Origin of the sequence: Bartonella sp. AA23NXGY (assembly GCF_042197165.1) — a bacterium.
Lineage (GTDB): Bacteria > Pseudomonadota > Alphaproteobacteria > Rhizobiales > Rhizobiaceae > Bartonella.
This window is the reverse complement of record NZ_JBHIRO010000011.1, coordinates 1-57,671: the sequence shown is the minus strand read 5'-3', so window position 1 is coordinate 57,671 and position 57,671 is coordinate 1. Positions and strand designations below refer to the sequence as shown.

The window sequence follows — 57,671 nt, the reverse complement described above, 5'->3', positions numbered from 1 at the left end:
ATATCCTTGAAAGAGAGTTTATTCATATCTGAGGGCGTATCAGCAAATCGTATGTGGCTAAAAAAGCCTTTTGCTGCTTTTCGTATCGCCATCATTTTTTCTGCTCGTGCTTTATCAGTATTTATTTCTTGTGCTTGTGCTACTGAAATGAAATTGAAAAGAAAAAACTCTCTTTTGGTATCGTAGTTTATGGTTGCGTATAAACTCAATGCAATGATAAAGAATGCAAGGGAGAGTTGCCTTTTTTTATTGTTTTTTTCGCTGATGAAAATTTGAAAAATCATAATTTTGTCCTTTGGATGGGTATTTTCAGAATATGACAGATGAGAAGTTAAAGAACCAAATGTGGGGTGGTCGGTTTGCGGCAGCTCCTGCTGCAATTATGGAAGAAATTAATGCTTCTATTGATTTTGATCAAAAACTTTATCGACAAGATATTGAAGGTTCTCTTTCTCATGTGGCTATGTTAGCGCAAACGAAAATCATTTCACAATCAGATTATGAAAAAATTGTTCATGGTTTGAAACTTATTCGCCAAGAAATTGAAGACGGTAAATTTGTTTTTTCACGAAAGCTTGAAGATATTCATATGAATATTGAAGCGCGGCTGAGCGAATTGATAGGTCCTGTAGCTGGGCGTTTGCATACGGCGCGTTCACGCAATGATCAAGTTGCTGTTGATTTTCGCTTGTGGGTATGTGAAGCAACGCAAAAGATAGCACAAGCTTTAAAAGGATTGATAGAGCAATTACTTATTCGCGCAGAACAACATGTTGATACCTTTATGCCAGGCTTTACGCATTTACAATTGGCTCAACCTGTAACATTGGGTCATTATATGATGGCTTATGTTGAAATGTTTGGTCGAGATTTATCGCGGATGCGTGATGCTCTTGAGCGAATGAATGAATCGCCTTTAGGGGCGGCTGCTTTAGCGGGGACAGGCTTTCCAATTGACCGTTTTATGACAGCAAAAGCGCTAGGCTTTCGGGAACCTACACGCAATTCAATTGATAGTGTTTCAGATCGTGACTTTGCATTGGAATTTTTAAGCGCTGGCGCTCTTTGTGCAACACATCTTTCACGTTTAGCAGAAGAAATAATTCTTTGGTCAAGTGAACAGTTTTGTTTTATTCATTTATCAGATGCTTTTTCAACGGGTTCATCTATTATGCCACAAAAGAGAAATCCTGATGCGGCAGAGTTAGTACGAGCGAAAGCAGGTCGATTGAATGGTGCACTTATGGGATTGTTAACGGTGATGAAAGGATTACCGCTTGCTTATTCAAAGGATATGCAAGAAGATAAGGAATATGTGTTTGATGGGGCTTTGAGTTTGGAATTATCACTAGCAGCAATGACAGGGATGATTGCTGATTTGAAAGTGAATAAAAAAGCTATGAAACAAGCAGCGGATTTAGGGTATGCAACAGCTACAGATTTTGCGGATTGGCTTGTACGCAATTTAGGGATTCCTTTTCGCAAAGCACATCACATCACAGGGTGTGCTGTGGCATTGGCAGAAAAAAAACAGTGTCGCCTTCATGATTTATCATTAGATGAACTTCAAGCAATTTGTCCTGATATCAATGCGACACTTTTTGATGTTTTGACCGTTGAAAAATCTGTTGAAAGTCGTAAAAGCTTTGGGGGAACAGCGCCTTCAGAGGTTCTTCGACAAATTGCGTATTGGAAAAAGCGTCTCGTGAGCGCTTGAGTGATTGTATTTTAAAGGTAAAAAAGAAATCGAGATGAGGAAAGAGGACAGATGAAAATTATAATAAAGGGGTTGATGATTGTCCTTTTTGGGGGCTTTGGTGTCGTTGGGTGTGGGCGTAAAGGGTCATTAGAGTTACCTCCTTCAACAGGAGTGAATTCTTCACAAGGAACTTTTGTTTCTCAAGGCAAAACAGATAAACCTTTTATTCTTGATCGGTTAATACAATAGGGATTTTTATGCGTTTTTTTTCTTATCATCAGGGTGTGCTTCACGCTGAAGGTCTTTCTCTTTTGGAACTTGCGCGGGAAGTTGGAACACCTTTTTATTGTTATTCAGCTAGCGCAATCGTTGCACATTTTAAAGATTATCAGAATGCATTTCATGATATGCCGAGTTTAATTGCTTATGCGGTTAAAGCGAATTCCAATCAAGCAGTTTTACAACTTTTAGCTAACAATGGAGCGGGAGCTGATGTGGTCTCAGAAGGGGAATTACGGCGTGCTCTTGCTGTTGGTATTCCTGCGCAGAATATTGTTTATTCTGGTGTTGGTAAAACAGTGAGAGAAATAGATTTTGCTCTTGCACAAGATATTTATTGTTTTAACGTTGAATCAGAGCCAGAACTTGAACAATTATCGGCGCGGGCTGCTGCGCTTTCAAAAACGGCTCGTATTTCTTTACGCATTAATCCTGATGTGGATGCTAAGACTCACAAGAAAATTACAACAGGTAAGTCTGAGAATAAATTTGGTATTCCACTGTCTTTGGCGGGTGATGCATATAAAAAAGCAGCTCAATTGCCTGGTCTTCATGTGTGTGGTGTTGATCTCCATATTGGCAGTCAAATTTGTGATTTAAAACCGTTTGAGGATGCATTTGTTATTGTTGCAGATTTTGTGCGTCAATTATGGAATAATGGTTATGCGATAACCCATATCGATATTGGGGGCGGGCTTGGTATTCCTTATGGTTATGAGAAGCATCCAGTACCTTCTCCTTTTGAGTATGCAGCACTGGTAAAGAAACATATTGCGCCTTTAGGGATCAATATTATCCTAGAACCTGGGCGTAGTATTGTTGGTGAAGCCGGTGTGTTGGTGACATCGGTTGTGTATTTTAAAAAGGGGGAAGGACGAAATTTTGTTATTGTTGATGCGGCGATGAATGATTTCATGCGTCCAACGCTTTATGATGCGTGGCAAAATGTAATGCCAGTGAAAAAAACACCAGTAGATGCCCTTCTGATTAATGCTGATATTGTCGGTCCTATTTGTGAAACTGGTGATTATTTAGGCTTGGAACGTTCTTTGCCAGTGTTGAAAGCGGGTGATGTTTTGATGTTAACAGGAGCAGGGGCTTATGGCGCAGTGATGGCAAGCACTTATAATAGTCGACTTTTGGTGCCGGAAGTTTTGGTTCAGGATACACGTTATGCAGTCATTCGTCCACGCCTTGATTATGCACAATTGATAGGCTGTGATCATATTCCAGATTGGATTGAGCCCAAATTAGATTGAGCATTATTAAATATTTTGGGTCTTATTTTTACTAAACTTTGATGAAACAATTTATTTTCTAGAAATTGTCTTGTATGGGGTTTATGATCTTAATGCACCACGATAAAAGGGGATAAATGCTTGTTTATGAAAAATAAAAACATCAAAGGTTTTGCAATGAAGCTTTTGTGTGTGCGCATTTTGATGTGGGGGATCCTTTCATTTGAACGGATGTGGGTACGGTTGTTGCCATTTTTCCTCGTTCTTAGTCTCTTTTGTTCGTTTAGCTGGTTGGGACTTTTTGGTATTTTGGGCTATTGGTCACATTTGCTCTTACTTGGGGTTATACTTATTTGTGCTGGGGCGAGTTTATTTTTTCTTATTCGTTTTCGGTTTCCCACAATGCGGGAAGTAAATTGCCGCCTTGAACGCGTCAATGATCTTAGACACCAGCCTTTGAATATTCAGACAGATCGTTTATGTTCTGAAAATGATGAAGATTTTAGTGCTGTTATTTGGCGTGAACATCAACGCCGAATGGCAAAGCAATTATACCATTTAAAAACTGGATTTATCTCTCTTAATAATGCGGATTATGATCCTTTGGCTTTGAGGGCTTTGTGTGCTCTTCTTTTTGTGTGCGCTTTTAGTTTTTCTTTTGGTTCACAAGGGGGGCGTTTGGCTGATGCCTTTGATTTTCGTCCTATCGTTGATGAAAAACTCATGCGGATTGATGCTTGGGTAACACCACCTGCTTATACCGGTGTGGCACCGATTTATTTGACAAAAGATGAGAAAACACAACTAGAAATCCCTGAAGGGAGTAATGTTGTTGTGCGTGTTGTCAATGGGGCTGGCATTACAGTAAAAGCAAAGTCTGTAGAAGATGGGAGGGAAGTTTCGTTTTCAGAGAAAACGGAACAAACAGCTTTGAATGATCCAATTGTTCATTTTGAAACACATTTAAAGCATCCAATAAATTTATTTGTATCATCACGTCGTAAAAAACAGCAATGGCATTTGCAGATAATTAAGGACACGCGTCCAACAATTCATTGGTTGGAAAAACCAGGGAGGATTTTAACGGGATCATTGGAGTTACGATATGTGGTGGATGATGATTATGGTGTGACAAAGGCTTTTGTTGAAATAGAGCCTTTTCTTCCTCAGAATAAAAGTGCTTCTTCTCTTTATAATGCTCCGGAAATAGAACTTCTTCTTCCGCGTGGTGGAAAGGGGAAAATGCGAATGGTGCAGGATATATCAGCGCATCCATGGGCAGGTTCGCAAGTCAAAATTACTTTGGTGGCAGAAGATGGTGCGGGGCAGAAAGGGCGTAGCAAAACTTTTGTTATGATATTACCACAGCGTGTTTTTTCGAATCCTGTTGCACGCGCAGTGGTTGAATTGCGTCGTCTATTAGCTCTTGATGCTTCTGTGAAAGAGCGTGTATTGGATATGCTTTCTGCTTTGCTTGTGCGTCCAGAAAAGGGGTTGCAAAATGCATCGCATTTTATTGTTCTACAAAGTGCGTGGACAAGACTTTCTTTAGCACAAACAGACGAGGATTTGCGCGATGTGGTGGATTATTTATGGCAAATTGCTTTGGGTATTGAAGATAATCAGCTTGAATCCGTGCAAAAAAAGTTAAAACAAGCACAAGCTGCTTTACGTGATGCATTGCGTTACGGTGCTTCAGCGGCAGAAATTGAACGGCTTATGGCAGATTTACGTCAAGCTATGGATGAGTATATTCGTGCTTTGGCTGAAAAAGCACCGGATAGTCAAGTTTCTAAAAATTCTAAAAGCTCAAAAAGTCCTAATCTTTCTGAAGCTACATTACAAGAAAAGCTAAATTTAATTGAGGAAATGGCTAAAACAGGCTCTTCTTTAGCAGCTGAACAACTCTTGGCGGAAGTTGAACAGACGCTTGATCATTTGCATGTGCAAAAAGGCAATCAAAATGAGGGAGAAAAAAGCCAATCTGCACAAATGAAAGAAAAGATGGACCAGCTTGGAGATTTAATGCGTCGTCAGCAAGAAATTCTCAATGAAACACATCAGTTAGAGATGGAACAAAAACGCGGAGAAAATGTACCGGAAACACAAAAAAAATCTTTAAAAAAACGTCAAGCTGAATTGCAATCTGAATTATCAACATTAGAAAAAGAATTATCAGAACAAGGATTTGAAACAGGGGGCGCATTGAAAAGGGCAGAAGAAAAAATGAATTCTGCGGAAAATGCGCTTGATAATGGAAATCATCAGGTATCTATACAAAATCAGTCTGATGCTTTGGAATCTTTGAGGCAAGGTGCACAAAATGTTTTGAAAAAAATGCGCGAAACACTTAAAGAAACGGGAGATGATCAAAATGCTGATTTTGGTCCTAAAGATCCGTTAGGACGTCCACTTTCTTCAACAACAGATGAAGAACAAGAAGGCGAGGCACTACCACAAGAAAGTGATCAAATGCGTACGCGGCAGATTTTGGATGAAATTCGCAAACGTCTTGGTAAAGAGCATCTTTCAGAAGAAGAAAAAAACTATCTTGAAAGATTGCTTCATTTTAATTAACCAGTGTTGGCTTTTTTCTTAATTGATGTCAAAAACAGTATATGAAGAACCTCTATGGGGTTTATCTCCAAAAAAATGATTAAAGTGCTTGTAAGGCAATAATCATCCTGTTGTACTGATTTTTTAATCATTTAAGTTTAAAATATGCAATATTGAAATGTTCGCTATTGCGGAAAAAAAGCAGAAGTCCATATAGGTTTGGTATATGAAAATCTGTAATGTTTGAAATTTGTTTCTACATGGTATGTTGAGTTGGATATCGTTACGCTGAAAGATTTTTATGCTTCTGCACTTGGACTGCGTGTGCAAAAAACGCTGTGTGACCAATTGAATTTATGGTGGCCTGATCTTACGGATAAACGGATTATGGGATTGGGTTATGCACTTCCTTATCTTTCTACATTGCGTGAACGTGCCCAACAATGTTTTGCTTTTATGCCAGCTTCTCAGGGTGTTTCGCCTTGGCCTTGTTCTGAGCAAGTTGCTACAGCGCTTGTTTTTGAAGAAGATTTGCCGCTTCCGGATGCGTCAGTTGACTGTATTTTATTGGTACATGCATTAGAATATACAGAAAATTCATTTGAAACGTTGAATGAAATATGGCGTGTTTTAGCACCCAATGGCCACTTGATCGTTATTGTACCTAATCGCTCTGGCTTTTGGGCGCGCAATATTACTACGCCCTTTGGTTATGGCGAACCCTATAGTCGGCAACAAATTACTCGTTTGTTCGAAAAAACAAATTTTGTTTCTGGACCAATACAAGAAATTGTACACTATATGCCCTCTACGGGGTATTTTTCGCGGTTGCTCTCATTTTTTTACGAGCCATTTGCTCGCTATCTTTTGCCTTATTTTGGTGGACTCTTAATGTGTCAGGCACAAAAACGTGTTTATCAGGGTTTGCTCGTACAGCGTCGTCAGTCGCGACGTATTTTTATTCCTGCTTTATCACCACAGACAAGAAATATTTTAATTTATAAAAATAATTAATCATTTTGTCATTGTCATAAGAATCGCAAATATAGAGGCATTCTCTTATTTCAATTTTTTGCATTTACAATTAAAAAATATTCTTTTGTACATTAATATGTGGAATTGGTATGTGAATAAAAATCTCAAGTATCTATATACCAAACCATATTTCATGAATAGTGGAAACATTTTAAAAGAAAAAAATGCTGGTATCTTCGTAAACGTAAAAATAGCAGAGTCCAAGAGATCTTACATAATATGGTTTATGGTGGTTAAAAACTGTACAAGGAAGGATTACAATGCTTCTTATAAACCATCTCAAGTATCAAGGGCTCCTCTGCAACATCAAGATCTAACATAAGTGTGATGGTGCTGGCTTGTTCTTTTATAAGCGTAAAGATGGTGGTGCCCAGTGGCTTTATCGTTAGGATAAACATTTAGCGTTATATCATGAATTATATAACCTCTTAAGAGGAGATAAAGTCATAAAGAATAGAGGAAAACTATAAAGATAAAAAACATCTCTCAATTTAGGTTAGTGAATGTGAGATAAAGCAGTGCGTGGAGCGGTTTTCTGAAAAAAATAATCATAAATAGCACTCATCTAAAGATGATAGTTATGATCAAGAATGTTGCTAAAAGATATCACGATTATTTATATGCGAAACATATTAAAAACTTTAGAAAGAACAAAAGCATGTGAAACAGAAGTTACAAAGTATATCGTGAGGGTTGAAAGCATTTTTGTTTTTGGTTCTCATGTTGGAATATTTCGTTTTTTATTCATAATGTTATATATTTTGTCATAAGAGTAAGTTCTATGTAATAGCATTCGAATTATATGCGAAGGTTTTTTCATCTCGTTTCTGTTTTCATTTAGAATATTAAAATTATTTTTGAAACAGAAAATCTCGAATTAAAGATTTAAACGGTAACCATTTTGATCTGTTATGAGAATTTGCGCATTGGAGGGATCGTTTTCGATTTTTTGTCGCAAACGATAGATATGGGTTTCTAAAGTATGGGTGACAATATTTTCATTATATCCCCAAACTTGTTCTAACAATGTTTCACGGCTGACAATTTTATCATTGGCATGATAGAGACATTTAAGGATCGCTGCTTCTTTTTCTGTGAGACAGATTTTATTGTTGCATTGATCAAGAAGAAGTTTTTGTCTTAGTTTAAAAGTATAGGGACCAATATGAAAGGTTGCGTCTTCATTTTGTTCATATTGGCGCAACTGTGCTCGAATTCTCGCCAATAACACCGCAAAGCGAAAGGGTTTTGTTACATAATCATTGGCGCCTGTTTCAAGATCTAAAATATTATCACAGTCTGTATCATAATTTATTATCATGATAATGGGGGCACGAAATCCTTGGGTGCGTAATTGTTTAACGGCTTTGTAGCCATCAAGATCAGGAAGTTGAAATCCCAAAATAGTGAGATCAATATTTTCTTCTTGGATTATTCTCATTCCCGCTTCTGCTGTTTTTGCTTGGAAAATTTTAAACTCTTGATGCATTTGCAATTGTTCTACTAAAATGGGGCGTAGATCATCGTCTTCAACGATTAAAAGAGTATAGTGGTTCATGTTTTTCCTTATAGGCATGTTGATGCACTGATTGATATAGTTTCATGAAAAATGAGATTTCATGCAAGAAAAATTAAAAAAGAGTGCTTCTAAAAAATAAACTTTTATAATTTCTAATGGTTGCTTGCTGAAAAGAAGGTATTCCGTCTGCAGGGTATTTTACGTATTGGTTGGAAGCGTTTTTTATGTTCTAGAAGGTGTTTTAGCTATTGAGTGTCATCATCTTTACGCTTATGGAGAAACAAGCTGGCACTATCATTCACTTTGCCAGCTTGTGGGTGTTGCGGACAGTTCTTGGCACTTGAGACGATTCATAGGAGGAATTTTAAGTCCTTTCTTTCACGTTTTTATCTATATGGGACTTTCTCCGCTTAGAATGTGCAAGCAAATAGCTTTTGATTGATTCAATATAAAACAGGTTGGGAATGAGAGAATCCTGCGGTATGAGGCGCACTCGTCCAACATGCAAAACAATAAACACGCAATATGATGCGTTTTTTAAGTGTGAAGAGAATTGTGCAACACCTAGCACATATGCACTGTTTAGGAGAATTTCACGATCATTTTTATTGTTTTTTATCCACGTTCAGTTTTGTTTTTTCGTTGCATTTGTGTGCGAAGGGGCTGTGTGTTATGTTCATGGTGTTGCTTATTATAATTGTTGAGTAAGCCTTGCTTTTAGCAATGCCGAAAAGATGCATCATAAAGAGGTTTTTTGTGTAATTTGGAAGGAGACTGTATTGAGAAAGAGTGCAGGATAAAAAATGACAAAAAAATATCATATTTATGCATTTAGCATGAGAATACCTCAACAGAAGGAGGTGTTGTGCTTATTCTTCTGCGCTATGAAGCATCTTTTTATATGAGTTAATGAATAAAAATTATTGTTTTAAGATAAAAGCATTTCCCTCTTAAGGTTGCCCATCAAACAGACTTCTTTCCATTCATCTTCTGTCACGGGTTGCACTGATAAGCGGCTGGCTTTGACCAGCGCCATATTTGCTAGTTTGGGATTAGCTTTAATTTGTTTTAATGAAACAGGTGTTGGCATGTCACAAAGTGCACGGATGTCCACACATTCCCAGCGTGGATCAGAGCTTGTAGAATCAGGGTGCGCTTCAGCACATATTTCTACAATTCCTACAATTTCTAAACCTTTATTTGAATGATAAAAAAAACCTTTATCACCATATTTCATAGCGCGCATATTGTTACGGGCTTGATAATTGCGTACACCATCCCATTGTTCGCCATCAGCTCCTTTTTTCTTTTGCATCTCCCATGACCATTTATGGGGTTCAGATTTAAAAAGCCAATAAGCCATGTGTTCACCTTTTTCATAGATTGTTATGCATTCGTCATGTCCAATTTTTATAAGTATCTTTGTAATATCATCAAGGGTGATTTTTAAAATGGAGTAAAGAACGGGCATTATCTGTTTTTTCTTATTTCAAAATAACTTGTATATAGAAAAATGCGCTCCATTGATATTTTATGTTGTATAAAGGTATTTTGCTTATCTTGTAGCAGAAAAATATATCAGTGTATCGAAGTAATAGACTTAAAATTGCTCAGCCATGTGGAAGCTTAATCATCTTTTCAGCTGCTGTTTGAAATGTAGTTACTATAGGATCATTGGAGCATTGCGTTGGAGAGAATTTAGCAAGAAAATTGGTTCTAAAAAGCTTTAAAATTACAATGACAATGAAACGAATAAATGGTCAAAGATGATGAGGTCAACGAATGGCATTCATATCTATGCTTTGTGGGATAGAGTGCGTCTTATTATGCTGTAAAATACCGTCATTTGAAGTGTAATGATATAAGGCAGTTTTTTGAAACATGAAGTTTTTAAGAATGTGTGGTGAATATTTAGGTTTACGTATCGATCTTTGGGTTAAGTGGATTGTGTGAGTGGGAAGCAGGTGGAATCTGCTCGATAGAGAATTCGGACTATCTATAGACCGGATTGAGTAGAAATCTTCGTTCTTTAAGATGTGTGTAGGACGTCAATTTTATTATGCTTTTGTTCCACGGCGACCCATCCCAATCAAGGGGGGGGCTTTTTCATCTAATGGCCAGCGTGAGCGAGGGGCAATATCAAGAGGGCTTGTTTCTCCTCGTGCAAGCTTTTGTGCACCGGCAAAAGCAATCATTGCAGCATTATCGGTACACAAGGAAAGAGGAGGGGCTATAAATTCAAAGCCATGTTGATGGGCAAGTTCTTGTAATGTAGAGCGAATGGCTTGGTTTGCGGCAACACCGCCTGCGACAACCAAAGCAGGAGAACGCTTTTCTTGATCATGAGAGAGAGGATATTGGTGGACAAAGTGTTGTAGAGCGAGGTGAACGCGATCACGTACTGTATCGGTTACGGCGGCTTGAAAACTTGCGGCAATGTCAGCAATATCATTTTCTGTAAGAGGAGCTATGGCTGTTGCGGCTTGTCGAACAGCAGTTTTGAGTCCTGAAAAAGAAAAATCTAATCGTTTTTCACCTTTTAAAGGACGTGGAAGAGGGATGCGATTTTTATCACCAAATAAAGCTGCTTTTTCAAGTGCTGGTCCACCAGGATAAGGAAGACCTAAAAGTTTTGCTGTTTTATCAAAGGCTTCTCCTAATGCATCATCAATAGTGGTTCCTAAACGTTGGTAGTTGCCTACTCCATGAACAATGATTGTTTGTGTATGACCTCCTGAAACTAAAAGTAATAAATAAGGAAAGCTGACGTTGTGCGTTAACACGGCTGTTAAAGCATGTCCCTCTAAGTGATTTACCGCAATAAATGGTTTGCCAGTGGCAAGAGAGAGTGCTTTTGCGCTCATAACGCCTACCAACAATCCTCCTATCAAACCAGGCCCACTGGTGGCTGCAATGCCATCAATATCTTTTAATTTTGTGTTTGCTTCTGTTAGTGCTTGCAGAATTAAATGATCAAGAACTTCAACATGGGCACGAGCAGCAATTTCAGGAACAACACCGCCGTAAGGTGCATGGTGATCAATTTGACTCCAAACAACATTGGAAAGAATTTGGCTGTTTGATTCGTTGTTATATTCAATGACAGCCGCTGCCGTTTCATCACAACTTGTTTCTATTCCCAGCAGACGCATTTTAAACAAAACCTTATATTGAAGCTTCTTTCCTGCGTGCGTACCATGAACAGAAAAAGATGCAAAGTATTTCTCTTAGAATTGTTTTTTCTATGAAAAATATGTGTTTTGGCATTTTCTTTGAATTTTATGATATCGTTGATTAAAAAATAAAGCTGTATTTTCGAGTATAAAATGCAAATGTTTTTTAAAAACTTGTCTATTAAAGGCGATACTTGTAAATATTATTGAGAAAAGCTGCGTTTTTAAAACTTTTTTCATTTTATTATTTTATCATTAAAAAAAGTGTGCACGAAAAGTGACAGAGATGGTCGATTCTTCAAAACCAAAAGTTAAACCACATTATGCTGGTACGCGCCGTAAGAAACCAGTTATTGAACATGAAGCTGTTCCCCATGATTCAGAGGAAAAAATCCATAATTCTGTAGAATCTCAAGCGCGAGAAGAACAGAATATGCAAGGTCAGGATAAAAGTATCTCTAGTACAACTTGGCTTTTCTTATCCCTTTCTGGGATTTTGGGGGGATTCATTGCTTTGGGAATTTTTATGGGGCTTCAATGGGCTGGTTTTTTTCCTTCTCCTTTTGTGGAAAATTCTGCTAGAGGAGAAAAAGCTTTGCAGATTGCTGAAGCCGCAAAAAGTCAAGGTGAAGACACAAAGGAACAATTGAGGCGGGTCTTTCAAGAAATTGATACGTTAAAAACAGAGTTTTCTTCTTTTTCATCACAACAGTTTAAAACAACGAAAAATGATGAACTATCGAAAGAAGAAAGCAAAAAAGCTTTTGCGATTTTAGAGGAAAAAGTAAAAGCTCTTGAAGAAACTGTACAAACTTTTGTTAGAAAGTCGAAAGAGATAGAGACGGCTTTGTCTGTTGGGCAGAGCAATGCAAATGATCTTGCTGCGTTAAAACAACAGTTAGAAGCACTACAGGAAGAAACTGCTGTTAAAAATAGTGAGAAAAAAGAAATAGATACCGCGCTCTTTACTGCAATTAGTTCATTAAAAAATGCTGTAGAGCGTGGTGGATCTTATAATAATGAATTAAAGCTGTTACAACAATTATCGCCTTCGATTAATGGACTTGATGTGTTGCAAAAAACAGCTACTGTGGGTCTTCCAAGTTCAGCACAACTTTCAGTTGATTTTGCTCATGTTGCTGATGCAATTGTTGGTACGCAAAATCTTGTTGCGTCAGATGCTGGTTTTTTTGACCGAATTTTAGCGTGGATAAAAGGGCTCATTGTTTCGCGACCGATTGGAAATGTTGAAGGGACAACGCTGGGGGCTATTGCGGCACGCATGGAAGTTGCCATTCAAGCTGGTGATTACGAAAAGGCTTTGAGCGAATGGCAATCATTGCCCCAAAGTGCAAAAGATGTTTCAATGGATTTTGTTAAGCAGCTTGAAAGACATATTGCTATTCAACAGTTGTTGCAGCAATTGTTATTGTCTGTGCAACAAGGATCTTTTAAAGCAACAAAGATGTAAATAGGCCCAAGATGATACGTGTTTTTATTTATATTTTTGTTGTTTGTATCCTCGGTTTAGCTTTCACGTGGGTTGCTAATCACAATGGTATTTTTGTTCTCACATTTTTGCATTTCAGATTTTCTGCTTCATTTCTTACAGTGTTAAGTGTGCTTATTTTATTTTTTGTAACGCTGGTGCTTTTATGGTGGTTATTGTCTTTCTTTTTTTCCATACCGAATGCTCTTTCCAATTATTTTTATAAACGCCATCAAAAGCGTGGTTACGAAGCTCTTTCAAAGGGGATTCTTGCAACTTTTGCTGGTGATAGTATGGTTGCGCAAAAAATGGAAGCACGTGTTGCTAAATATCTTGCAGGGAAACAAGAGCCATTGGTAAAACTCTTACAAGCGCAAACCTTGTCTTTACAAAATGACTCTGTTCGCGCCATCGGTCTTTATGAAGAGATGAGAAAGGAAGATCCGACAAAACTGGTTGGACTTTATGGTTTGTTTCGTGAAGCAATGAAGAGTAAAGCTTATGAGGCAGCGCAACAATATGCTGAAGAGGCACTGACTTTATCGCCAGCACTTTTATGGGCGCATCAGGCGGTGCTTGATCGGTTAAGTACTGAGGGTAAATGGGATAAGGCACTTACTATTTTTGAAAGAACGCAAAAAGCTCTCCCGCGTTCTATTCGCGCGATTCCAGAGCGGCAGCATATACAGGTTTTACTACTAAGTGGGCAGGCACTTTCTTTGTTTGATACACATCCTGTACAAGCACGTGAAGCTATTTTGAAAGCACATAAATTGGCGCCTGATTTTGTTCCAATAATAGTTATTGCTGCTGATATTCTTTATAAATTAAACGAAACGCGTAAAGCGGATAAAATGATTATAGCGGCTTGGCAAAAGGAGCCTCATCCTGACTTGGGAGCGCTTTATCTTGAAAGAGAAGAAGGAGCCATTGGGCGATTGAAAAGGGCTAAGACACTTGCTTCTTATAATAAAGATGCATTTGAGTCGGCTTTCCTTATTGCTAAAGCAGCTTTGGATGCTGGTGAAACAGCATTAGCAAGAGAGAAGGCACAAAAAGCATTACAATGTCATCCACGGGAAAGTGTTTATTTATTGTTGGCAGATATTGAAGAGGCACAGGGAAACAATCAAGGTGCTGTGCGTCAATGGCTTTCTTTAGCACTTCGTGCTGAACGTGATCCAGTGTGGATGTGTGATGGGGCCATTTTTTCTTCTTGGTCAGTGGTTTCTCCAATCAGTGGACGTTTGGGCTGTTTTGAATGGAAGGCGCCTCCTTGTATGCCTTCTCTCACATTAGAGGCGGACAATATTGTGTCGAAAAGGCAAGACAAAGAGTATGTTATGGGAAAAAGTGATGATGTTGGAGATAAGAAGCTTGAAAAATTAACACCTGTAGATGATTCTCTTTTGCATAATGTGCAGGTGGAGAAACAAGATATAAAAGAAAAAGATGTAAAAATGTTCAGTCAAACTCACTTAAATGTTGATGATCCAGGGGTTAAAATAGAAGAAGAAACATCTTTATCGAGGAAAAAATTTCGTTTATTTTAAATTGCACCAATGTTGATAATACGAATGTTTTCTCAGAAGAAACAATTGACCTAGAAGAAAAAATATCGTTAGTCTTGTCCAATAAAATTATTCTCTTATGCTTTAAAAATAAAGTTTTGCTTGGTAGCAGAGGTGATTGGTTAAAAAATGTTTTTAAATCAGAGATGTCTTGATAAAAAACAAAAAAATAACAAACCAAGGATTGCTGTCGTTATTCATCGGCGCTCTACCTATACTGGTCGGTTGGGAAAATTTTTACAACAAAATGGTTTTGTTCTTGATATTTATCGTCCTATTTTTGGACAAAAACTCCCTGATACATTAGAGCATTATGCCGGCGTTGTTATTTTAGGGGGACCGATGAGTGTGAATGACAGCGAAGCCTATATTGGTGAGGAAATTGATTGGATTTCGTTATCACTAAAGGAAAATAAGCCTTTTTTGGGTATTTGTCTTGGAGCACAAATGTTAGCGCGAAATCTAGGGGGGCGCGTTGGTACAAGAAGTGATGGGACTGTTGAAGTCGGCTGGTATCCACTAGAAGCAACCCCACAAGGGAAGGAATTGATGAATTGGCCAGAGATGGTCTACCATTTCCATGATGAAGGTATTTATGATTTACCGAAAGAGGCAATGCTTTTGGCAACAGGGAATACATATCCTACACAAGCTTTTCGTTATGGAAACAATGCATGGGGTTTGCAGTTTCATGCTGAATTTACACGCGCTATGATGCGGCGTTTGGTCGTGCGTTCGGCACATAAATTGACTGAAAAAGGTGCTCAACCTGCTTGTGCACATTTGAAAGGTCGTTTAATCTATGATCGAGCTTTGAGCCAATGGTTTGAAAGCGCATTACACCAGATTTTTTGTACACCGCCCGTACTTGTGTGATTGTTGACAACGAATTGATTTATATAGGTAATTCACGGTTTTGTATATTGAATGAGAACCCCGAATATAGTAAGGTTTTTTCATTCCAAACCTGTGTATGTTGACTCAATAAAAACCTCTTGTTTGCATGTCACAAGTAGGGCTGGCGTGTGGGCAAAAACTGTATAAGAAAAGACTAAAAATGCTTCTTATGAACTGTCTTAAGTGCCAAGGGCTGTCGCAACATTTGGGGGCTAGCCAAATATAATGATGGTGCTGGCTTTGGGGTCTCCATAAGCGTAAAGATGGGGGGCTCAATGGCTTTATCGTTAAGAAACACTATTCATTATCATTTTTGTTGTGCTGTAAAACAGTATGGTTTAAGCTAGAGGTAGAAAATCTATGTAAAACTTTACACATGAGGTGTTTTTTGTTAAAGGGTGTAATGGGTTTTTTTAAGAAAATCTTGTTTATTGAGCTTATGAGATACTGTACTTTAGAACGATGTATAGGGACTTCTTGAAGTGATCAGTAGATAAAATCCGGTGGATTAAGAAGTTGGATTGTGTATAAACTGAACGTGGTTGGGAATCTTTATCCTTTTTAGGGTGGGGAGGAAGTTAAGAGATAAAGAAAGTTTGAATATTGTCTAAATCCTTTCAAATACCATCATCACAAAAAAGTTTTTCTTTGAGTTATTTAATTTGTGGGCTCTTTTGTCTTGCTCTGATATTTATTTATAGCGCACTCTGGTTTTTTTTTCGCGTAAAATAGAAGACTATGTTTCTAATATATTCACAAAAGTATCTTCCCATAATATGGCGGCGGTATGTGAGAATGTGCACAGGGATGGTTATCCTTTACGTGTCGGTGTTGTTTGTGACAAGTTTCAATTTTCTTGGCCTTTACATGGGGTTTCTTTATCGACGGGGCGTTTGACAGCTGGTGCACCAATTTACGCACCTCATTTGGTCGAGTTTAATGTTCATTCTCCTGCATTAATTGTTTTTTCCGGAAAAACTCCCATAGTATCGCATTGGCGCAATTTGGTGATTGAAACAGAGCCTTATTGGAAAACGGGTAAAACATTGAAGTTTATAGCTGAAGGGCTTGAGATTTCATCTTTTTCCTCTTCCCCTGAAGATCAAAAGCTTCAAGAAGCATTAAGAGCACCAACGACAGATAAAAAAACGACACAAGAAAATATTGAAGATCCGGCATCTTTGCAAAATACGCATGACGTGATTATTCAGCCGTTAGAGCCACAAGATATGCTTCAAAAAATAACGGCAGAATTTTTGCGTTTTGATCTAAAACATGAAAAGAATAATTTATCGGGACATATAACTTTTGACGGTTTTGATGCTTCTCCCTTTTTAAAATCTTCTTTTGTTGATATTCCTAAAATTGATGGCAATTTGAAATGGATTTTAAATGACATGTCTTTTCTGTCTGAAGATGAAGAAAAAAATTGGCAACAACGACTGTATGGAAAAAGTGGACTTTTAAAGCAAGGTGAATTGACTTTTCATACAGGTGGTGCAGTGCGTATTAGTGGACCTTTTTCTTTTGATGATGAAGGATATTTGACAGCAAAATTTGAACTTGTCCTTATTCAGTCTATGAAGCTTCTTGACACTCTGCAGCGCTTATTTCCCGCGCAAGCCAATAATCTTCAAGCGTTATTTTTTATTTTGGGTGCTTTGCCTAAAAATGCGGATGGCGCTCCCGTTCTTTCCTTGCTCATTAACAATGGGTGGGTAAAATTAGGCTTTTTAAAACTTGGTCGTCTTGCTCCACTTTAGGTATTGTACCGAAGCCTTTTTTCATCTTTACTACCAAATTTCGACTTTTTCTGATTTTCACACTTTTTTGCAATTTTAGAGTGTTAAAAATTTATTTTAACAAAATGCGTATTTAATGGTAAAAAAATAGCTATAAAAATAAAAAATTACCACCTACTCCTAACTCGTCCAACCTCTTTTCACTTAGTACAAAATCTTATGTCAAACTACATATAGTAACAGTGTTTGTATGGAAAAGTGGTATTTTAAAGTATGCTGAATTGCCTTTTTATACAGGTGGTGTGGTTCTTTTTAGGAACCTTTGTCTTTATATATGGAATGAGCATATTGCATATATCTGTTTGGGTGTAACCTCTTAAAACAAGTAAATAGCCTAGTTGTAGGAAGATATGAAGTTGTAAAGGGGAAAATCAACATCCATCTTTACTGTCATTTTTTATTCGATTTTACGCATTTGTTAAAAAAATATTTCTCAGTGCTTCCTATTTCACGATGTCGCCTGTGAATGGTATAAGGATAAAGCCATTAAGCACCATCATCTTTTCGGTTACGGAGTAACAAGCTAGGGGAAAACATCATCATATTATATTTGCTTATATTTGCTAATTCTCAATCTTACTGCAGCTTTTGGCACTTGAGGCGGTTTATGAGGGGCATTTTTAGTCCTTTCTTTACTGCTTTTAAGTCTGAAAGTTTATGTTTTTAGGGTGAGAAATCAATCCTGTTGTTTTTTTGAAATTGTTGCAAACAATTCTATTGTGATAAATAGCGAGATTTTTATTTTTGGTGTTATGTCTAAAATGCAAACTTCTGCTCTGTCTTAGTTGGTTTGTTGTGGTGGTGGGATAGAACGGGAGATTGAGAGGGTCGTTTTGTATTTTCTTTAGGTTTGAAAGCCAATATTTTGAAGTTGAGAAATCAATCCTGCTGCAAAAGTAAAACGAGAAATATTGAGATCATTTTCAATAAGGGCGCTAATGCGGTTTGTAATGTTGTGAATATGATCTTCTTCTGTTTTTTTCCAAGTGTCAAAAGGATCTTTTTTCTTTCCATAATTTTTGAGGATTTTCATAACGATTTGCCGAAAGCTTTCAGAAACATTTTCTTTGGCTTGGCTTAAAGCCATACTATCATAATAATCTACTACAGGAATTATACGACTTGCTTCGTTAATGCGGTTTATACGAATGATTTGCGCAAGTGAAAAGTAGATCTCTGCGGTTTTAATAAGATCACTGTTGCTTTGTTTTGCAATCAAAGAAATATCACAGATTGTTGAAGCAGCTTCCAAGAGAGCTAATTGTTTCGCTAATGCTTTTGGTGCTCCCTCTTCGCTGTAGTGTAATGCTTTTTCTTCAATCTTTTGCTTAATATCGTTGCCGTGAGAATGCATAAGCTCTTTTTCAATAACGCTACGGGCTTGTTTTATTGTTTTTACAATTTCTTCTAATGGACGTGAGAGATCTATGTTGTGCAAACCCCAATTGGTTGTTTCAAAGAGCATTGGGGTCATTGTTGCGTAGAATTTATTTTGGACAAGACCGGGTATTTTATTATCAAGCTTATCAATTTGCTCAGACAATTGAGGAATTTCGAAACCATCGCGGATGGCAATGAAAACGCGAATAATATTTTCAGTCTTTTGTTCTGTTGCATCATGTAGTCTATTAACAAAAGTGGGGCCTCCACGATTTACAATATCGTTGGCAATCAGCGTTGCGATAATATTACGACGCAATTGATGGTTAATAACTTCCTTCTTAAAATTTTCTTGAATTTGGGTTGGAAAATAGTTCAGCAAGGCTGTATTGAAATAGTGATCATCAACAATGGGGCTATTAGCAATTTCTTCTTTTAAGGTCAATTTAGCATAGGCAAAAATAACGGCGAGTTCTGGACGGAGAAGACCTTTGCCTTGGGTTGTTCTTTGTCGTAAAATTTGCTCATCAGGGAGTATTTCAACTCTGCGATCTAGAAGCTTTTTTTGTTCCAAGTCGTGCATAAAGCGTATTTGATAGGGCAAATCAGCAGTGCTCTGGTTTTCCGCCAAAGAAAGCGCAAGAGGTTGTAGATAATTGTTGCGCAAGACGAGTTGCTCGACTTGAGGCGTCATTTTTTTCAAGAGCTTATTGCGTTCTTCGCGAGTTAACGTTTTGGCACGTAGTGCTGATGCAAGAACAATTTTGAGATTGACCTCAATATCAGAACAATTCACACCAGCAGAATTGTCAATGGCATCCGTATTGCATCGACCACCATTTAAGACATATTCAATCCGTCCACGTTGTGTAACACCAAGATTAGCTCCTTCACCAATAATTTTTGCACGCACTTGTTCTCCGGTAATGCGTATTGCATCATTTGCGCGATCACCTACTTGGGCATCATTTTCTGTTGCAGCACGGATATAAGTACCAATGCCACCGAACCATAAAAGATCAACAGGGGCTTTGAGAAGAGCAGAGATAATTTCAAAGGGTGTTCCTGTTTGTTTTTCGAAACCAATGGCTTGTGCTGCTTCAGGTGAGAGGGTAATGGTTTTTTCTTTTCGTGAGAAGATACCACCGCCCTTTGATAATTTGGTTTTATCGTAATCCTGCCAGCTTGAGCGAGGTAGTCTGAAGAGACGCGTACGCTCTGCATAGCTTTCGTCTATGTTCGGATCTGGATCAATAAAGATATCGCGGTGATCAAAAGCGGCAATCAATTTTGTTTGTTTGGAAAGCAGCATTCCATTGCCAAAGACATCACCAGACATATCGCCAACACCGACACAGGTGAAGGGCGTTGTTTGAATATCGTGATTAAATGACTCTCTAAAATGTCTTTTGACGGCTTCCCATGCACCTTTAGCTGTAATACCAATGTCTTTGTGGTCGTAACCTGCTGAACCTCCAGAGGCAAAAGCATCATCAAGCCAAAAGTGGTTTGCTTGGCTGATGGCGTTGGCTGTATCAGAAAAAGTTGCTGTTCCTTTGTCCGCTGCAACAACAAAATAGGGATCAGGGTCATCATGACAGATGACATTGTGGGGAGAACTTATTTTGCCGTTAATCAGATTGTCTGTAATGGAGAGCAAAGCTGTTATAAAGTCTGTATAAGCTTGTCGTGCTGCTTCTATGATGACAGCACGGTCATTTGTTTGGGGAAGCCGATGGGGATAGAATCCACCTTTTGCACCTGCAGGAACGATAACCGCATTTTTAACTTGTTGGGCTTTGACTAAGCTAAGCACTTCGGTGCGGTAATCTAATGCACGGTCAGACCAACGAATGCCGCCACGAGCGATAGGTCCAAAACGCAAATGGACCCCTTCAACTTCTGGTCCATAAACAAAAATTTCTCGGTAAGGGCGCGGTTCAGGCAAACCTTCAATCTGGCGTGGATTTAATTTGGTGGCTAAAATACGCCGTGGACTTCCATCAGGAAGAGTCGTAAAGGCATTCGTTCGTAAACTCGCCTCGATAAGGTTACAATAACGGCGTAAAATGAGATCATCGTCTAAACCAGAGACTTTCCGTAATTTTTCTTCAATGCGCTTTTGAATAACTTGTTGGTTTTTTTTTCGTTCTTTTTCTGTATGGCTTTGATGAAATTTTAAATGAAATAAAGCATAAAGATCTTGGGTAATGTCAGGATAAGCATTTAAAGTTTGGGCAACGCGATCTTGCGAATAAGGAATTCCAGCTTGTTGGAGATAGCGCCCATAATGGCGCAAAATAACAATTTCATGCCAATCAAGCTCAGCTGTTTGGGTGAGAGCATTAAAGCCGTCATTATCAGCATTTTGTGCCCAAATGGCTTCAAAGGTTTCGGCGTGTTTTTGACCGTCTTTTTCAAAATCGATACAGCGTTGGAAAGTACTTTCTAGCTGCATATCATGAAGATACACAGAGCGCCCATTGCCATCTGGTAATTCAAGGGTTTGTTCAGCAATAACGCGAAACCCCATATTTTCAAGGAGTGGTACACGTTTGGAAAGGGCAAGTGCTTCATGGCGGTGAAAAAGCCGAAGAGAAATGCACTGTTTTTCTTTGTTTTGTGCGTGATAAAAGATCACGAAAAGGGGCTTTTCATCATGAAGACTTAGAATATGTCCGGCATCGTTAATAGCGTCTTCAGCTGAAAATAAATCACGATAGCTGTTGGGGAATTCACTGGCTAGACGTGTTTGTTGCTCTGTTATTTTCTTGTTAAGAGCGATGGCTTGAACCCTGTCTTCCCAACTTCGTGCAATCGAACGTACATGTTGTTCAAGTGTGGAGCGCTCATGAAGGGGAACAGTTTCGTTTCCTTTGCGATGGATGATATAATAGACACGTATAAGGGGGCTTTCCAAAAATAGCGGATAAGATTCAAAAAAGTCACCTTTATAAAGCTCTACAAAATGTTCGCCAACTTTTTCACGCAGGCTGCTGCTATATTGGTCACGCGGTACGTAGACAAGGATAGAAACAAAGCGTCCAAAAGAATCAGTGTGGGCAAGAACCCGTAAACGTGGGCGCTCATCTAATTGTAGAATAAGCTTAGTGTTTTCTGTCAATGTATCAACATCAGAGCGAAACATTTCATCTCTTGGATAGGTTTCTAAAGCACTGATGAGTGCTTTTCCTGAATAATCGGCGTGATTGTGTCCAAGACGTTGAATAATAGTTCGGGCTTTTTCTTTTAAGAAAGGAATTTGCAAAATAGAACGTGTATAAGCTGAGGAGGTAAAAAGCCCTACAATGCGTAATTCTCCACAGAGTTGGTTTTCTTTATCAAAGATTTTAAGACCAATATAATCGAGCCAAACAGAACGGTGAATTTTGGAGCGGCTGTTCGCTTTTGTCACGATAAACAGATTATCGCTTTCCATGAAGGATAAAACTTCTTGAGGAGGTTCTTTCATGCTTTTATCGTCAACAATATGAATAGAAGCATCCGTGAGTATACCAAGTTCAATATTACTGGCTGTAAAGGATTTTAGGGGTTTTTGGTCTTTGATGAAGTTGTAAGTGCGCATACCAAGGAAAATGAAATTATCGTCCATTAGCCAGTGAAGAAATTCAATAGCTTTTTCGCCTTCTTGTTTGTAGTGTGGGGGAAGACTTATTTGGTAGGCATGAATCTGCTTTTCAACTTCTTCAAGCATAGGTTTCCAGTCTTGTACAGCAGCATTAACCTGTTCAAGAACTAAGGTGAGTTCATTTTCAAGTTTTTGTATTTGCTGTTTGTTTAATGACTCGATGTGAATTTGCATCAGACTGATGCGTTTTCCAGAAGCACAATCAATAATGGGGTGTGCAATCAAATAGATATGGTTTTTGTGTTGATTAAAAACATTTAAAATAGAATCCAGAAGGAAGGGTTTGTTATCATTGACAAGCGTGATAACGGTTATAGGTCTGTTACTGCGGGTTAAATTTTGCTCAAAGCAGATGGTATTTTTTCCCGTCTGATGGAGATTAAAAGCTTTTACCGCGATGGCTGTGGCTTTTTGAAGTTCTTCATTTTCGTAATAAGCAATATCTTCTTTATCGGTTTGGGCAAAAAGGATTTGTTCTATTTTATCTTGGGTGTTTTTTGTCTCTGTTTTTTTTTGTTGCAACACATTCACTCTCCCTTTTTGCTCTTAAGGGGTCTTTATTAAAAGCAGACCATTATATTTTTTATATACTGTAACACCTTCTTTCTAAAGAAAATAGCTCTTTATTTGGAAAGAATGAGTTTGTTTTTGCTATTTTTTAGTAATATTTTGTACTTTAAAGAAATATTTTGCTTCAAGGAAAGGGCACTTTTAGTATTTTTGTATGTTAATAGTTTGTTTTTTAAAATATACAAAATGAAAGTAAAAAAAGAAGCAAAAGTAAAGAGAGAATGGCGCATTTACCAGAAAGACTTTTAAGTGGTTACCAAAACTTTATAAACAATCATTTTTTATATAAAATAGCAGATTATCAGCAATTGGCGATTGAGGGGCAGAAACCTGAAGTTTTGGTCATTGCTTGTTGTGATTCGCGTGCAGTACCAGAAATGATTTTTGATGCTAAGCCAGGGGAAATTTTCACCCTGCGCAACGTGGCGAATGTGGTTCCTCCTTTTTCTCCTGATGACCAATATCACGCAACATCAGCAGCTCTTGAATATGCTGTGCAATTGCTTGAGGTGAGACATATTGTCGTTTTTGGTCATGCCCATTGTGGAGGCATTCGTACTGCTCTTAATGAGACATATAAATCTTTATTATCAAATGATTTTATCGGTCAATGGATAAGTCTCTTAGCACCAGCAGCAGAAATCGTTTTGAATAATAAGTCGCTGTCTTGGCCAGAAAAACAGACGGCATTAGAGCAGCTTTCTATTCGCCATTCGTTGAGAAATTTAGAGACGTTTCCGTGGATAAAGCTTCGCAAAGATCAAGGTTTTTTGACATTGCATGGTGTTTGGTTTGATATCTCTAGCGGAAAATTATGGAGCATGGAACAGGAAACAGGTTGTTTTATGCGTGTTGAAGTTGAAAGTTTTGAAGTATAGTATTTGTTGTTTTTATTTCTTCGTATAAAAAGATATTTTATGATAAAACTTGACAAAGCTGGGGTTTTATTGTTTGAAGGAGCAAGCTTTCAGTGACAAAATTAACTTGGAGCCACCGACTGAGACCCCAGTTTAAGGGTATAAAGAGATCTCAGAGGTCAACATCCGACGGCGCGATGCGTTCTCGGATGCTATTTTGGTTTGTTTGTTATGCAACAATGAGGTAAATGATGTTTGAATCCTTGCAAGAGCGACTTGGTTCTATCCTGTCTCATTTGACGGGACGTGGCGCTTTATCGGATCAGGATGTTGTAGAGGCGCTGCGTGAAATTCGTCGCGCTTTATTGGAAGCTGATGTTGCTCTTGATGTTGTGCGCTCTTTTACCGATAGAGTTCGGGAAAAAGCTGTTGGGGCCGAAATCGTTAAATCAATTAAACCAGGCCAAATGGTGGTTAAAATTGTTCATGATGAATTGGTTCATATTCTTGGAAGTGAAAGCGTTCTGAGTGATTTAAATGCACCAGCTCCAGTTGTTATCATGATGACTGGTTTGCAAGGTTCGGGAAAAACAACCACAACAGCAAAGCTTGCAAAACGTTTTACTGATAAGCACAATAAAAAAGTTCTCATGGCGTCATTAGATACACGCCGTCCCGCTGCACAGGAGCAATTGCGCCAATTGGGAGAACAGGCAAAACTTGCAAGCTTGCCTATTATTGCGGGTCAGCTGCCCGTTGATATTGCATCACGTGCCGTACAGGCTGCTAAATTGGGTGGTTATGACGTGCTTCTTCTTGACACAGCAGGACGTAATCATATTGATGAAGCTTTGATGCTCGAATTGGCTGAAATTAAAGCATGTTCCCTTCCTCATGAGATTATGTTGGTGGCTGATAGTTTGACGGGGCAAGATGCCGTTCATCTTGCTCGTTCTTTTGATGAGCGTGTCGGGATTACGGGGATTATTTTAACACGGATGGATAGTGATGGGCGTGGTGGCGCTGCTCTTTCTATGCGTGCTGTTACAGGTAAACCAATTAAAGCAATTGGAACTGGTGAAAAAATAGATGCTTTAGAAGAATTTCATCCCAGTCGTATTGCTGATCGTATTCTCGGAATGGGGGATATTGTTTCTTTGGTTGAAAAAGCTGCTGAAACAATGGATCACGAGAAAGCTGCTGCTTTTGCAAAAAAAATGCAAGCCGGAAAATTTGATCTGAATGATCTTGCAGAACAGTTGCAGAAAATGAAAAAACTGGGTGGAATGGGCGGTATTATGGGCATGTTGCCAGGAATGGGGAAGGTCAAAGAGCAGATTGCGGCTGCGGGGTTTGATGATCGTTTGTTTGATCGTCAATTGGCCATTATTTCATCTATGACACCCAAAGAGCGGGCGAATCCAGAGCTTTTAAAACATAGCCGCAAACAACGAATTGCTAAGGGGTCTGGTACGACAGCGGCTGATATTAATAAACTTTTGAAGATGTATCGCCAAATGGCTGATATGATGAAAGCCATGGGTGGTAAAGGAAAAAGTGGTTTTATGGGAAAAATGTTGGGAGGCCTTGGTTCCAAAATGGGTTTTGGTGGTATGGGAAACTTGGGAGGGGATTCTCCAGCTATACCGGATTTGTCGGGATTGGATCCAAAGCAATTCTCAATGCTTCAAAAGCAAATTGAAAATGGTAATGGAGGGAAGCTCTTGCCCGGACTTCCTAAGCGTGGACCTACATTTCCTGGTCTTTCCAATGGCATTGTCGATGGGGGAAATTTTCCTCAGCATCCTAAGAAAAAATAAGATGTAAAGAGGGAAAGGAATATAATGCAGGAAACAGTATTAAACGAATTGGCACATTTACGAGCATCCATTGATAATTTTGATGCAACCTTGATTCATATCTTAGCAGAGCGGTTTCGTTGTACGAAAGCTGTTGGGCGCTTAAAAGCCCGTTATGATTTGCCTAAAGTAGATCCTCTGCGTGAGCAATATCAGGTAGCGCGTTTGCGGCAATTGGCTATAGATAGTCATCTTGATCCTGATTTTGCTGAAAGATTTTTAAAATTTATTATTAAAGAAGTTGTGAGTCATCATGAAGTTATTGCTGAAGAGCAAAAAACAAAAAAGTCAATTTAAACGAAAGCCAGAGCTGACAATAGGAGATAAAATATGGCATTGAAAATTCGTTTGTCCCGTGGAGGTTCAAAAAAACGTCCTTACTATCATATCGTCGTTGCAGATGTTCGTAGTCCGCGCGATGGGCGGTTTCTTGAACGTGTTGGTGCATGGGATCCAATGTTGCCTAAAGATGGACCGAGGGTGAAACTTAATGAAGAACGTATCCAATATTGGCTTGGGCAAGGGGCTCAACCAACAGATCGCGTTTTACGGTTTTTAGATGCAGCTGGCTTGAAAAAGCGTCCAACTCGTAATAATCCACATAAAGGTGAACCGGGTAAAAAAGCACAAGAACGTATAGCAGCAGCAAAGCAAGCGGCAGAAGAAGCAGCTGCAGCGGCTGAAGCAGAATCTGCTACAGCATAAGAAGCATGGTTGTTTAATCAACGTGTTTTTAAAAGCTTTAGAAAAATAAATATTATCCGTTTTTGTCTATCAAAAACGGATCTTCTTTAAAAAGCTGCTTGTTTAAATCGCGTTGGTTTTTTTAAATCAATGGTTTTAAAAATCAATGGCGCGGCCTTTAATTTCCCAATCTCCATAGCGGGAAGGGTCCTTGCCGCCGCGTCCACCATTTTCTAAAGGTTGTTCTTTTTTTGCTGCGTGTTTTCGTCTTTCTTCAGCTTCTTGGAGAGCGCGTTGTGCTGCGGGAGAAAGAGATTGCTGTTTAACGTCAGTTGCATTTTTTTTGCTTGTTTTCTCATCTTTTTTATTCATTTTACACCTATTCCATTGAAGAAGCAGAAAGAAAACACCATCATATAGTATTGATTGACTTTTATCATGGAGTTTTTTGAGTAATGAATATAATGCGTACAGCTATGCTTTTGGCTTTTTTAACTGCTCTCTTTATGGGAGTTGGTTATCTTGTTGGAGGGGGTGGTGGCATGGTCATTGCTCTTTTAATGGCAAGTGGTTTAAACTTTTTTTCTTATTGGAATTCAGATAAAATCGTTTTACGCATGTACGGGGCGCGTGAAGTTGATCAGCATTCAGCACCAGTTTATTATAAGATTGTAAGCGATTTAGCTAAAAAAGCTTCTCTTCCTCAACCAAAAATTTATGTTATTGAGAATGCACAGCCAAATGCTTTTGCAACGGGACGTAATCCGCAAAATGCAGCTGTTGCTGCAAGTACTGGGTTGTTAGAGCGGTTAAGCGCTGAGGAAATTGCCGGCGTTATGGCGCATGAGCTCGCACATATTGAGCATCGTGATACGTTAACAATGACTCTAACCGCAACGATTGCAGGGGCAATTTCAATGCTTGGTAATTTTGCTTTCTTTATGGGAGGACAGCGTAACTCTTCAGAAGATTCTCATGGCGCTGGGGCAATTGGAGGATTTATTGCATTGCTCGTGGCGCCTTTTGCAGCGATGCTGGTGCAAATGGCGATTAGCCGTACACGGGAATATGCTGCGGATCGGAGAGGGGCTGAAATATGTGGTAATCCTTTATGGTTGGCTTCGGCATTGCGTAAAATTGCTGATGGGGCGCATGGGGTATATAATGAAGAAGCAGAGCATAATCCAGCAACCGCGCATCTGTTTATTATTAATCCTTTGAGCGGTGAGGGAGCGGATAGTCTTTTTTCGACACATCCAGCAACTGCAAATCGTATTGCTGCTCTTTATCGGCAAGCAGAAGAGATGAAAGGGGCTCTTACCAAAAGTGTGGGATGGAATAAAGAAGACGCTATACATGAAAAAAGCAGCGGGATGAATTATGCAGATTTTCATAGTGGTCAGGCTCATGTATTAGGTGAACAAGAAAACAGTTCTTTTCAGCGTGTTACAAAACGTCCTTCTTGGCTTCGTTATGAAAATTCAAAAAGATCTCGTTCATAGAATTATTGAGAGAGCTCTTGAGAAAACTGTGATATAAAGGTGGTGTTTTGAAACACAAAAAAGCGGGGCATGTGTCTGAAAAAAATGTTCCAGGATTAGCTGTTCGACAGGTGTGTGTGCGTCTTTTGGGGGCGGTAGTTGATAAGTACACGCCTCTGTCTGGTTTGACGGATAATGAACACGGACATCCACAATATTTGAAGCTTTCACAACGAGATCGTTTGTTATGTCGGGCTATTTTAACAGCTTCATTGCGTCATCGAGGGCAGATTATGGCGGCTCTCTCACGCTTTTTGGCGCGTCCTTTGCCTTCACAAGCACTTTCACTTCAGCATCTTTTGCATATCAGTGTTGCACAAATTCTTTATCTTGATATTCCCGATCATGCGGCTATTGATTTAGCTGTGCGTGTGGCGAAACTTGATCCTCGAATGCGCCGTTTTTCAGGGGTGGTGAATGCTCTTTTGCGCAATGTTGCACGTGAGGCAGAGCCTTTACGCCAACAAGTTCCTACCATTGAAGGTGTGCCAGCGTGGTTTGGACAGCTTTTAATATCAGCTTATGGAACAGAAAAGGCACATCAGATTATAGCAATTCAAAGTATGGAACCCCCTCTCGATTTGACAGTGAAATCTGATAGCGTTGGATGGGCTGAAAGACTTGGCGGTGTTGTGTTGCCTAATGGCTCTGTTCGATTGAATCGTCTGGAGTGTTCTGTTTCTGATTTACCAGGCTATTGTGAAGGAGCTTGGTGGGTTCAAGATTTTGCCGCAGCCTTGCCTGCTTGTTTACTTGGGAATATTGAGGGTAAACGCGTTGCTGATCTTTGTGCAAGCCCTGGGGGGAAAACAGCACAATTGGCTTTGCAGGGGGCAGAAGTGACAGCAATTGAGCTTTCTGCTAACCGCATAAAGCGTTTAAAAGAAAATATGGAACGGCTTCATTTTTCAGTTCATATTTGGCAGGGCGATGTGAAAAATTTCCATTCAACACAGCTTTTTGATGCGGTTCTTCTTGATGCTCCTTGTTCTTCTACAGGAACAATCCGTCGTCATCCGGATATTTTATGGACGAAATCGAGGGAAAATATCGTCAAGTTAGCGGCGTTGCAATATGATTTGCTTGTCGCAGCAATTTCTTTGGTGAAGGAGGGGGGGCGGATTGTTTTTTCCAATTGTTCATTGGCAAGAGAAGAAGGTGAACATCTTATTGAGAAAATTTTATCGACACGCAATGACATTGTTTTAGACCCTATTTATCCAGAGGAAATGGGAGCACTGGAACATTTGCTTTGTGGGGGGATGTTACGGACAACGCCTGCGGATTTTTGTCATAAAAATTTTGATGCTGAGAAAACCGTATTTTTAGGAATGGATGGTTTTTTCGCTGCGCGCTTACGAAAAATTGCTTAATTAACGCTTCATTTACAAAAATGGTCGAAATTGTATTTGATTCAGCATAAATGGAGATGAAATTTTGGCGGTTGCGGTAAAAGCTCCTCAGGTAAAAGTGGCAGCCTGTATCGATACGATACAGAATGTTATGCGGCGTTTATGGGTTGGACCATTGTTTCGTTGGCGATTTTCAGGGTTTCGTCCTCATAAAATTTTAGCGCATCCCATGGATTTGCATGTAGCTGATCCGATGATGGCGCATGAATTTTATCATGGTCGTTTTGCTTTTGCTGGTCACATTGTTCATTCTGGTGCTGTTTCGCCGTTTTCATTGGTTCCACCAACGCTAGAATGGGAAGCGGCTCTACATGATTTTCATTGGTTGCGCCATATGGAGGCAGCAGGAAGTGATTTAGCTTCTGCACATGCACGCTCTCTTTTAGAAGACTGGTTTGACCATGCTGGTAAGAAGGTAAAAGGGCTTGCTTGGAGTGATCCTGTTGTGGCGCGGCGCTTGATTTCATGGATTTGTCATTCGAAAATGTTGTTAGAAGGGGCAAGTGAACGGTTTGAAAAACGCTTTTTACGTGCACTTGGTTTGCAATTTCGTTATTTGCGCGTAACAGTTTGTAGTATGGAGCACAATGATCAACGTTTACAAGCAGCAGTGGCTTTGACATTCGCATCTCTTGCTTTGCCTGTTTCAGCGGCAGTGAAAAAAAAGGTACAAACCACACTTATAGAGGAGCTTTCCCGTCAAATCCTAGTTGATGGTGGGCATATTTCCCGTAGTCCTGTTATTTTGCTGAATTTGTTATCGGATTTATTGTCGTTACGGCATCTTTTTATGCGTAGCAATGAAACAGCACCCCGTATTTTGATTGATTCTGTTGAGCGTATGTTGCCAGCTTTACGATTCTTTATCCATGAGGATCAAACGTTGGCCCATTTTAATGGGGTTGGTCCCCTTGTATCGGAACGATTATCATCACTTTTGGAGCTTGATGAAACAGGAGGACATCCTTTTAGTTATGCCCGTTATTCAGGATTTCAGCGCTTAAAAGCCAATCAAACAACAGTGCTTGCAGATACAGGAAAGTTTCCACCTCGCTCTGTAGCACAGCAGGCTTGTTCGGGGTGTTTGTCTTTTGAAATGTCTTCACAAGGGCACCGTTTTATTATCAATGCCGGTGTTAATCCTGATGGGCGGGAAGAGTATCGACATTTAGGGCGTGTTACTGCAGCACATTCAACAGCTACGCTTAATGATTGTTCAGTGGGTGCTTTTTATCATAAAAACAAAAATGGCGCGCCATTTTTGTTTGATGGACCAACAGACGTTCAAGTGTGCCGTATAGAGGATTCAGAGAAGACGGGTTTTATTGCGAGTCATAATGGTTATATGCGACCCTTTAATCTTATTCATGAGCGTGGTCTTATTTTGGCGACAAATGGAGATACGATTGAAGGTTTTGATCGCTTTTTTATGCCAAATAAAGGGGGAAAGAGACACAAGAGTGTGCAAAATGAACAAAATCATGTTGCTGTTCGGTTTCATCTTCATCCACAAGTTGAAGTTAACTATGATGGCAAACGTGTGTGTTTAGCCGTAAAGAATGAGAACGTGAAGAGTGAACAAATATGGTATTTTATATCGCCTGACGCAGATATTTGTCTTGAAGATTCGATTGATTTTGCAGAATTAACAGGTCCACAACGGACACAACAGATTGTTTTATATTTTCGTCCTGCATTTCAGGAAAAAGTTCGTTGGCGTTTTATCCGTAAAGCGTTTGATAAAAAATTAGAACATTGTTCCAACCCATAGTATATTGCGTTTTATCTTGCGTGTCGCAAAACATCATCGTTTATTGTGGTAATATTCTCAAAATTTGAAGATCATATCAATTTTATACACGAAGCATTTTTTGGGAGTATGGGTTGGATGTTTTTAGGCAAGGTTTGCTCATAGAATCTCATGAGGTGATGCTAAAGGAATTGGCTTCAGAAAAAAAGGTTTTTGAAAGACCATTGTTGACAGATGAGTACTAGTTAAGGATTTTGATCCTTTAAAGATATAGAGAGAAAATTAAGTCGTTCTTATCTTCGATAAATTTTTAAGTGTGCTGTTGGGATCAATATTTCTCTCTGAGAGAGTTGCATTAATAGGATTACGTTCTTCACGAAAAACAGAGCGCTATTGTATTGTATATTCACGAACTTATTTTAAAGAAAAATTCCTTAACGCTTCCAAGCTATTTTGCGACGATGCCCGTGATGGGTATAACGGTAAATCCATTAAGCCCCCCCATCTTTATGCTTATGAAGGAGCAGTTCGGCACTATCACACTATTGATCAGTGCCCAATGTTTGTAACAAGCTCTTGGCACTAGAGATAGTTCATAAGAGGCATTTTTAGCCTTTTCTTAATAGCTTTTATCCATACAGCTCTCCCCGCGCTTGTAACGTGCAGGCGAATGGTTTTGGTTGATTCAACATACACAGATTTGAAATGGAAGAATTTTACGGTATTCGGGGTTCTAATTTAATATGAATAACGCTAAATTATTATTACAAATCAAATGTTGTACATCACAGAAGCATTGAAAATTCGAGAAACAATACATAACAATGGCCGAGAAAAATAACTCTTCTGCTCTTTGTTATTATACTAAAAATGAAGTTATAATAACAAACCACAAAATGCGCGCTTTTTTATAGCAAAGCATTCTCTCAAATATCTTAAACAATTTTCATAAAGATTTACGCGAATAACGTCGTGCAATTGAATCAATATCACCTCGACAAATTCCAAGATCACTAAGTTCATATGTTGAAAGACGACTTAACGCATTAACGGTTCGACGATAACGGCGCCAATTACTATAAAAACGTAGAATATTCATATCCCCTACTCAAACTTTTCATTACACTCTTTAGTTTAAGAATAGAGTATATTACTAAAAAGAGTTGTGTTATAATATCATAGCAGGTATGCATCTACATACAAGATAATGTCCCTTTAACATTTTCCTCATGCGAAAGGGTAACCATTAAAAATATCAACAAGAACATCTTATCCCTAACCAATGGCTAAATTATGTGCATTTTCTGCGGTGATAAACTTCTTCACGTGTAGCTTCTTTGGATTGAATAACTGCTTCCATTTCAACAGTTATCAATAGTCATACGATAATTATGAAAAATTCCTTGAAACATTTGTCTCATACGAAAAGAAAAGCAGCAAAATTATTAATGGCGGAAGTGACGTGTTCCTGTAAAAACCATCGCTAACCCCTGTGCATCAGCAGCGGCGATAACTTCTTCATCACGCATGGAGCCTCCTGGTTGAATAACTGCTGTTGCTCCTGCTTCAGCTGCTGCTAATAAACCATCAGCAAAAGGAAAAAATGCATCTGATGCAACAACAGATCCTTTTGTGAGAGTTTCTGTTAAGCCTGCTCTTTGCGCACTTTCTGCTGCTTTACTTGCAGCAATTTTTGCTGAATCGATGCGGCTCATTTGTCCGGCTCCAATTCCAACTGTTGCGCTATTTTTCGCGTACACAATAGCATTTGATTTAACGTGCTTTGCTACACGAAAAGCAAATTGAAGATCACGCATTTCATCTTGAGTTGGTGCCCGCTTTGTCACTACTTGCAATTTAAGATCATCGACTACCACGTTATCACGTGATTGTACTAAAATGCCTCCTGCAAGTGTTTTCGCAAGAAGTCCTCCACAGCGTGGATCAGGAACTCCACCTGTAATGAGCAAACGAAGATTTTTTTTCTTGGCAATAATTTCACGTGCCGCCATTGTGGCATCAGGAGCAATAATCACTTCTGTGAAAATTTTAACAATTTCTTCAGCACATTCCTCATCAAGGGTTTGATTTAAAGCAACAATTCCACCAAATGCCGATACATTATCACACATAAGAGCTTTCAAATAAGCGTCTTTCAAATTTTCTCCTTCCGCAACACCACAAGGATTGGCATGTTTAATAAGAGCGACAGCAGCGGTTTTTTGCGGATCAAATTCTGCCACAAGTTCAAAGGCTGCATCTGTATCATTCAGATTGTTATAAGAAAGCGCTTTGCCTTGTAAAAGTTTTGCTGTTGCAATACCAAAACGTTTTTCATTATTGCGATAAAATGCTGCCTGTTGATGTGGATTTTCCCCATAGCGCATAACACTTTCAAGATGACCGGAAAAACTCTGCCATGATGGAGTTTCAATTTTTAAATCCCGTGCAAACCACGATGCTATTGCCGTATCATAGGCAGCGGTGTGTGCATAAGCGCGCATTGCTAGCTGATGACGCATAGATAAGCTTAAACATCCATTATGCTGCTTTAATTCAGCTAGAATCGAATCATAATCTTTTATCGCTGTTACAACACCGGTATAAGCATAATTTTTTGCCGCAGCGCGAATCATCGCCGGTCCACCGATATCAATATTTTCAAGAGTCGTTTGCCCATCAGCTCCCGAAAGGATCGTCTCTTCAAAAGGGTAAAGATTCACCACTAAAAGATCAATTCCATGAATGCTGTTCTTTTCCATAGCTTCCCTATGGCTAGGATCTTCTCTTACTCCTAACAAAGCACCATGAATCAAAGGATGGAGTGTTTTTACACGCCCATCCATTATCTCAGGAAATCCAGTAACTTCAGCAACATCTTTTACGGGTAAACCAGCCGCTATGAGGGTTTTTGCTGTTCCTCCTGTTGAAATTAATTCAACATTGTAAGTAGCATGAAGGGCTTGTGCAAAAGCAACCACACCCGTTTTATCAGACACAGAAAAGAGAACACGACGAACCCGATGAAGATCAGGTATGGGAAAATTTTTGGCAACAACACCCATAACAGAAGCCTTAAAAATGAAAGAGTTAAAATTCTAGTAAAACACGCTTATACGTTTATAGCATAAGCCTTTAGCAAAATACACTGAAAGGATAAACTGTCTTTTTAGAATATAGGATGATTCACCTTTTTCTATTATCCTGTAAAAACCTCTCATTTGAGGTGTGATGATAGGTATAAAAGTCTCATTGAGACATTAAATGTTTTTTTGTTGCTTATAACTCAATATCTCATTTTTATAGCAGTTGTGAAACAAAAAATGCATCCGTATGTTCTCTGCTATATTAGCCTTTATACTAGATGAAGGCGAAAGTATTGCGTGTATCGATTGGAGTAATCTCTGAAATGGGAAATAATCTAATGAAGCAAGAATATAAAATTATAAAGACAAAAATGAGAGCCTATTTTTCCTATCATTTTTAAATTTAACTTTATATTTTTCAAAAGCGTTTATGACGATATTTAACAAAGGCGCAAGTTGGTAGCTTTTGTTCTCTTTATCAGTTTTCAAGATTCTAAAAATTTTTGTTACTTGAGATGGAAAAGGTATTTTTTTAGTTTTTTTGCCGTAGCAGAAAAAGAAAACCTCCTAACACACCAGCAGCTAAAATAAACCACGTGATTGCATAAACGAGATGATTATTTCGAAAATGGATAATCGTAAGACCAACGACGGGAAGTTTTGCTTGTGGAGATGTTTTTCTGGCATCAATGAAATAAGGGGCAACAGTGGACAAACCAAGTTTTTGTGCCATAGCGGGGAGATCGCGCGTATACCATAAATTTTTGTCAGGATTATTTTTACGCGGGAAAAATCCATTTTTTTCACTCATGCGTAATAAACCTATAATCGTTGTTTGTTCTGTGTCCGTGGTAGAATTTTGCTGAGATAAGGCATTTGTATGCGATTGCTCTGTGTTTTGAAAATTGTTACGTTCATCCATAGGGATAAAGCCACGGTTGATAAAGATCAGTATATTATCAGCAGTTTGTAAGGGAGTCAAAACCCAATAGCCTGTAGTATTTTGAGCGGCAGCAGTGACTAAAATATTTTTATCTGTTAAAAATTTTCCTGTGATAATAACAGGTTGATATTCATATTTTTCAAAAGTAACATCTGACCATTGATTTTTTGGAGGGGCTTTTATGGGGGGTAAATGAATGCGCTGATTGGTACTGGTAATAAGATTTGTTTTCCAGTTTAACCGTTGTACTTGCCATATACCTAATGCACTGAAGAGAAGAAAAAAACAAATACATAAAGTTCCAAATAAAAAAGAAGAAAAACGGCAAGAATTTCCCTGAAGCTTTGTCATGGGGGGGTCTTTTTTGCTCATGATTTGTGCTTCCTTTCGGGACAATAGGCTTTTATTCTAACATGGTATATATTAAAAGAAACATTTTGTACGCTTTTTGGCAGAATTTGCACGCCTTATTGAGGAAAAAGATGAAAAATAAGCCAACAAGAGATGAAAAAGGTTTTATAAAAGACTTGACCTTTTGTTGTCGACCCCCTATTAGAAAGAAACTTCCCAATGATGCCCGTTCAAGGTTGCATTGCGCGTGTTTTGCGTTCATTGTGTCCTTTGGGTATGGGGATTTGAAAGTTTCTTAGAGTTTAAGGGTGAAGTTTATGTCTCGTGCATGTGAATTGACAGGGAAGACGGTTCTGTATGGTAATAATGTTAGCCATGCGAATAATAAGACTCGGCGTCGTTTTTTACCAAATCTTTGCAATGTGACATTGATTTCAGAGGTGTTACAGCAAAGTTATCGCTTGCGTATTTCAGCAAATGCATTGCGTTCTGTTGAGCACCGCGGTGGTCTTGATGGTTTTTTGATTAAAGCAGACGATAAAGAGTTGTCGCAACGTGCGCGTTTGCTAAAACGCCAAATCATTAAGAAAAAAGCTGAGCAAGAAGGTGAGCAAAAGGCTGAACAGGCAGCATAATTGTTAGCGCCATTCTTTTTGGTTTATTAATGCTTTGATTTCGGTTTTCTGTTCTAGAAGTTAGGTTTTTTGCAGGTTGATCGTTTCATTTTATTGGTTCCATATCCCAGGTTAAAAAAAATGTCTTCAAGCGGTCTTTTATTAGAACAGCAAAAGAAAAGGTATGTTGTTTTTTCTATTTTTGCAATGTGCCTTGCTGTCACGGCTTCTAATATTTTAGTTCAATATCCTGTCTATTGGTTTGATTTGAATGAGCTGTTGACTTACGGGGCTTTTACCTATCCATTTGCTTTTCTAATCAATGATTTGACCAATCGTTTTTATGGTCCATCTGCTGCGCGGCGTGTGGTTTATGCTGGTTTTTTTACGGGTGTCTTTGTTTCTTGGATATTGGCGACACCACGGCTTGCACTTGCTTCTAGTTTTGCATTTTTATTTGGGCAACTCCTTGATATTGTGGTTTTTACTCCTTTGCGACGTAAAACATGGTGGAAAGCACCTTTAGCAGCAGCGTTGGTTGGTTCAGCTTTGGATACAGTGCTGTTTTTTGCTCTTGCTTTTTCTAGCTCGTTTGCTGTTTTTGATAAGATAACAGGGTATGCAGATAGTTCACTGGTGGAGAGTACTGTTTTGGGAGGGATAGGCATGCCAGTTTGGCTATCGCTTGCTTTTGGTGATTTTTCGGTAAAAATTATTATGAGTCTGTTGATGTTGATTCCTTATGGGACAATTCTTAACATCGTAAAGCTTCCTCTTTATCAATGTCATTCAAAAGATGATTCCTCTTTTGTTTGTCACAAATAAGGATTTTTGTCTTTTTGTTTTCCTGAAGCCAAGAAAATTGTACGCTATGCTTGGTGTGACACGTTAGTTATAATGGATACTTTATCATTTACCAACTTAAGTAAGAACTCCAACACAAAACGCTTTTTTATTTCAAAATTCTCTTGTGAGGAAAAGATAAAGTCATTTGTTTGAGAAGGGGCTAAATATGCTTTTACAAATGATTCAATGTGACAGAAATTGCAACTGATGTTTATTAATAGATTGATTTAAAATGATAACTTATATTTTTCATTTGAGTGAAAGAGCCCAATATCATAAAATTTTACGCGTTTTAAATACTCTTATATTGAGTTAATAAAAATCATTTGCTTGCCTATGTTATAAGAGGAATTGGCGTGCGGACAACGTCATTTGAGAAAGAAATACTTCTTATGAAGAGCTTTAATGCAATAAAAGTGCAATATTAGGCGCTGAAAGTATATTGATTTATCTTAAAAACATTGGAAACTTGAAAGTAGGATTCTGCTTTTGGCTTGTAGCTTGTAAAGTAAAGGATGATTCTGGATTTTGCATTATGCCATATATGGGCGCTGTTGTGAAATAAGCTTGGAAGCAAGGAAGAATGTAGGAGTGCGGATAAGATATATAATGGTGTGTTCTTTTTCGTGAATGAAGTAATATTTTTTTTCGTGTTTTTCTTATATTTTATGTGAGTAAAGATTTTTTCTTTTATCCATGAGATGGGAGCTTATGTTGATAGATCACCCGTGGTGAGTACTGTTTTGGGAAGGTTAGGGGACAGGTTGGCTTTCGCTTGCTTTAGCAATTTTTGCCGAAAAATTGCTATGAATCCATTTATGCCGATTCTTTTATAAAGAAATTCTTAGTGTTTAAAATATCCTCTTTTTTTTCGTATAATAAATACAACTTTTATCTTTTTGTATTACTGAAGGTGAAAGTTTAGGTATTATATTTTCTGTGAGAGCAGCATTTTAGAGCTATGTCTAGTGGAGATATTTTTCTATATACGTGTATTTCAATATAATGAAATAACACAAGATCGAGACAAAAATGGGTGATTATTCAGTCTTTGAATTTGAATGGTACTCTGGGATATGGTCGTAAATGGAAAGTTCTAAGCAAAACTTTATCAGTCGCAATATAACCAGAAAGTAAAAACAAACTCATTACAATTTTTGAAGATGGTTGGAGCATTTCTTTTAGAGCTCATAATGCATCCAGTAAAGTAGAAGCTTCTTTAAAATTCGATATTCAATTTGTGGGATTATCTTCTCAGGTTGTTAGCCATCAAATTCCGATGGTTTAATGATAGAGATAATTTTTTAAAATGTAATCGTTGCTAATTCAAGGCAGGTTCATTTCTTATGAATATGAGTTCTTTTATCACTAAAAAGTATTTCTAATTGTTTTGTTATGGCGTCGGCGAGTTCTTCAGCATTCATAATTGTTACAGCACGTTGATAATAACGTGTGACGTCATGACCAATTCCAATGGCAATGAGTTCGATAGGGGAGTGTGTTTGGATTTCTTGAATCACTGCGCGTAAGTGTTTTTCTAAATAATTGCTGGAGTTGACCGATAGTGTCGAATCGTCAACAGGAGCGCCATCAGAAATGACCATGAGGATGCGACGTTGTTCACGCCGTGATAAAAGGCGTTGATGAGCCCAAATTAAAGCTTCTCCGTCGATATTTTCTTTTAATAATCCTTCTTGCATCATTAAACCTAAATTGCGTCGTGCGCGACGCCATGGGGTATCAGCACTTTTATAGATGATATGGCATAAATCATTGAGGCGTCCAGGATTATGGAGTTTGTTTTGGGTAAGCCATTGTTCGCGCGATTTTCCCCCTTTCCAAGTTTTGGTGGTAAAACCTAAAATTTCAACTTTGACACCACAACGTTCAAGAGTTTGTGCCAAAATATCAGCACAACTTGCAGCAACGCTAATGGGGCGTCCGCGCATTGAGCCAGAATTATCAATGAGGAGTGAAACAACTGTGTCCCGAAATTGGGTGTTGCTTTCCATTTTAAAAGAAAGGGGTTGCATGGGGTCAATAATTAGACGTGGAAGCCGTGTTGTATCAAGATATCCTTCTTCAAGGTCAAAGTTCCAGTTGCGATTTTGTTGCGCCATCAAGCGGCGCTGGAGACGGTTTGCTAAACGTCCAACGATGTTTTGCAGATGATTGATTTGCTTATCAAGATAACGGCGTAAGTGATCTAACTCGTTTTCAGAACAAAAATCTGTTGCTTCCAAAATTTCATCAAATTGACGGGTGAAGATTTTATAATTGCCAAGTCTTTGCATTTGTTCCGAATCAGAAAAAAGGTGTTTGGGTTTGCTCGGCTTTTCTTGCCAAGGTCCATTTTTTTGCTCGCCGTCAGCTTGATCATTGTTGTTTGATTGTGTCGCTTGTGTTTTTCCATCATCTTGCACATCACTTTCTTGTTCAGTGCTGGTTTGTTCTTCACTTTGAGCGTGTTTTTTGTTTTTACTCTCTTCTTCTCTTTGGTCTTGAGGTTCACACGCATTTTTTAATTTTTTATTGTTTTCACTGTTAGAAGCTTCAGCTTGTTGCACTGTCATTTTGAGTGTAACAAGCATTTGGCGAACAATCTGTGCAAAAGCTTGTTGGTTGTAAATATGATGTGGGAGTTCATTGAGTTGTGATGCTGCTTTTTGTTCGAGTTCTTTACGCCACAATTCTAAGACAGAACCCGCTTCTCTTGGAGCTGCGCGCTTTGTTATTTTTTCACGCAATAAAAGTGCAATCGCTTCTTGGATGGGGGCTTCACTTTGGTTGCTAATTTTATGATAATGGGCTCTTTTGTATTTATCGGCGAGCATGACATCAAGATTTTTTGCAAGTCCCTCCATGGCTAAAGTACCAATTGCTTCAACACGTGTTTGTTCGAGGGCATCAAAGACAGCACGTGCTTCTGATTCTAGTGGAGAAAATTGCATGTGAATGCGGTTGTCATGCCATGCTTTGCGCAGAGCCATGGAATCACCTAGTCCGCGGGTAATAGTGATGTCTTTATTCGTTGCGTATTGAGGTAATTCTGGTAAACGCGCGCAACTTTCGCTTAAAGATGGTCGGTTATGACTAAAGGAAACTTCAAGGTTGTTTGTGCCTGCAATCGCACGCATACAGGCGGAAAGTGCTTTTTTAAAAGCTTCAGCATTAAGAGTGTTGTTGGAAGAATCTTTTGCCGGATTTTTGTTGTCGCCAATATCGGTAGCCATGAGTGACAGATTCCTTAAGGCGAAACACCATGAATGAGTGATTCGGGAAGCTCTTGTCCAAAGGCGCGTTGATAAAATTCTGCAACAGTGGCACGTTCGAGTTCATCACATTTATTGAGAAAGGTTAATCGGAAGGCAAAGCCGACATCTTGAAAAATTGTTGTATTTTCTGCCCAAGTAATGACGGTACGTGGACTCATGACAGTTGAAAGATCTCCATTGATAAAAGATTGGCGTACCATATCAGCAACATGAACCATTTGTGAAATTGTCTTTTTTCCCTCAGCCGTTTGAAAAGATTTGACCTTTGAACAAATGATATTAACCTCTTTATCATGGGGTAAATAATTGAGTATCGTAACAATAGACCAGCGGTCCATTTGAGCTTGATTAATTTGTTGGGTACCATGATAAAGACCGGTTGTATCGCCAAGACCAATGGTATTTGCTGTTGCAAAAAGACGAAACGCTGGATGTGGAGAGATGACACGGCTTTGATCAAGTAAGCTTAGTTTTCCAGAGGTTTCAAGAACGCGTTGGATGACAAACATAACATCGGGACGCCCCGCATCATATTCGTCGAAAACAAGAGCAATATTATTTTGATAAGCCCATGGCAAAATGCCCTCTTTAAATTCAGTGATTTGTAAGCCATCTTTTAAAACGATAGCATCTTTTCCTACAAGATCGATACGACTTACATGACTATCGAGATTAATGCGAAGACAAGGCCAGTTAAGACGTGCAGCAACTTGTTCAATATGCGTTGATTTCCCTGTACCGTGATAGCCAGAAACCATTACACGGCGGTTAAAGGTAAAACCTGCGAGAATCGCTAAAGTTGTTTGCTGATCAAAAAGATAATCAGGATCGATATCAGGAACATGGGGACTTTTTGTGCTAAAAGCAGGGACTTTCAGATCTGTTTCAATATGAAATAGATCGCGAGCACAAAGTGTAATATCGGGCACATTTTCAACGGTAAGATTTGTCATTATGTTTCTGGAAGGGAGAGGACGCTATTTATTCATTAGAAACGATACAAGAGTTAAAGTATTTATGCAATGCTCTATAATGAGAGCCTTAGATATTGAAGAAAGATTTTTTTACGTATTCTATAATGTTTTGCAAAAAAAGTAACATTTTGCGCAAATAATGATGGTCTAAATGAAAATAGACTCATATAAGCGCATGTTTTCAGCACAAACCAGACTTTTTTAGCAAATTGTAAGCATGTAAAACATCACGAAAGCGCTCTTCTGAAGCACGATTACCACCATTGGAATCAGGATGGTGCTTTTTTACCAACTCTTTATATTTCATTTTGATGTCTTCTGCTGAAGCGTTTGCCTGTAGTCCCAGTGTATCAAAAGCTTTTGCTTCTAAGGGCTTTAATTTTCGTGAGAACTTATTGTTTGAATGCTGCCCAGTAAAAAGCGTGAAGGGATCGCGCATGCGATTTTGATAGGCAGCTGTTCCAGAGCGAATCTTTGCATAATTCGCGGCTGTTTTTTTCGATGTACCATTGCTCAGATCTGTAGGCCATGTCGGACGATGTCCTGTGAGAGCATCCTTTTGAAATTTTGCGATATCTTTATTGCTAAGACCAGAGAAGTAATTAAAATTTTTATTATAGGCGCGTACGTGTTCAATACAAAAATATAAATATTGTCCTTCGTGATTTCGACCTGCTGGTGCTTTATGGGACCCTGTTTTTTCACAACCTTCCCACTGACACTGTTGTGCTTCTGGCTCAGCTTTTTGTTTTTTATTTGAGCTTATGCGAATTGAATCGAATAATTTAGATGTTATTGTCATATTATTGGTTTATGCAAAATTGATTAATTTTACAAGAATTGACTTTTGAAAAATTTGTTTTCACACTTATTCTATTATGAAAAAGGTGTATTTTTGCACGTTCATTTTGTTTGAGGAATGAAAAATGTTTATAGAAACAATAATTCAGAGAAAGCTTCAGGATGCTTTTCATCCGCAACAGCTTGAAGTGATTAACGAAAGTCATCTTCATGAGGGGCATCCTCATAATGAACATGCTTTTGATGGTAAAGGAGAAACACATTTTCGAGTGAAAATTTTATCTTCTTCTTTTTCTAATATGACACGCGTAGAAATACATCGAGCGATTTATAAAGTTTTACAAGAAGAGTTAGCTACTTGTGTTCATGCTTTGGCACTTGAGGTTGAAACACTCTAATTTTTTGATGAGACGTTTTTAGGAACGGGGATGGGCCTTTTGATAGATTTTTAACAAATGGTCTGTATCGACGTGGGTATAGATTTGTGTGGTGGAAAGACTAGCGTGCCCAAGAAGTTCTTGAATCGTGCGCAAATCTCCCCCCCGTGATAAAAGATGGGTGGCAAAAGAATGGCGCAGTGTATGAGGCGTTGCAGTTTCTGGTAAACCAAGGCTTGCACGTAAATTACGGACAGCTTTTTGAATAATGGCAGGCTGTAGGGGACCACCCCGCGCACCACGAAATATGGGTTGGTTATCCAATAAAGGATATGGGCAGCATTGAAGATAATTTTGTACGGCTTCGTAAACAATTTTTATGAGGGGAACAAGGCGTGTTTTGCCGCCTTTTCCTGTTATAAATAAACTTGTTTTTTTAGGATCAGAAAATTGTTCTGGTGTGAGGCTTAAGGCTTCTGATATTCGCATTCCACAGCCATAAAGAAGCATGAGGACAGCAGCATTACGAGCGCTAATCCAAGGTTCATTTTCCAGTTGATTTTCTTGTTTGACTATGTGAAGTGCTGATTTTATCGCTAAAGGTTTTGGGAGCAATTTGGGGTGTTTGGGGCTTCGGATAAGTTGAGCCGCGGGAACATTGACGATTCCTTCACGTGATAAGTATTTGAAAAAAGAACGGATGCCTGCCACCCCTCGGCTTAAAGAGCACGCACTTATATTGTTTGTACGCCGATAAGCAAGATAAGCACGCAAGTCACTGATGCGTAAATGAGCAAGATCTGTAAGGGTTGGTGTATGATTTAAGTGCTGACAGAGAAAAGACAAAAATTGCCGCGTATCACGTTCATAGGCTTGCACTGTTTGTGCTGACATACGACGTGTTTGGGTAAGACACTCTAACCAATTTTTCCTTGCTTTTAAAATTGCATGGTCTGCTGGAATGAGAGGAATATTTTCATCTTTTCTCTTGTCGTTTTTGATGGGCATTATCTAGTTGAGAGTTTCTTTCTTTTTAGATTTTTCATCGTTAGAATGACCATTCTTGTTTTGGGGTTGCTCTTCACGATTGATAAGTTGCTTTTCACCTTTGAGAGAGAGTATTTTCACAAGATTGTGTGTTGACATCAAATGCGCAAAAATTAATCCTAAAAAGCCATTTTTATGAAGTTTGGCAAGTTGGCTTGCTGATAATTTATTCAATTTTTCTTCATCAACAACCCAAAAATGTTCCAATTGCGCTGAGAGACCTTTATCGTTTTTCACATTGATGGATTTTTGGCTTAGAAGATCCATTTCTACAAGAGCATCAATAAACTCAGAGGTTTTCTCCATAGCGATTTTAAAACTTTCAAGAAAGCGAATACGTTCTTCCATAAAAGGAGAAATAGAGCCATCGGAATTAAAAAGTTCTGTTCCTGCAACTTCATTAAACATACCGGACTGTTGATCAAAGCAGACAGAAAGTTCTTTTTCATTGCTAATTTGTGCCAAAACAAAAGGATAGCGACGGACAAAAGCTGGAACATAAGTATTGTTTTTCCAACTTTTATCAGAAGCGATATAGTCATTTTCGTCATTAGAAAGACCGACAAGAGCTGCGGATGTGTAGTGCCGTTTTTTTTGTTCATCTTCGGCGCACATAAATAAAATAGGATAGTCTAGCGCTGCTTGAAAATATTCAGTACTTGCTAAAGGAACCCAATGAGTATCCTTGGCAAAAGACATATCAGTTGGAGGAGCAAATTTTAGATTTTTATGGGAAATTTTGTTGATTGGTGTGATATCTTTGTAAAATAGCATAATATTTGCCATAAGACTTTCTCCTTTATTAATTTGTTTTTTGTTACCAAGAAAGGTCTTTTAGAAGATTGTCTCATATGGCAACAAGATTGAATAGAAAACTATAAGATTGAAGGGTTCATTTTTGAGAGATAATATTTTTGCATGAAGTATAATAAAGAAAAGCTTAAAAATAAAGTCTATCTTGCCATTATTGGTATGCCTCATGGTATAAAAGGAGATGTTTTTGTTAAAATTCTAAGTGCTGAGCCACAGCGTTTCAAGTTTTACAGCACTCTTTATGATGATATGGGGCGTTCTTATGAAATTGTAACTCTTCGCATACAAAAAAATAAGGCGATTGTACGTTTTAAAGGGGTAGAAAATCGTAATGCGGCTGAGTCTTTAAAAGGTATTCGCCTTTATGTGACGCGTGATCAATTAATTGATGATTTGATGGAGGATGAGTTTTATCAAGTCGATTTAATAGGCTTGTGTGTCCAAGATTGTGGGGGGAAAATCTTAGGTGAAGTGTGTGGTTTTTTTAATTTCGGGGCTGGTGATTTGCTTGAAATACGTTTGAATACAGGTAAAAGAGTTCTTATTCCCTTTAGTAAGGCGGCGGTACCAGAAATTTGTATGGATTCTGGTTTTCTTGTTGTTGATCCCATGGCCGCTGGTTTAATTGATGGGGGAGACAATGAGAAAAAGGAAATAGCTTGAATCTAAAAATAAAGATGAAGGTAAAAAACAACAGATGAATTTCGTCAATAAAAAGTGGAATGTGTGAAAATATTAAAAATGCTCTTTTGAGCAGATATTGTAAGCACTTTATCTCGAAATAGTCCTGAATTTTTAGAGTCTTTTTTAGTGCAAGTATTTAGAAGGATCGTATTGAATATGGCGCAGATCAAGAAGACTCAGATTAACGCTATAGCGTTAAAAGTCTTGTTTGTGCTATTTTTGCTATTAAGAGTCTGTTTAAGAAAATAAGGATAAGAAATAAAATGAAATTTCAGGCGCGCGTTTTAACCCTTTATCCTGAAATGTTTCCTGGTTTTTTAGGGTATTCTTTAGCAGGGCAAGCTTTAGAGCGTGGAATTTGGTCACTGGAGACGGTACAGATTAGGGATTTTGCTTTAGACAAACACCATAGCGTTGATGATAAACCTGCTGGTGGGGGAGCTGGTATGGTAATGCGGGCGGATGTATTGGCGGCTGCTCTTGACTGCTGTCCACAGGATTCGCCAAGATTGTTGATGAGTCCACGTGGGCGTCCTTTTGACCAAGCTTACGCGCATAGCTTGGCTCGTGATACGGGTGTAACGTTAGTTTGTGGACGTTTTGAAGGGGTTGATGAGCGAGTCATAGAAGCACGAGAATTAGAAGAAGTTTCTATTGGTGATTATATTCTTTCAGGGGGTGAAACAGCTGCATTGGTTATCTTAGATGCTATTATACGTCTTCTGCCCGGAGTGATGGGGAATGCAGCTTCTGCAAGGTGTGAAAGTTTTGAAAATGACTTGCTGGAACATCCGCAATATACCCGCCCTTCTCTTTTCGAAGGGCGGGGTATTCCGCCTGTATTGCTCTCAGGTCATCACAAAGCGATCGCAGATTGGCGTCAAAGCCAAGCCGAATTGTTAACACGTCAACGTCGCCCTGATCTTTATGCGCGTTATAATAAAAATCATCAGAAAACTTGATTCATATGATAAGGTGGTGTATTGCATGGCTCTCTTTTTAGAGAGTTTTTTATAAAAGGTTTTCTGTAGTTCCAAAATTAAAATGAAGGAATGGTGTATTCGCTCCTGTGTAAGACATAGCCTAAAGAGCTCCTTATTCTTAATAAAGGCTTTTTTGGTAAGAGTTGAGCGCTCTGACTGTTCGATAAAGAACATGAAGGATAAAAGAAATGAATATTATCGCACAGCTTGAAGCTGAACAATGTGCAAAAATTGAAGAAAAGCGCCAATTTCCAGCATTTCAGCCAGGAGATACAGTCCGTGTTATGGTGCGTGTGACAGAAGGTACACGGACGCGTGTTCAGGCTTATGAAGGTGTCTGTATTGCGCGTTCAGGCGGTGGGTTGAATGAGACCTTTACAGTACGCAAGATTTCTTATGGTGAAGGGGTGGAGAGGGTATTTCCTGTTTATTCTCCTTTGATTGAAGGTGTTGAGCTGGTGCGCCGTGGTAAAGTGCGCCGTGCAAAACTCTATTATCTACGTGGCTTGAGAGGTAAAGCTGCACGTATAGCTGAAAAGAGAGATTATCGGAAAAAAGCTGAAAAGGTTGTTGAGAAAGTAGAAGCAGCATCTGTCAGCACAGATGTTGAAAAGCAAGTTTCTGAGTAAAGATTATATCGGCTAAACTTTATGCAAAAGCGGCTTTTATGCCGCTTATTTGTGTCTTTCTTGATTCGTTTTGCCTTTTAAAAGGCTTGGAGTGGACATAAAAATGTTCAATCTATCAATTTTTCCTCTTTTTATTCTTAATTATGGGTGCAGTTTAAGAGACTATTGCGTATATCGTGAATACTCAAAAGGATAAGTTTAATCTGAAAAAATGTCTGTTTATATTTGGAAAAGATTTTAGACCTTTGACGTGAAGATAAAAGTGTATTAGATTAAGGCGAGTTTTGCGGATCATATCCAGGGAGTAATCGGTTTTTTTATGCGTGACCTTTAATCCGTTATTTGAGACAACCGACCTGTAATATCGGTATCTTGAGATGCCAAACAAGTAAAAACGAGAGAGTATGTTTAGTCGTTTTGCGCGAACTTTCTCGTTCATTGCGGTTGCAAAAACCAGGTCAGGATATTTTATGATAAACCAGGTCAGGATATTTTATGATAGAGACAACTAGGATAAAAGAGCGCCCTCGTTCCCCTCATATAAGTATTTATCGTTGGACAATTACTATGGCCATGTCCATTGCACACCGCATTACGGGTATGGCACTTTATGTTGGAACGGTTTTTCTTGCTGTTTGGTTAATTGCTATTGCGTGTGGCGAGGAGACATTTAGAACAGTTTACGAAATTTATAGTTCTTGGTTTGGATTGTGTATTTTGTTTCTTTATACTTTGGCAGGGGTTCATCACATGGTTGGTGGTGTTCGCCACATTGTTTGGGATCTGAAGCCTTGCCTTTTGGCAAAAGAAAAGGCAACAGTCACTGCTTGGGCGACAGTGTTTATTTCTCTTATTGTTACTTTTGCGATTTGGATTATTGGATATACCGTTGTTTAGCTGGGGGTGAAAAGAGACATGAAAAAAGATTTTCGAACGGAACTTGGAAAAGTACGGGGGCGTGGCAGTGCTCATGAAGGAACAGAGCATTTTTGGCTAGAACGTTTGACGGGGTTTATCAATCTACCACTTTTGATATTTTTTATTGTTCTTATTCTTTCGCTTGTGGGAAAGGATTATAGTATTGTGCGTGCAAGACTTGCACATCCTATTGTTGCTATTTTGATGGGATTGATGACTTTTTCGGTCCTTTATCATATGAAACTTGGTATGCAGGTAGTGATTGAAGATTATATTCCACGTGAAGGTTTTCGGATATTCTTTTTGACGTTAAATATTTTATTTTGTTTTCTCATAGGTGGTATCATTATTTTTTCTCTTTTGAAAATTGCATTAGGGGGTTAAACAAGTATGGCGGGTACAGGATCATTTCTGGGTGCTAAAGCAGGTAACGCCCCTTATCGCACTGTAGATCATAAATTTGATGTTGTTGTTGTTGGGGCAGGTGGTGCAGGATTACGTGCGACACTGGGTATGGCAGAACAAGGATTAAAGACAGCTTGTATTACGAAGGTTTTTCCAACGCGCTCACATACGGTTGCAGCACAAGGGGGAATTGCTGCATCGCTTTCAAATATGGGACCTGACAATTGGCAGTGGCATTTATATGATACCGTGAAAGGTTCTGATTGGTTGGGCGATACCGATGCAATGGAATATTTGGTGCGTAATGCTCCTGCTGCTGTGTATGAATTAGAACATTATGGCGTTCCTTTTTCGCGAACGCAAGAAGGCAAAATTTATCAGCGTCCTTTTGGTGGACATACGACACAATTTGGTGAAGGTCCGCCTGTTCAGCGTACTTGCGCAGCAGCTGACCGTACAGGCCATGCCATTTTGCATACGCTTTATGGACAAAGCTTAAAGCATAATGCGCAATTTTTTATTGAATATTTTGCACTCGATCTCATCATGACGGATGGGGTTTGTACGGGGGTTGTGGCATGGAATCTCGATGATGGTACAATACATCGTTTTTCTGCCAAAATGGTTGTTCTTGCAACCGGTGGTTATGGACGCGCTTATTTTTCTGCGACATCGGCGCATACCTGTACGGGTGATGGTGGTGGAATGATCGCACGTGCTGGATTGCCACTTCAGGATATGGAGTTTGTGCAATTCCATCCGACAGGGATTTACGGTTCTGGCTGCTTAATTACAGAAGGAGCTCGTGGTGAAGGAGGCTATTTAATCAATTCTGAAGGTGAACGCTTTATGGAGCGTTATGCACCTTCCTTTAAGGATTTGGCTTCACGTGACTTGGTTTCGCGTTGTATCACACTTGAAATTCGTGAAGGGCGTGGCGTTGGACCTAAGAAGGATCATATTCATTTGGTTCTCAATCATATTGATCCTGCAATCTTGCATGAGCGGTTACCAGGGATTTCAGAATCAGCACGGATATTTGCAGGGGTGGATGTAACAAAAGAGCCTATCCCCATCTTGCCAACGGTTCATTATAATATGGGTGGGATTCCTACCAATTACTACGGGGAAGTTCTCAATCCAACGGCTGATTCGCCTGATCGTATTCAACCAGGGCTGATGGCGGTAGGAGAAGCAGGATGTGCTTCTGTTCATGGTGCTAACCGCTTGGGGTCAAATTCATTAATTGATCTTGTGGTGTTTGGTCGTGCTGCTGCCATTCGCGCGGGTGAAGTTATTGATCGGAATGCAGAAATGCCACCCATCAATGAAGAAGCTGTTGACGAAATTATAGCGCGTTTTGATCGTTTACGTTTTGCACAAGGGGCAATACCAACAGCTGTATTGCGTGAAAAAATGCAACGCACGATGCAAGAAGACGCAGCAGTCTTCCGTACAGAAGATTCTTTGAAACAGGGATGTCAACGGATGAATAAAATCTGGGGGGAATTGTCGGATCTCAAAGTCACAGATCGTTCTCTGATATGGAATTCTGATTTGGTTGAAACATTAGAGCTTGAAAATCTTATGGCGAATGCAATCATGACTGTTCATTCTGCCGAAGCACGTTCAGAAAGCCGTGGCGCTCACGCTCGTGAAGATTATCCAGAGCGTGATGATAAAAACTGGCGTAAACATACGATTTCACATTTGTCAAAAGAGGGTAAGGTGACATTATCATATCGACCTGTCCATGTGGACCCGTTAACATCTGAAGCTGATGGTGGGATCGATTTAAAGCGCATTGCACCTAAAAAACGGGTTTATTAAGGGGAGAATGAAATATGGTACAAATTAAGCTTCCCAAAAATTCTCAAGTAAAACCGGGAAAGGTTTGGCCTAAACCTGAAGGTGCTACAAAGCTGACGGAATTTCACGTGTATCGTTGGTCGCCTGATGATGAGGAAAATCCTCATTTAGATACTTATTATGTGGATCGTTCTGCTTGTGGTCCTATGATTCTTGATGGGCTTTTGTTTATTAAAAACCATATTGATCCAACTTTGACACTTCGTCGATCATGCCGTGAAGGCATCTGTGGTTCATGTGCGATGAATATTGATGGAACCAATACATTAGCTTGTACCAAAGGGATGGATGATGTAAAACATCCCATTAAGGTCTATCCGTTGCCTTCCATGCCGGTTGTTAAAGATTTGGTTCCTGATTTAAAGCGTTTTTATGCACAACACCGAGTCATTGAGCCTTGGTTGCAAACAGTTTCTCCTGAACCTGCAAAAGAATGGTTACAAAGTCACTCCGATCGCCAAAAAATCGATGGCCTTTATGAATGTATTTTGTGTGCGTGTTGTCAGACTTCATGTCCAAGTTATTGGTGGAACGGTGATCGTTATTTGGGGCCCGCTGTTTTGCTTCAAGCTTATCGCTGGATTGCGGATTCACGTGATGAGATGTGTGGTGAACGTCTTGATAATTTAGAAGATCCTTTCCGCCTTTATCGTTGCCATACGATTATGAATTGTGCGCAAACTTGTCCAAAGGGATTAAATCCAGCGAAAGCAATTGCTGAAATTAAAAAACTCATGGTTGAACGCCGCCTCTGAAAATTTACTGATTGATCAAAATAAAGCGCAAGGTGGAAAATTGTATCTCCTTTTAGCAATTAAATCTCTAAAAGAAGATTGGCTGCTTATGGGAGCGCAGTAGCTATAATCATTCTAAAAGTGAAGTAATCCCTAAAAATTAAGCAATCCTTGCAATGACTGAGCAGAAAACTCATAGTTGAATATTATCTTTGAAATTTGACCGATTAACGAACAGTAAAAAGAAAAATAGAAAATTGTGCGTGTTTTTGTGCCTCTTTGAGGCTTAATCTCTAAAAATTTATTGGCTTCTATGAGGCGGTTAGCATAGTTATTATTGCCTTTAAAAGGCATTAGTCTTTCGAGTAAACTATACTTTAAATAGCGTTCTATGTAAAAACAATAAAATCAATATGCCATGTGTTTTTATTTTTATTAAATTCGCATCATAATTTATAATTTGATGCAGATTCAAGTAATCATTTTTTATAAAAAATGATTACTCTTTATAAATAGAGCACAAAAAATAAATGCTGATACAAATATTATAACGCATGTAAATTATCTAAATGAAATACAAAGGAGTGATCATTATGACAATTCGTCATTTTACGACACATTTATTGTAATATCGAAAACATTGCTAATATTCAAGGATTAGGAATTTTTGATAATATCATTATATATATATATATAAAGGTCATATTTTTTGTTTTAAAGATTGGATTGTTAATCGTATTAAAAAGCAAAATTTATAGTTCTTAAAAAATGGAGAACGTAAAATCCTTCTCTATTGTAGAGATAGATTATATAGTTAAGGGGGTAGTAATTAAAAAATATTGTAACATCATAGATTTAAATTCACTAAAGAGCAAATAAGACGTTTTTAAAAAATATCAAATTTATAGTTTTTTCTAAAAATTTAGAAAAGGCTAGTGAGAATTCTAAGAACACGTGTTGCGAATGTGGTACAAGGGATGTTTATAGGTTCGTTTGAGTTGAATGAATTCAATCATCAAAGAAAACATGTTGTATTTTTATGAGTTTCGTGGGTTTTTATTTTATATGTTTTTATCTATAAAAAATAGAGATTTCTAGATTTAGGTCTTATTTATTATGTTAGGGGATTTTTTATTATGTTAGGGGATTTCATTTTTTCTTGTATATATGCTGAAGAAAGTTATTTAAGCAGTAAAAGTGTTTTTTATTTTATTTTTTAGCATAAAAGATATTTCTTAACATGAAAGAGAGGTGTCCAAGTATTAACGGTATAATCAGCCATTGTTTTGGTATTTATTCTGTTGTGCTGTAAAACACTATCTTATTTAGGATGTGGTAATTAGAGTGGTTAGAAGGTGAAATCTGCTAGGTGAGGGGGCGGATTGTTTGCAGATCAGTGGCGTGAGAGGCTTCGTCCTTTGAGGTGTGATAGGTGGAGTCTGTTAGCCAATTACGTAAACTAGAGCGAAATCTACGTGGACAGGTTTTTAGTCTAATCTCTCTTATATATTGTGATAGGAACTTCACATTAATAAGGACTACGACCGGTTACAGAAAACAGAAATCATTGCGAAAAAACAAGCGTGCTTATTTTAAAATTTTTAATATTTGTGATCATAATGGCATGTGAAATCTCCTGTAGTATCACGCAGACCGTTCGTATTCTCGAGCCAAGAATTGTTCATATATCCTCTTCAATCTGATCTTCACGAATTGATGCAAGAGATGGGTACGAACACCTGTAAGAATAAGCAGATGCAAAGCCAGTTGTATCATTATTGTTGCTTTGCAGAGTGTTTGATAAAAATCTGGAACATTTCTCCAATTCATTGCCGGTTTATTAATGACTTTATGGCGTTGTTTTTCTAAAAGAGCTTTTGCTGTTGCAGCTTTTACTTATCAAATGGGAGTTAAGAGTATTATGTATCTCTGTTGGCGTAATCTTTGAAAGTTGCTATACAGCCGCCTAATTTGAGGAGAATATGAAGCTGTAAAGGTGCAAACCAGTTTCCATTTTTAGCATCATTTTTTAATTCTGCTTTACGACTTTCAAAAGCATCTAGAGTAATGTCTTTTAAATAATAGAGATTACGCATTGCTTCACGCTTTTGTTTCTCTCGTTCTTTAATAAGATCAAAACCCTTATGTAAAACAGAACGCCCCGAGCCAAATACACTTTGCTTGTCAATTTGCAAGCTTGTTTTTAAGAAACCTTTCTTTAAGGTGCCTAAGCTTATTTCACTACAGAGCTCGTGGATGGTATAATGGTAAAGCCCCGATGAATAATATAAAATTTATAGAGCATCTCCATTTTTACACTTCATAAAAGAGCAAGTTGGGCGCCATTAGACACTTTGCAAACTCCCAATGTTGTGACAATTTTTGGCATTTTGGATGGTTTATAAAAGGCATTTTTAGTGCTTTTTTGTACAGTTTCATTCTATACGGCTTTATTTACTTATAATGTGCAAGAGACATGGTTTTGGTTAATAAACAGCTTTGAAATGAGAGAATCCTACGGTACTAAGATCTTTTATCCAACACGCAAAATAATGAACACTCTTTATAAGACAATGTGATGCATCTTAAGAAGAGTGATTGTAGATCTGTTCTTTTAGGAATTTTTGCTTTTTGTGGTGCAGAGAAGAGAGCAGGAATATTCAGAGTAGAGCTTACCTTATGGAATCTATGGATATCGTCTTTAGGAGAGGGACATAAGCCACGTGATATGGTTAGCAAAGCTTTCTTAAGAGAAATTTGGTTGTTTACGAACAACTGGAGGTTAAGAATCTTTCTTCGTCCGAAGAAGACGTCTATATACCACTATACTTTTTATTACCAAATAGAACGTGGTTTATGGATGCTAAATCGAAATGATAATTTATTTCGTATGAGGTTTTCCGTATTTGGAGATTGTTTGGTTAAAAAACATATTTATTAATCACTTGAAAATAGTGCTTAGAATTTTTAAACGATAAGTTTTGGTCTTGATGACGATAATTATTTGTGATGATCGAAAGTACCTATTTTACGAAGCTTTCATTGATAGGCGAATCAAAATTTATTCTTTTCTTTTGTTTAAATATTTATTTTGCAGCTATTTTTTCTTTTTTGCATCAAAGATACTTTTTCAAAAGGTAAATGGAAAGAATGATCAAAGGCAAGAGAATAAAGAGAGCCTTATGTATAATTTTGTTTTCTCGTAGAGTTGTTGTCTATTAACTTTTTTCTTTTTTTCTTCATGAAGAGTGTAGAAAATCCATTGGAGAAGCAAAGAGAATAGGAAAAGTTAAATAAATAGCCGTAACAATTAGTTACGGCTATTTTTGTTTGCTTCATATTACCGAGAGAGGAAGCTCCCCTTAAGCGATTTTTGATTTAGCAAAAATCGGGTCGTAAAAGACTTCAGAGAGTTTTCTATCTTTAAAGAACAACACTACGTCAACTGTTGTATAGAGAACGATTTTTATCATTTCTAACTCGAGTTGCCGGCCAATTTCTGATCTTTTAATCAAGGTGGCACATCGCTCAAATGTCTGCAAAGCGCTGTTAGCATGCGTTGTTGTAATCGATCCGGGATGACCAGTGTTGAGCGAATTGAGATATTCCCATGCTTCATTGCCTCGCAATTCAGCGAGAAAAATTCTGTCAGGCGACTGACGCATACACGCATCTAGGCATTCTTCAGCTGAAACACGGCCTACATTGTTACCATAAATCATATGTACATGATTGGGATGATTGGGTAGAAAAAGCTCATGAACATCTTCAATTGTGATAATACGCTCCTCTACAGGGACCTTTTCAATTAAAGAGCGAGCAAATGTTGTTTTACCAGATCCTGTTTTGCCTGCAATAATAATGTTGCGTTTGTGAAGGACGCATTCTTCCAAAAATTCAAGAATTTTTCCCTCACGTTTACTTTGTAAGAGTTGAACTTCAAATGGTTCCAACCGTGTGAAGTCCTGCCTCGATAACAAGTTATTGGCTTCTTTTGCTGAAGGCTTATTAAAACTTACATCAGAAAAATCGTCAAATGCCCCTTCTTCTTTGAGTTCTTCTAACGTTTTAACTATGAGAGAATGTTTACGAATTACAAAGGAAAGAGCACCATCAACAACAGCTGGTGTTTGTATAATTGTACCACGTTGTCCACCAGGCAAGAGCACATAATTAATACTTCTGGGAGCCATACCGTTATAAACGATAATAGCTGTAATAAGCGTTTGCAAAAAAGTGGTTGTTAACTCTGGTACGCTATGTAGTTGCCAACCCTTAAAGCTTTTCGTCCATACTTCACAGGGGCGGCAAATCGATAATTCAGTGATCGTGGGATCTTCTAAAAAACAATCAAGCGGTTGCAGAAGCTGAAAAACTGCTTGATCTTTTTGTATCGGGTTAACGTGTGACGAGACTGTAGACATCGCTGAAATCCAGATCACGAGCAACAAAAATATTTACTCGTTCGCCTTGGTTTTTGTAAAGTGTTGGTGTGATATTGATGGAATTTTGAAGAACATCGATTGCTATAGATTCAGCATTCTGAGCTCCTTTATTTTGTGAGTTATCTTTATTTTCTTTGCTGCTTTTACCAACTTTTCCTCTTACCCATTCTCCTAAATCACCGATAATGCTTACCATAATTGCACTACCAAATCGTTCCCAAAAATGTCTGTCAACCCAGCCACCAATACCCGCTTCACCCAGAGGACCTGTGCCTGGTGAGTCAAGATTGACAACAACACCAGAAGGCGTTTCAATGCGTAACCATTGCACAAACACGCGCGTTTGTCCTTGTTGTATGCCACTTTGGTAAAAACCAACAACTTTAGAACCACGGTCAAGCAAAACAACACGTCCACTCGTGGAATAAATATCGCGTGTTAAATGACACGTCGTCATTCCGGGTTGTGATGTAATGATTTTTGTTTCTAACGTACAATCTATTTGCGTTCCTTGTGTAATCAAAAAGTCACGGTTACGAAGTTGCATCGCATGTGATTGACCTAAACGCACGGGCTGAAGGTTATCAAATAATACGCCATTACCTCTATCATTATTCGATGCTTTATTATTTGTATCTGTAGATCCTTCGCTACCACCGTTGTTAAGGCTAGAACTGAGCATACGTTTGCGTGCTAATTCTTCAGAATCTTGGAGCATATGTGGAGGAATGGCTGTTTGAAGAAGTTTACTCAATGCCGGTGGAATATCCAAGTTTGAATCTTCTGTTTGTGTTGATTTTTCTGCTTCTTCTACAATCTTTGGCTCTTCTATAATCCGAGGGACATAGTTTGGTATAATTTGCTGTACTATTTGTTGTGGTTTTTCTTCCTCAACCTCCACGGTATTACGCATTTTAAAAGCTTTCCAAGTCAAGGCAATCGGTATCGCTACTATGACAATAAGTCCTACCATTAACAATGCACGGGTACCTGGAATTGTTGGACGACGTTCAGAACCTAGTTCGGACCCTCCATAGGTACCTTCAATATGTTTTTGTTCGACGTTGTCCAGTTTTGTACCTTTTCCCTCTCCTTCCTTATTGTCAAACATCATTTTCCTCCTTTATTGATACGATAAACCACCGAAGATACTGTCCCTGTTGTGTTTGGTACGCCATTGGGGTCATAGGCTTCATTAAAAACAGCTAGAGCGCGTTTACCAAGCCGTATAAGCCATTTAGGATTGACCTTATGAACGGCGATAATATCATTAGAACTGCCGATAACGGTGCGTGGTATTAAGCTTTCATTACCTTCAGCATCTACGACATAAATCGATGGCATATCCATGTTAGCGGGAAATTTAAAGTAAGTAATACGCCCATTGTCCCAAGCATTTATCGGAGCAATATCTTGGTGACCACTCATGGTATAACTGAGATTATAGCCGTTGACGCTTTGGTGAAAACCACGTTCAATCGCAAGGCGTCGATTGTTTTCTTCTGACTTTTCATCGTTTGAATCGGGATAATGGAAAGCCAATTCATATGTTGATCCCGCACGGTCATTCCGAAATTGTAGTCGGAATTTATAACTCCGTTTGTCGGTTACAACGATGAGATTGGTATTGGCAAGTTCTGCTTTTGGTTTAATAAAAATATGCCGCCCTTTATGAGCAAAGGCATAGGCTTCAGAATCACCAAAGGCATGAGTTATGTACTGTTCACCTTCTTCAAGAATAATATGTGTTGCCACACCAAGAACTGTTTCAATTTGAACCACATCCGCTTCGTTATATGTTATATAGCGAATGCGGTGATCATATTGTGAATTTGATGGACTTTTGAGCGCCTGCACAGGTACCGTATAAAGAGAAGAAAACGAAGACAATAGAACAACGAACGCAAGTTTTTTCATAACAATCAATTCCTTAATCATTCAACAGTATTTCTGGGTCAGAACGGTAACTTGTTACTTGAAAACCAAGGGGGTTAAGCAATCGATCAGATGATTTCATGGGTGCACCAACATAGGTGTAACCAATTGTTGCAATTTGGTGCTGTTTTGGTCCAGTAGCAGCACCGTTGCTGTCAAGTTGCTGAGTCGTAAAACGTACAGTTGCTTGACCTAGTCCATTAGGCTGGATTGATCGTACTTTAACTGTAATACGTGCTTTGTTGGAAAGCACTTTGTCCCGTGCATTTTCTCCATCATAGATTTTATAATATTCTTGTTGAACAGATGCCGCACTTAAAAGTGCTGTTGTGTCATAGTTCAGTTGAATAGTATCGTAGTCGTAAGTTTCGCGGTTAAGTACATATTGGTTTAGCCAATATCTATCTACAACTTCACCATAGCTTTCTTCGTGTTCACGCATGATTGAGATAACATCAACTGCACCCGTCGTATTATCAACGCGCAATACTAAGGGAGTTGGAGCTGGTTGAGAAAATCCAACAACTCCACATATCATACCGAATAAGCCAAAAAGACCCACAGTACTCGCAACACGCCATGCCGTTCTGCGCGACCTTATAAATTCATTGATAAGATCACGTTCTAAGCCACGGCTTTCTTCATAATAACTTCTAAGTTGTTCGGCTTTCACTGGTTTTGCTTGTTTTGTTTTCATCTGTCTCCTCGCTTGATTTCGGCAGGGATTGTTTTATTAATAGGCACGCGGTTCCTGTCATTGGGCTGTTTTAGCTTTGGTGCTAATGCACAAGCCGATAAAAGGTTTGCAATCAAAATTATAAGTATGATCGACTTCATTTTAACATGACTCTTTTTACTGTTATACACATTCTGATATTTGTTGTCATTATTATAATTTTGATACTAAAGTAAAGTGTATAGTTTACGATAATTTATCTTTTCTTAATTTCATTTTTTAATTTATGAAAATAGCTCAATTTCA

At 38.5% G+C, this 57,671-nt stretch carries 45 protein-coding genes and 2 pseudogenes (1 of these 47 running past the window's edge); 27 read left to right on the top strand and 20 right to left on the bottom strand.

Annotated elements, in window-relative coordinates; genetic code table 11:
- A protein-coding gene (locus tag ACFINY_RS07095) for a TlpA disulfide reductase family protein (RefSeq protein WP_375612214.1) crosses the window boundary here: on the bottom strand, positions 1–284 show its 5' end (the start). Its footprint begins 412 nt before the window's first position; only the first 284 of its 696 coding nucleotides appear in the window; its start codon is at positions 282–284; its stop codon lies beyond the left edge, outside the window.
- A gap of 32 nt (positions 285–316) precedes the next feature.
- Here ACFINY_RS07095 and argH point away from each other — a divergent pair, with 32 nt between their 5' ends.
- The 5 genes from argH to ACFINY_RS07070 all read left to right on the top strand — a co-directional run bounded on the left by argH (position 317) and on the right by ACFINY_RS07070 (position 6,786).
- Entirely contained in the window at positions 317–1,717 is a 1,401-nt protein-coding gene (gene argH, locus ACFINY_RS07090) for an argininosuccinate lyase (RefSeq protein WP_375612215.1), read from the top strand.
- Positions 1,718–1,768: 51 nt separating this feature from the next.
- Positions 1,769–1,948 (top strand): LPS translocon maturation chaperone LptM, encoded by a 180-nt coding sequence (locus tag ACFINY_RS07085; RefSeq protein ID WP_375645305.1) that lies wholly within the window; start codon positions 1,769–1,771, stop codon positions 1,946–1,948.
- Between the two features lie 8 nt (positions 1,949–1,956).
- On the top strand, positions 1,957–3,237 hold the full coding sequence (lysA, locus tag ACFINY_RS07080) for a diaminopimelate decarboxylase (protein WP_375700947.1): 1,281 nt from the start codon (positions 1,957–1,959) through the stop codon (positions 3,235–3,237).
- A 126-nt stretch (positions 3,238–3,363) separates the two neighbouring features.
- Positions 3,364–5,793, top strand: a complete 2,430-nt coding sequence (locus tag ACFINY_RS07075) for a TIGR02302 family protein (protein ID WP_375700946.1) — start codon at positions 3,364–3,366, stop codon at positions 5,791–5,793.
- 222 nt (positions 5,794–6,015) lie between these two features.
- Positions 6,016–6,786, top strand: coding sequence for a class I SAM-dependent methyltransferase (locus tag ACFINY_RS07070; protein ID WP_375700945.1), 771 nt, complete (start codon positions 6,016–6,018; stop codon positions 6,784–6,786).
- An 898-nt stretch (positions 6,787–7,684) separates the two neighbouring features.
- Here ACFINY_RS07070 and ACFINY_RS07065 read toward each other — a convergent pair.
- The 3 genes from ACFINY_RS07065 to tsaD all read right to left on the bottom strand — a co-directional run bounded on the left by ACFINY_RS07065 (position 7,685) and on the right by tsaD (position 11,478).
- Positions 7,685–8,365, bottom strand: a complete 681-nt coding sequence (locus ACFINY_RS07065; RefSeq protein WP_375700944.1) for a response regulator transcription factor — start codon at positions 8,363–8,365, stop codon at positions 7,685–7,687.
- Between the two features lie 889 nt (positions 8,366–9,254).
- Positions 9,255–9,689, bottom strand: a complete 435-nt coding sequence (locus ACFINY_RS07060; protein WP_375620936.1) for an EVE domain-containing protein — start codon at positions 9,687–9,689, stop codon at positions 9,255–9,257.
- A 694-nt stretch (positions 9,690–10,383) separates the two neighbouring features.
- A complete protein-coding gene (gene tsaD, locus ACFINY_RS07055) occupies positions 10,384–11,478 on the bottom strand; it encodes a tRNA (adenosine(37)-N6)-threonylcarbamoyltransferase complex transferase subunit TsaD (protein ID WP_375612222.1) in 1,095 nt (364 codons plus the stop codon).
- Positions 11,479–11,785: 307 nt separating this feature from the next.
- Between tsaD and ACFINY_RS07050 the strand changes: the two genes are divergently transcribed.
- The 4 genes from ACFINY_RS07050 (at position 11,786) to ACFINY_RS07035 (ending at position 17,219) form a co-directional block, all read left to right on the top strand.
- Positions 11,786–12,970 (top strand): hypothetical protein, encoded by a 1,185-nt coding sequence (locus ACFINY_RS07050; protein WP_375612223.1) that lies wholly within the window; start codon positions 11,786–11,788, stop codon positions 12,968–12,970.
- A gap of 11 nt (positions 12,971–12,981) precedes the next feature.
- Complete coding sequence (locus ACFINY_RS07045; protein ID WP_375612224.1) at positions 12,982–14,541, top strand: heme biosynthesis protein HemY; 1,560 nt, start codon at positions 12,982–12,984, stop codon at positions 14,539–14,541.
- A gap of 147 nt (positions 14,542–14,688) precedes the next feature.
- Positions 14,689–15,435, top strand: a complete 747-nt coding sequence (locus ACFINY_RS07040) for a glutamine amidotransferase (protein WP_375606037.1) — start codon at positions 14,689–14,691, stop codon at positions 15,433–15,435.
- Positions 15,436–16,163: 728 nt separating this feature from the next.
- The gene (locus ACFINY_RS07035; RefSeq protein ID WP_375612250.1) at positions 16,164–17,219 is read left to right on the top strand and encodes a DUF2125 domain-containing protein; all 1,056 of its coding nucleotides are present in this window, start codon (positions 16,164–16,166) and stop codon (positions 17,217–17,219) included.
- 883 nt (positions 17,220–18,102) lie between these two features.
- On the opposite strand, the gene ACFINY_RS07030 is transcribed toward ACFINY_RS07035, so the two are convergent.
- Positions 18,103–22,812: an NAD-glutamate dehydrogenase gene (locus ACFINY_RS07030; protein WP_375700943.1), complete on the bottom strand. Its 4,710-nt coding sequence runs from the start codon at positions 22,810–22,812 to the stop codon at positions 18,103–18,105.
- A 266-nt stretch (positions 22,813–23,078) separates the two neighbouring features.
- Here ACFINY_RS07030 and ACFINY_RS07025 point away from each other — a divergent pair, with 266 nt between their 5' ends.
- The 4 genes and pseudogenes from ACFINY_RS07025 to rpsP all read left to right on the top strand — a co-directional run bounded on the left by ACFINY_RS07025 (position 23,079) and on the right by rpsP (position 26,278).
- Positions 23,079–23,735: a carbonic anhydrase gene (locus ACFINY_RS07025; RefSeq protein WP_375612226.1), complete on the top strand. Its 657-nt coding sequence runs from the start codon at positions 23,079–23,081 to the stop codon at positions 23,733–23,735.
- A 230-nt stretch (positions 23,736–23,965) separates the two neighbouring features.
- A complete protein-coding gene (gene ffh, locus ACFINY_RS07020; RefSeq protein ID WP_375612251.1) occupies positions 23,966–25,534 on the top strand; it encodes a signal recognition particle protein in 1,569 nt (522 codons plus the stop codon).
- A gap of 24 nt (positions 25,535–25,558) precedes the next feature.
- Positions 25,559–25,887: pseudogene (locus ACFINY_RS07015) on the top strand (chorismate mutase).
- Between the two features lie 16 nt (positions 25,888–25,903).
- On the top strand, positions 25,904–26,278 hold the full coding sequence (gene rpsP, locus ACFINY_RS07010; protein ID WP_375612227.1) for a 30S ribosomal protein S16: 375 nt from the start codon (positions 25,904–25,906) through the stop codon (positions 26,276–26,278).
- A 135-nt stretch (positions 26,279–26,413) separates the two neighbouring features.
- Here the strand turns inward: rpsP and ACFINY_RS07005 are convergent, their stop codons facing one another.
- The gene (locus ACFINY_RS07005; protein WP_375612228.1) at positions 26,414–26,629 is read right to left on the bottom strand and encodes a DUF1674 domain-containing protein; all 216 of its coding nucleotides are present in this window, start codon (positions 26,627–26,629) and stop codon (positions 26,414–26,416) included.
- 83 nt (positions 26,630–26,712) lie between these two features.
- Between ACFINY_RS07005 and htpX the strand changes: the two genes are divergently transcribed.
- From htpX to ACFINY_RS06990, 3 genes are all read left to right on the top strand, one after another.
- The gene (htpX, locus tag ACFINY_RS07000) at positions 26,713–27,759 is read left to right on the top strand and encodes a zinc metalloprotease HtpX (RefSeq protein WP_375612229.1); all 1,047 of its coding nucleotides are present in this window, start codon (positions 26,713–26,715) and stop codon (positions 27,757–27,759) included.
- A gap of 47 nt (positions 27,760–27,806) precedes the next feature.
- Complete coding sequence (locus ACFINY_RS06995; protein WP_375700942.1) at positions 27,807–29,171, top strand: RsmB/NOP family class I SAM-dependent RNA methyltransferase; 1,365 nt, start codon at positions 27,807–27,809, stop codon at positions 29,169–29,171.
- 64 nt (positions 29,172–29,235) lie between these two features.
- The gene (locus tag ACFINY_RS06990; RefSeq protein ID WP_375689033.1) at positions 29,236–30,981 is read left to right on the top strand and encodes a heparinase II/III family protein; all 1,746 of its coding nucleotides are present in this window, start codon (positions 29,236–29,238) and stop codon (positions 30,979–30,981) included.
- Positions 30,982–31,906: 925 nt separating this feature from the next.
- On the opposite strand, the gene ACFINY_RS06985 is transcribed toward ACFINY_RS06990, so the two are convergent.
- The 3 genes from ACFINY_RS06985 to ACFINY_RS06975 all read right to left on the bottom strand — a co-directional run bounded on the left by ACFINY_RS06985 (position 31,907) and on the right by ACFINY_RS06975 (position 35,361).
- Positions 31,907–32,059, bottom strand: coding sequence for a DUF1127 domain-containing protein (locus ACFINY_RS06985; protein ID WP_273790070.1), 153 nt, complete (start codon positions 32,057–32,059; stop codon positions 31,907–31,909).
- A gap of 346 nt (positions 32,060–32,405) precedes the next feature.
- On the bottom strand, positions 32,406–34,025 hold the full coding sequence (gene purH, locus ACFINY_RS06980; protein ID WP_375700941.1) for a bifunctional phosphoribosylaminoimidazolecarboxamide formyltransferase/IMP cyclohydrolase: 1,620 nt from the start codon (positions 34,023–34,025) through the stop codon (positions 32,406–32,408).
- A gap of 553 nt (positions 34,026–34,578) precedes the next feature.
- A complete protein-coding gene (locus ACFINY_RS06975) occupies positions 34,579–35,361 on the bottom strand; it encodes an SURF1 family protein (RefSeq protein WP_375612234.1) in 783 nt (260 codons plus the stop codon).
- A gap of 296 nt (positions 35,362–35,657) precedes the next feature.
- Between ACFINY_RS06975 and rpmB the strand changes: the two genes are divergently transcribed.
- The 3 genes and pseudogenes from rpmB to ACFINY_RS06960 all read left to right on the top strand — a co-directional run.
- Positions 35,658–35,975, top strand: a complete 318-nt coding sequence (rpmB, locus tag ACFINY_RS06970; RefSeq protein WP_375612235.1) for a 50S ribosomal protein L28 — start codon at positions 35,658–35,660, stop codon at positions 35,973–35,975.
- A gap of 120 nt (positions 35,976–36,095) precedes the next feature.
- The gene (locus ACFINY_RS06965; protein WP_375612236.1) at positions 36,096–36,779 is read left to right on the top strand and encodes a VUT family protein; all 684 of its coding nucleotides are present in this window, start codon (positions 36,096–36,098) and stop codon (positions 36,777–36,779) included.
- A 1,162-nt stretch (positions 36,780–37,941) separates the two neighbouring features.
- Positions 37,942–38,088, top strand: a pseudogene (locus tag ACFINY_RS06960) (HaeIII family restriction endonuclease); the annotation flags it as partial.
- Between the two features lie 49 nt (positions 38,089–38,137).
- Here ACFINY_RS06960 and cobT read toward each other — a convergent pair.
- From cobT to ACFINY_RS06945, 3 genes are all read right to left on the bottom strand, one after another.
- Positions 38,138–40,033 (bottom strand): cobaltochelatase subunit CobT, encoded by a 1,896-nt coding sequence (cobT, locus tag ACFINY_RS06955; RefSeq protein WP_375612237.1) that lies wholly within the window; start codon positions 40,031–40,033, stop codon positions 38,138–38,140.
- A 14-nt stretch (positions 40,034–40,047) separates the two neighbouring features.
- Positions 40,048–41,028 carry a cobaltochelatase subunit CobS gene (gene cobS, locus ACFINY_RS06950; RefSeq protein ID WP_375612238.1) on the bottom strand — a complete coding sequence of 327 codons (981 nt, stop codon included), beginning with the start codon at positions 41,026–41,028 and terminating at the stop codon, positions 40,048–40,050.
- Positions 41,029–41,230: 202 nt separating this feature from the next.
- Positions 41,231–41,851, bottom strand: a complete 621-nt coding sequence (locus tag ACFINY_RS06945; protein WP_375612239.1) for a J domain-containing protein — start codon at positions 41,849–41,851, stop codon at positions 41,231–41,233.
- Positions 41,852–41,975: 124 nt separating this feature from the next.
- On the opposite strand from ACFINY_RS06945, the gene ACFINY_RS06940 reads away from it, so the two are divergent.
- The gene (locus ACFINY_RS06940; RefSeq protein ID WP_375612240.1) at positions 41,976–42,248 is read left to right on the top strand and encodes a BolA family protein; all 273 of its coding nucleotides are present in this window, start codon (positions 41,976–41,978) and stop codon (positions 42,246–42,248) included.
- Positions 42,249–42,266: 18 nt separating this feature from the next.
- On the opposite strand, the gene ACFINY_RS06935 is transcribed toward ACFINY_RS06940, so the two are convergent.
- Both ACFINY_RS06935 and ACFINY_RS06930 read right to left on the bottom strand, forming a co-directional pair.
- Positions 42,267–43,235, bottom strand: coding sequence for a tyrosine recombinase XerC (locus tag ACFINY_RS06935; RefSeq protein WP_375700940.1), 969 nt, complete (start codon positions 43,233–43,235; stop codon positions 42,267–42,269).
- A gap of 3 nt (positions 43,236–43,238) precedes the next feature.
- A complete protein-coding gene (locus ACFINY_RS06930; protein WP_375612242.1) occupies positions 43,239–44,060 on the bottom strand; it encodes a SapC family protein in 822 nt (273 codons plus the stop codon).
- 132 nt (positions 44,061–44,192) lie between these two features.
- Between ACFINY_RS06930 and rimM the strand changes: the two genes are divergently transcribed.
- From rimM to ACFINY_RS06895, 7 genes are all read left to right on the top strand, one after another.
- Positions 44,193–44,750 carry a ribosome maturation factor RimM gene (gene rimM / locus ACFINY_RS06925; RefSeq protein WP_375612243.1) on the top strand — a complete coding sequence of 186 codons (558 nt, stop codon included), beginning with the start codon at positions 44,193–44,195 and terminating at the stop codon, positions 44,748–44,750.
- A gap of 284 nt (positions 44,751–45,034) precedes the next feature.
- On the top strand, positions 45,035–45,733 hold the full coding sequence (trmD, locus tag ACFINY_RS06920) for a tRNA (guanosine(37)-N1)-methyltransferase TrmD (RefSeq protein ID WP_375612244.1): 699 nt from the start codon (positions 45,035–45,037) through the stop codon (positions 45,731–45,733).
- Positions 45,734–45,942: 209 nt separating this feature from the next.
- Positions 45,943–46,383, top strand: coding sequence for a 50S ribosomal protein L19 (rplS, locus tag ACFINY_RS06915; protein WP_375612245.1), 441 nt, complete (start codon positions 45,943–45,945; stop codon positions 46,381–46,383).
- Between the two features lie 495 nt (positions 46,384–46,878).
- Positions 46,879–47,280, top strand: coding sequence for a succinate dehydrogenase, cytochrome b556 subunit (sdhC, locus tag ACFINY_RS06910; protein ID WP_375606014.1), 402 nt, complete (start codon positions 46,879–46,881; stop codon positions 47,278–47,280).
- 18 nt (positions 47,281–47,298) lie between these two features.
- Entirely contained in the window at positions 47,299–47,685 is a 387-nt protein-coding gene (gene sdhD / locus ACFINY_RS06905; RefSeq protein ID WP_375612246.1) for a succinate dehydrogenase, hydrophobic membrane anchor protein, read from the top strand.
- Between the two features lie 6 nt (positions 47,686–47,691).
- A complete protein-coding gene (gene sdhA, locus ACFINY_RS06900) occupies positions 47,692–49,536 on the top strand; it encodes a succinate dehydrogenase flavoprotein subunit (RefSeq protein ID WP_375612247.1) in 1,845 nt (614 codons plus the stop codon).
- A gap of 14 nt (positions 49,537–49,550) precedes the next feature.
- The gene (locus ACFINY_RS06895) at positions 49,551–50,330 is read left to right on the top strand and encodes a succinate dehydrogenase iron-sulfur subunit (RefSeq protein WP_005774220.1); all 780 of its coding nucleotides are present in this window, start codon (positions 49,551–49,553) and stop codon (positions 50,328–50,330) included.
- A 1,898-nt stretch (positions 50,331–52,228) separates the two neighbouring features.
- Here the strand turns inward: ACFINY_RS06895 and ACFINY_RS06890 are convergent.
- The 6 genes from ACFINY_RS06890 to ACFINY_RS06865 all read right to left on the bottom strand — a co-directional run bounded on the left by ACFINY_RS06890 (position 52,229) and on the right by ACFINY_RS06865 (position 57,526).
- Positions 52,229–52,504 carry a hypothetical protein gene (locus ACFINY_RS06890; protein ID WP_375612248.1) on the bottom strand — a complete coding sequence of 92 codons (276 nt, stop codon included), beginning with the start codon at positions 52,502–52,504 and terminating at the stop codon, positions 52,229–52,231.
- Between the two features lie 1,167 nt (positions 52,505–53,671).
- Positions 53,672–54,733 carry a P-type DNA transfer ATPase VirB11 gene (gene virB11 / locus ACFINY_RS06885; protein WP_375612249.1) on the bottom strand — a complete coding sequence of 354 codons (1,062 nt, stop codon included), beginning with the start codon at positions 54,731–54,733 and terminating at the stop codon, positions 53,672–53,674.
- Positions 54,708–55,865, bottom strand: a complete 1,158-nt coding sequence (virB10, locus tag ACFINY_RS06880) for a type IV secretion system protein VirB10 (protein ID WP_375606219.1) — start codon at positions 55,863–55,865, stop codon at positions 54,708–54,710. The genes virB11 and virB10 overlap by 26 nt, the downstream gene beginning before the upstream one ends.
- Positions 55,865–56,671, bottom strand: a complete 807-nt coding sequence (gene virB9, locus ACFINY_RS06875) for a P-type conjugative transfer protein VirB9 (protein WP_375606008.1) — start codon at positions 56,669–56,671, stop codon at positions 55,865–55,867. Before virB9 ends, virB10 begins: the two co-directional genes overlap by 1 nt.
- Before the next feature lie 13 nt (positions 56,672–56,684).
- The gene (locus ACFINY_RS06870; protein WP_375606007.1) at positions 56,685–57,386 is read right to left on the bottom strand and encodes a virB8 family protein; all 702 of its coding nucleotides are present in this window, start codon (positions 57,384–57,386) and stop codon (positions 56,685–56,687) included.
- Positions 57,383–57,526: a TrwH protein gene (locus ACFINY_RS06865; RefSeq protein ID WP_273790050.1), complete on the bottom strand. Its 144-nt coding sequence runs from the start codon at positions 57,524–57,526 to the stop codon at positions 57,383–57,385. The genes ACFINY_RS06870 and ACFINY_RS06865 overlap by 4 nt, the downstream gene beginning before the upstream one ends.
- Between the last annotated feature and the right edge of the window lie 145 nt (positions 57,527–57,671).

What these genes read in the sequence shown, in the direction of transcription:
- ACFINY_RS06865 (WP_273790050.1), bottom strand. Translation starts at nt 57,526, where the DNA reads ATGAAGTCGATCATACTTATAATTTTGATTGCAAACCTTTTATCGGCT.
- virB11 (WP_375612249.1), bottom strand. Translation starts at nt 54,733, where the DNA reads ATGTCTACAGTCTCGTCACACGTTAACCCGATACAAAAAGATCAAGCA.
- rpmB (WP_375612235.1), top strand. Translation starts at nt 35,658, where the DNA reads ATGTCTCGTGCATGTGAATTGACAGGGAAGACGGTTCTGTATGGTAAT.
- rpsP (WP_375612227.1), top strand. Translation starts at nt 25,904, where the DNA reads ATGGCATTGAAAATTCGTTTGTCCCGTGGAGGTTCAAAAAAACGTCCT.
- tsaD (WP_375612222.1), bottom strand. Translation starts at nt 11,478, where the DNA reads ATGCGTCTGCTGGGAATAGAAACAAGTTGTGATGAAACGGCAGCGGCT.
- ACFINY_RS07065 (WP_375700944.1), bottom strand. Translation starts at nt 8,365, where the DNA reads ATGAACCACTATACTCTTTTAATCGTTGAAGACGATGATCTACGCCCC.
- lysA (WP_375700947.1), top strand. Translation starts at nt 1,957, where the DNA reads ATGCGTTTTTTTTCTTATCATCAGGGTGTGCTTCACGCTGAAGGTCTT.
- ACFINY_RS07025 (WP_375612226.1), top strand. Translation starts at nt 23,079, where the DNA reads ATGGCGCATTTACCAGAAAGACTTTTAAGTGGTTACCAAAACTTTATA.
- rimM (WP_375612243.1), top strand. Translation starts at nt 44,193, where the DNA reads ATGAAGTATAATAAAGAAAAGCTTAAAAATAAAGTCTATCTTGCCATT.
- sdhC (WP_375606014.1), top strand. Translation starts at nt 46,879, where the DNA reads ATGATAGAGACAACTAGGATAAAAGAGCGCCCTCGTTCCCCTCATATA.
- htpX (WP_375612229.1), top strand. Translation starts at nt 26,713, where the DNA reads ATGAATATAATGCGTACAGCTATGCTTTTGGCTTTTTTAACTGCTCTC.
- virB10 (WP_375606219.1), bottom strand. Translation starts at nt 55,865, where the DNA reads ATGTTTGACAATAAGGAAGGAGAGGGAAAAGGTACAAAACTGGACAAC.
- argH (WP_375612215.1), top strand. Translation starts at nt 317, where the DNA reads ATGACAGATGAGAAGTTAAAGAACCAAATGTGGGGTGGTCGGTTTGCG.
- cobS (WP_375612238.1), bottom strand. Translation starts at nt 41,028, where the DNA reads ATGACAAATCTTACCGTTGAAAATGTGCCCGATATTACACTTTGTGCT.
- ACFINY_RS07040 (WP_375606037.1), top strand. Translation starts at nt 14,689, where the DNA reads ATGTTTTTAAATCAGAGATGTCTTGATAAAAAACAAAAAAATAACAAA.
- ACFINY_RS07005 (WP_375612228.1), bottom strand. Translation starts at nt 26,629, where the DNA reads ATGAATAAAAAAGATGAGAAAACAAGCAAAAAAAATGCAACTGACGTT.
- cobT (WP_375612237.1), bottom strand. Translation starts at nt 40,033, where the DNA reads ATGGCTACCGATATTGGCGACAACAAAAATCCGGCAAAAGATTCTTCC.
- ACFINY_RS06940 (WP_375612240.1), top strand. Translation starts at nt 41,976, where the DNA reads ATGTTTATAGAAACAATAATTCAGAGAAAGCTTCAGGATGCTTTTCAT.
- ACFINY_RS06935 (WP_375700940.1), bottom strand. Translation starts at nt 43,235, where the DNA reads ATGCCCATCAAAAACGACAAGAGAAAAGATGAAAATATTCCTCTCATT.
- ACFINY_RS07050 (WP_375612223.1), top strand. Translation starts at nt 11,786, where the DNA reads ATGGTCGATTCTTCAAAACCAAAAGTTAAACCACATTATGCTGGTACG.
- ACFINY_RS06930 (WP_375612242.1), bottom strand. Translation starts at nt 44,060, where the DNA reads ATGGCAAATATTATGCTATTTTACAAAGATATCACACCAATCAACAAA.
- ACFINY_RS06985 (WP_273790070.1), bottom strand. Translation starts at nt 32,059, where the DNA reads ATGAATATTCTACGTTTTTATAGTAATTGGCGCCGTTATCGTCGAACC.
- ACFINY_RS06975 (WP_375612234.1), bottom strand. Translation starts at nt 35,361, where the DNA reads ATGAGCAAAAAAGACCCCCCCATGACAAAGCTTCAGGGAAATTCTTGC.
- ffh (WP_375612251.1), top strand. Translation starts at nt 23,966, where the DNA reads ATGTTTGAATCCTTGCAAGAGCGACTTGGTTCTATCCTGTCTCATTTG.
- sdhD (WP_375612246.1), top strand. Translation starts at nt 47,299, where the DNA reads ATGAAAAAAGATTTTCGAACGGAACTTGGAAAAGTACGGGGGCGTGGC.
- ACFINY_RS06870 (WP_375606007.1), bottom strand. Translation starts at nt 57,386, where the DNA reads ATGAAAACAAAACAAGCAAAACCAGTGAAAGCCGAACAACTTAGAAGT.
- ACFINY_RS06945 (WP_375612239.1), bottom strand. Translation starts at nt 41,851, where the DNA reads ATGACAATAACATCTAAATTATTCGATTCAATTCGCATAAGCTCAAAT.
- ACFINY_RS07045 (WP_375612224.1), top strand. Translation starts at nt 12,982, where the DNA reads ATGATACGTGTTTTTATTTATATTTTTGTTGTTTGTATCCTCGGTTTA.
- sdhA (WP_375612247.1), top strand. Translation starts at nt 47,692, where the DNA reads ATGGCGGGTACAGGATCATTTCTGGGTGCTAAAGCAGGTAACGCCCCT.
- rplS (WP_375612245.1), top strand. Translation starts at nt 45,943, where the DNA reads ATGAATATTATCGCACAGCTTGAAGCTGAACAATGTGCAAAAATTGAA.
- ACFINY_RS07075 (WP_375700946.1), top strand. Translation starts at nt 3,364, where the DNA reads ATGAAAAATAAAAACATCAAAGGTTTTGCAATGAAGCTTTTGTGTGTG.
- ACFINY_RS07085 (WP_375645305.1), top strand. Translation starts at nt 1,769, where the DNA reads ATGAAAATTATAATAAAGGGGTTGATGATTGTCCTTTTTGGGGGCTTT.
- ACFINY_RS06895 (WP_005774220.1), top strand. Translation starts at nt 49,551, where the DNA reads ATGGTACAAATTAAGCTTCCCAAAAATTCTCAAGTAAAACCGGGAAAG.
- ACFINY_RS07060 (WP_375620936.1), bottom strand. Translation starts at nt 9,689, where the DNA reads ATGGCTTATTGGCTTTTTAAATCTGAACCCCATAAATGGTCATGGGAG.
- virB9 (WP_375606008.1), bottom strand. Translation starts at nt 56,671, where the DNA reads ATGAAAAAACTTGCGTTCGTTGTTCTATTGTCTTCGTTTTCTTCTCTT.
- trmD (WP_375612244.1), top strand. Translation starts at nt 45,035, where the DNA reads ATGAAATTTCAGGCGCGCGTTTTAACCCTTTATCCTGAAATGTTTCCT.
- purH (WP_375700941.1), bottom strand. Translation starts at nt 34,025, where the DNA reads ATGGGTGTTGTTGCCAAAAATTTTCCCATACCTGATCTTCATCGGGTT.
- ACFINY_RS06965 (WP_375612236.1), top strand. Translation starts at nt 36,096, where the DNA reads ATGTCTTCAAGCGGTCTTTTATTAGAACAGCAAAAGAAAAGGTATGTT.